Consider the following 56025-nt stretch of genomic DNA (forward strand, 5'->3'; position numbering starts at 1 on the left):
GCACCTCCTGGACGTCCGCGCGATCGAGGCGGAGCGCGGCCCGACCCTCGTCTTCGCGCACAACAGCCACCTCCAGCGCAACCCGAGCAGCATGAGCATGGCGGGAATGGACATCGGCTGGTCGTCCGCCGGAGCCATCGCGGGGTCGCTGCTGGACGGCCGGTACACCGTCATCATCGGCAGCATGGGACGCAGCGAAGCCCTCGGCCTGGGCGAACCCGACCCCGGCACCTACGAGGGCTTCCTGCAGCACCGCACCATGACGTGGAGCCTGACGAGCGCCGGCGCGATCCCTCCCGCGCGCACACGCACCGACATGACGCCGGGACGGCACTACGCCGCCCTCGACGGGCCGGGCGTCGCCGCCGCCGACGCGGTCCTGCACGTCGCCGCCGCCGGTGTGCAGGCCGCGGACGGTTGGTGAGCGGTTAGCGGGCGGTCAGCGCAGGACGTAGCGCAGGGGGTCGTCCGTGCCCTCGCGGCGGGCGACTCCTCGCGTCTCCAGGGTGCGGAGGTGGGCGGCGGCCTCGGCGGCGGCCATGCGGCGCGACTGCTGGGACATCTCGGCCCACGGGTGCCGCCAGCTGAGGCCCGCTGTCAGGTCCCACAGCGTGATGGGCGATGGGGACAGCAGGGCCGCCACCTCGGCGAGCCGCTCCTCGTGGTGCGCGATGATCTCGCGGGCGCGGCCGGAGAGGCCGTTGAAGCGGTACTGGTGGGCGGGGAGCACCTCGTCCACCCCCATGGCCGAGACCTTGTCGAGCGAGCCCAGGAAGTCGCTCAGCGGGTCCACGTCCGGGGTGTCGTACGGGTAGAGGCCGATGTGCGGGGTGATGCGCGGCAGGACGTGGTCGCCGGTGAAGATGCGGTCGCCGTCCTCGAGGTGGAGGCAGATGTGGCCGGGGGAGTGGCCCGGCGTCCAGATGGCGCGCAGCCGCCGCCCCGGGACGTCGGCCAGGTCGCCGTTCGCCAGCTCACGGTCGGGGATCGCCGGCGGCGACACCGAGGTCCGCCCGCTCGGGCCGGTCAGCTCGGACTCGGCGGCACCGGCGCGGCGCAGCGCGGTCAGCTCGAACTGGCGGCGGTCGCCCTGCCCGGCGGCGTGGAACATCCGGACGACGTCGGCGTCCGCGTGGTGCATCGCGATCCAGGCGCCGGACGTCTCGCGGACGCGCCCCGCGAGCCCCGAGTGGTCCGGGTGGAAGTGCGTGACGACCACGCCGTGGACGTCCGACATCTGGATCCCGAACGTGCCGAGGCCGTCGCGGAGGGCCGCCCAGGCGTCCTCGTGCTGCCAGCCCGCGTCGATCAGGACGGGCCCCTTCGGGCTTTCCACCGCGTACACGAGGGTGTACGCGAGCGGGTTGTCCGGGATGGGGACGGGAACGCTCCACAGCCCGCCGCCGAGGTCCTCAGGTTCCGGCTGCACCGAGACCGCCTTTCGCGCCTATATGAAACATGGGGTCGAGACATGGGTCCGCCCCGGCAACGGTAGCCGGGGCGGACGAGCGGCTCAGATCCGGTCGAGGATGGTGGCCGTGGACAGCGCGCCGCCCGCGCACATGGTGATGAGGGCGGTGCCGGCGTCGCGGCGCTCCAGCTCGTGGAGGGCGGTCGTGATGAGCCGCGCGCCGGTGGCGCCGACCGGGTGGCCGATGGCGATGGCGCCGCCGTTGACGTTGACCTTGTCCATGTCGGGCTTGTGGACCGACGCCCACGACAGCACGATCGACGCGAACGCCTCGTTGATCTCGGTGATGTCGATGTCGCCCATCGTCATCCCGGACCGCTGGAGCACGCGCTCGGTCGCCTGCACCGGGCCGTCCAGGTGGTAGTACGGCTCGCCGCCGACCAGCGCCTGCGTCCGGATCCGGGCGCGGGGGCGCAGCCCGAGCGCCTTCGCCTTCTCCTCCGACATCAGCAGCACGGCGGCGGCGCCGTCGGAGATCTGCGACGAGGTGCCCGCGGTGTGCAGCGCGTCCGGCATGACGGGCCGCAGCTTGGCGAGGCCGTCGGCGGTCGTCTCGCGCAGGCCCTGGTCGCGGGTGACCTCCCGGGTCTCCCCGGTCGGGTTGCCCTCGGCGTCCAGGACGGGCGCGGTGACGGGCGCGACCTCGCGGTCGAAGCGGCCGTCCGCCCACGCCTTGGCGGCGAGCTGCTGCGAGCGGGCGCCGAACGCGTCCAGGTCGGCGCGGGTGATGCCGCGCCGGGCGGCGATCCGCTCGGCCGCCTCGAACTGGTTCGGCATGTCGAGCGACCAGTCGTCCGGGCGGGGGTTCGCGGGCATCACGTTGGTGCCGAGCGGGGCGCGGCTCATCACCTCGACGCCGCAGCCGATCGCGACGTCCACCACGCCCGCCGCGATCTGCGACGCCGCGAGGTGGACGCCCTGCTGCGAGGAGCCGCACTGCGCGTCGATCGTGGTGACGCCGGTCTGCCACGGCAGCCCCGCGTACAGCCAGGAGTAGCGGCCGATGTGCCCGCCCTGCTCGCCGGCCTGCGTGACGCAGCCGGCGAAGACCTGCTCCACCTCGGCGGCGTCGATGCCGGACCGCTCGACCAGCGCGTTCAGCGCGTGCGCCAGGACGGCCATCGGCTTCAGGCCCGCGAGCCATCCGTTGCGCTTCCCGAGCGGCGTGCGCACCGCCTCGACGATCACCGGGGTACCCATGCGGTCTCCTTCTAGAATACGATTCAGCTTTGAATGTAACGTGTTCTAACTTTTCCCGGCCAGGGCGGGTCCCGGTGAGAGGGATCGGGGAGCGGGCGGTGGGGGCGATGGCGGCCCGCTGTCAGTAGCGGACGCGCAGTTCCTTGATGCCGTTCAGCCAGGCGGAACGGAGCCGCCGCGGCTCGCCGAGGCGCGTGATGCCCGGCATCTGGTCGGCGATCGCGTCGAACATCAGCCCGATCTCCAGGCGGGCGAGGTTCGCGCCGATGCAGTAGTGCGCGCCGGTCCCGCCGAAGCCGAGGTGCGGGTTGGGGGAGCGGGTGATGTCGAACGCCATCGGGTCGGTGAAGACGTCCTCGTCGAAGTTGGCGGAGCTGTAGTACATCGCCACGCGGTCGCCGGCCTTGATCTCCACGCCGCCCAGCTCGGTGTCGCGGACGGCCGTCCGCTGGAAGGCGGTGACGGGCGTCGACCACCGGACGACCTCGTCGGCCGCGGTCTCGGGGCGCTCGGCCTTGTAGAGCTCCCACTGGCCCGGATTCTCCATGAACGCGATCATCCCGTGCGTGATGGCGTTGCGGGTCGTCTCGTTGCCCGCGACCGCGAGCAGGATCATGAAGTAGCCGAACTCGTCGTCGGACAGGCCGTGCCCGTCCACGTCCGCCTGGACGAGCTTGGTCACGATGTCGTGGGCGGGGCAGCCGCGGCGCTGCTCGGCGAGCCCCATCGAGTAGCCGATGATCTCGGCGGCGGCGCAGGCCGGGTCGCCGTCGTACTCGGGGTCGTCGTAGCCGAGCATCTGGTTGGACCAGTCGAACAGCCGCCGCCGGTCCCGCTGCGGGACGCCCATCAGCTCGGCGATCGCCTGCAGCGGCAGCTCGGCCGCGATCTCGGTGACGAAGTCGCCCTCGCCGCCGCGCCGGCGCGCCTCGGTGACGATCCGCTCGGCGCGCTCGGCGAGCGCGTCGCGCAGGCCGTTGACGACCCGCGGGGTGAAGCCGCGCGACACGATCTTGCGCAGTTTGGCGTGCTGCGGCGGGTCCATGTGCAGCAGCAGGTTCTCCCGCTGGACGTCCAGTTCCTCCGCGCCGAACCGCTCGTTGAACCGGATCACCGCGCCGTTGGCGTTGGACGACCACTGCTCGTGGTCGCGGGAGATCTCCTTGATGTGCGCGTGCCTGCTGATCACCCAGAAGCCGTCGTCGGCGAAGCCGGTGGTGCCGCGGGGCTGCGCGTTCCACCAGGGCGCGCCGGTCCGGCGGAGCAGCGCGAACTCGGCGAGGGGGACGCGCTCGGCCATCAGGCCGGGGTCGGCGAAGTCGAATCCGGCGGGCACGGTGGCGGGGACGGTGGCGGGGACGGCGGCGGGGACGGCGGCGGTCTCCGAGACGGTGGCGGTCATGCGGCGGTTCCTCCCGATGGGACGGCGCTTGCGCCCACCGTAGAACCGGTTCCAGGGCCGGTTCAAGAGTAAATGAGACTCAAGTCTATTCTTCTGTCTCCATCAACTGTTTGATTGATGACCATGCAGTCATGATCGTCTCCAACTGGTCCGACGTGCGGCGCGCTCCCGCATGCCACGACCGTGGGCGTGCGGCAAGGGCGGCGTCCGGTGAGCTTCCTCACCGGATGTCGAGGTTTATGTAGAACGCGTTCTAGAAACGTGCCGGAGTGGACGCCGGGAGGGTCGCATAGCCTGGTCGTCCGACCTCCCCCGCGCCGGAGAACCCCATGGCCGCAGATTTCGACGAGCCCGTGTTCGACGAGGAATTCGTGCGGAGCGCCGCGTTCACCGAGCCGTCGGCACGCGAGCGCGCACGCCCCCCGAGCCGCCGGGAGCGGCGCCGCTACCGCCGCTCCGCGCGGCGGGCCGCCGGGGCCGGCCGCCTGCGCCGGCGCCGCCGCGGAGCCGAACCGAGCCACCGCCGATCGGTGCTCCAGCTCATCGGCGGCGTGCTCGTGCTGTTCGCCATCTCGTTCGCGCTGTGGTGGTGGAACTCCGCGCCCCGCGAACCGGAGCCGGTGCGCCCGGTCAGCCCGACGATCACGCACTCCCCGGAGCCCGCCCCGACCCCCAGGGCCCCCGCGACGACGGTGCCGCCGACGATGGAGATCCCCGAGGTCTAGCCGTCCCGCCGGGCGAGCCGCACCCGCAGCTCGGCGTACGCCGGGACGAGCACGCCGCGCGCCAGGCGGCGGCCCACCACCCGGTACGGCCCGCCGTCCGCCAGCAGCGTGTCCAGCATCCGCGCCGCCTGGGTGCGCGCGACGGCCGCGCCCAGGCACAGGTGGCGGCCCCCGCCGAACCACAGCTGCCGCGTCTCCGGGACGTACTCGCGGCGGATGTCGAACGGCCCCGCGCCGTTCGTCGCGCGGTACGTCAGCAGCAGGACCCGCTCGCCCGCGCGGAGCCGCCGCCCGCCGACGGAGGCGTCCCGCTGCACGTGCCGCCCGATCACCGGGGCCGGGGTCGCGACGCGCAGGCCCTCGCGGACCGCGTTGCCCAGCAGCGACGGGTCGTCCAGCAGCGCCCGCTGCTGCCCGGTGTCGTGCAGCAGCGCGACCGTGCGGGCGGTCCCGGACGCGCCCGTCTCGGTCCCGGCGATCACCAGCAGCGTCGCCAGGCCGCGGGCGAGCGGCAGGCCGAGGTCCAGCTCGCGGCAGCGGCCGAGGAGGGTGTGCGTCCCGGCCGTCCGGTAGGCGTCCGGGACGGCGGCGGTGATCTCGCCCGCGATGCCCCGGGCCCGCGCGAGGACCGCCGGGTCGAGCTCGGTGGACGCGGTGGTGCCGAGCGCCAGCCGGGCGAGCCGCTCCCCGGCCGCGAACAGCTCCCGGTAGCCGCCGTCGTCCCGCCGGGCGGGCAGCCCCAGCAGGTCGGCGACCATCCGCCCGCCGAGCACGCGCGCGGCGTCCGCGACGTCCACGGTGCCGCCCGCGGCGAGCCGGCGGGCGAGCACGGCGTGCGAGGGGCCCTGCGACCGCTCGACCAGCTCGCGCGCGGCGTCCTCGGTGAACAGGTCCCGGGCGCGGGTGCGGATCTCCGCGTGCCGCGCGCCGCCGAAGAACTGCGCCATCTCGTCGCCGAACAGCTGCGTCCACAGGTGCCCGACGCCGCCCTCGCCGTTCATGCCGAAGGCGGCGTGGTCGTTGAGGACCTGCCGGGCGAGCACCGGGTCCGTCACGACCCATCCGAGCCTGGGGACGCGCGCGATGGGACCGGTGTGGCGGGCCGCCTCGAGGAGCGCGAACAGGCCGGGATTGGCCGCCCACAGCAGCCGCGCCTCGTGCCGCGCCGCCGCGCGCACCCCGCGGGAGGTCTTCGTGCTGGTCATCCGGCGATTGTGCCGGGTTGGGAAACCGGCCGGTACGGAGGTACTACTCAATCCGGATAAGTGGCGGTACTCACGGCGAACCGGGTACAACGCCCGGCCGAGGTTCCGTAGGGTCTCCCTCACCGGAGGCGCCCGGGGTCGGCGAGGCTTGCCGCGACCGAGCACGAGGAACCGGGGGAACCCCAGCCCATGAGAGCCCGCATCACCGCCGTCGCGGCGCACCTGCCCGAGCGAACCGTCACCAGCGCCGAGGTCGAGGCCCGGGTGGCGGCCGAGAGCGCGGGGTACCGGCCGCACCCCACCATCGTCGAGCGGATGACCGGCATCCGCGCCCGGCACGTGATGGACGACGGCGAGCAGGCGTCCGACCTGGCCGTCGCCGCCGCCCGCCGCGCCCTCGCCGAGCGCGGCGCCGAACCCGCCGGCCTCGATCTGCTGATCTTCGGGTCGGCGTCGCAGGACCTCATCGAGCCCGCGACCGCGCACATCGTCGCCGCCAAGCTCGGCGCGACCTGCCCGGTGTTCGACGTGAAGAACGCCTGCAACAGCTTCCTCAACGGCCTGCAGATGGCGGACGCGCTGATCCGCACCGGGCAGCACGAGCGCGTGCTCGTGTGCACGGGGGAGAGCCCGTCCCGCGCGGTCCGCTGGAGCGTCCGCGACCGCGCCCAGTTCGTGGACGCGTTCGCCGGCTACACGCTGTCGGACGGCGGCGCCGCGATGCTCGTCGAGGCCGCCCCCGACGGCGGGATCTTCTACCGCGACTTCGCCGCCGTCTCCAGCGCCTGGCGGGTCGGGACGCTGCCCGCCGGCGGCTCGATGCACCCCCGCGACCCCGAGTTCACCTACTTCAGCGGCGACGGGCGCCGGCTGAAGGACGCGTTCCTCGCCGGCGGCCCGGAGATCTTCCTGACCGCGCTGGAGAAGACCGGGCTGACCTGGGACGACTTCGCGGTGGTCGCCGTCCACCAGGTGACGCTGCCCTACCTGGAGGTGCTGCGCTCGGTCCTCGGCGTCCCCGCGGACCGGCTCGTCGTCACGCTGCCCGAGCACGGCAACGTCGCGTCCGCGAGCCTGCCGCTGCAGATCGCCGCCGCCCGCGCCGAGGGGCGCTGCGGCCCCGGCGACCGCGTCGCGCTGGTCGGCCTCGCCGGCGGCATCAGCCTCGGCGTCATGTTCGCGGAGCTGTGACGATGAAACTCTGGGTCGTCATCCCCGCCTACGACGAGGAGCGGTCGATCGGCGCGACGCTGCGCCGCCTCGCCGCGCAGACCGACACCGGCTTCGCGCTGGTCGTCGTCGACAACGGCAGCACCGACGGGACGGCGCGGGTCGTCAAGGAGTTCGCCGCCGGGCACCCCGGCCTGGACGTCCGGATCGTGCACGAGCCCGAGAAGGGGACGGGCGCCGCCGCCGACACCGGCGTCCGGCACGCGATCGCCGCCGGCGCCACCCACATCGCCCGGACCGACGCCGACTGCCTCCCGGCCCGCGGGTGGGTCGCGGCGGTGAAGCGCGCGTTCGGCGATGGGCTGGAGATGGTGTCCGGGCCGCTGCTGCCCCGCACCGACGAGTTCCCGCTGAAGTTCTGGGAGCGGCGCCTGCTGCCCGCCGTCATCGACGCCGCCGCGCTGTTCGGCCGCTTCCGCCCCGGCAACCAGGACCCGCTCTACCTCGGGCCCTACGTCATGATGCCGGGCTGCAACCTCGCCATCACCGCGGACCTGTACGAGCGGTCCGGCGGCTTCCCCCGCACCCGCATCGAGGACGTCCACGAGGACCGCGCGCTCGTCAACCGCGTCCGCTACATCACCGCCGCCTACGGGCTGCGCAAGGACGTGACCGTGTACGGGTCGGTGCGCAGGCTGCGCGCGTTCGGCCTGGTCAGGACGCTCGGCTGGTACGCCGACCACCGCTACCGCCCGCCCGTCGTGGACATCCGGTGAGCGGCCCCGACTGGGAGCGGCGGCTGTACCTGGCCGCGCATCCGCTCGCGTACCCGCTGCTGCGCGGTGTCGCCCGGCGCGGCCCGGTCGTCCGCGTGCCCGGCGTCGGCGTGGTCGTGAACGACGCGGCGGCGGCGCGCGAGGTCCTCATGGACGGGGAGACCTTCCGCAAGGACGGCCCCGGCTCGCCGGGCGACCTGTGGACGCCGGTACTCGGCCCGTCCGTCCTGCTCAACATGGAGGGCGAGGCGCACCGGGCGCTCCGCCGCCGGCTCACCGAGCTGTTCGTCCCGTCCTACACCGAGGCGCTGTGCGGGCGGGTGCTGGACGCGCCGCTGGAGCGGCTCGCGGACCGGCTCCGGCGCGGCGCGACCGTCGACCTCGTGGACACCGCCCGCGTCCTGGCCGGCACGGTGATCGGCGAGGTCATCGGGCTGGAGGGCGGCGGCGAGGCCGCCTACCGCGACCTGTTCGAGCAGGGCGAGCGGATCGTGTCGATGGTGTCGCTGCGCACGCGCCGGCTGTCCCCGGCGCAGGTGCGCCGCGCCCGCGCCGTCCTCGACCCGCTCGGCGACATCGCGGCCAAGGCGTACGAGGCGGGGGACGAGTCGACGGTCATGGGGCGGATGCGGGCACTCGGCCTGTCCGCCGACGAGGCGCGCGGCGCGGCCGGCGCGTTCTTCCTGACCGGCACCGAGACCGTCGCGACGCTGCTGCCGCGCCTGATCGCCCTGCTCGCCGACCACGGGCAGCTCGGCCGCGTCGCCGCCGAGCCCGCGCTGCTGGACCGGGCCGTCGAGGAGGCCATGCGGGTGACGACGCCGACCCCGGTGATGCTGCGCAGCGTGCACCGCCCGGCGCGGGTCGGGGGCGTCGCGATCCGGCCCGGCGACCGGGTGCTGATCGCCACGCACAACTGCTGCCGCGCCCTCGGCCCGTTCGACCTCGACCGCCCGCACCCGCCCGAGCTGCGCCGCCTGTGGTTCGGCGCCGGGCCGCACTTCTGCCTCGGCTACCCCCTCGCGATGGCGCAGATCCGGCTGGTCACCCGGACGCTGCTGGCCGCCGCACCGCTGAAGATCACCCGCCGGGCGGCGGCGCGCGGCGTGCTGATCCCGACCTACCGGTACCTGGCCGTGCGAGCACAGGACGCTCGGGAGAGGGGCGCCGGGGAGAGGGGCGCTGGGGAGAGGGAGGCGGCGTGACGCTCGTCAGGCGGCTGCTCGACCAGGCCGCGCGCATCCCCGGCGAGGTCGCACTGGTCGCGGGGGACGGCACGGAGCTGACCTACGGCGAGCTTCGGCGGCAGGTGCTCGCCGTCCGGCACGGGCTGATCGAGGGCGGGCTCGCCGCGGGGGACGGGGTGCTGTTCTCCGTGCGTCCCTCACCGGAGTCGCTCGTCCTCGCGCTCGGCGTGGTCGCGGCCGGGGGAGTGGTCGTGTTCGCCGACCCCGGGGCCGGGCCCGAGATGTTCACCGCGCGGCTCCGGCTCGCGCGCCCGCGCTGGTCGGCGGCCGAGTCGGTGCTGTACGCGGGCAGCCGGCTGCGGGTCGTCCGGGCCTACGCGCGGCGGCGCGGGCTGCTGCTGCCGGACCTCGCCGGCCTGCGGGTCCCGGGCGAGGGCCCGATGCGGCACATCCACGTCGGCCGCCGCCTGCCGGGGGTACCGCGCGGCGCGGTGCCGTTCGCGCGGCTGGCCCGCGGGGACGCCCCCGAGCCCGGCCGCGACCCCGACCCGGACGCGCCCGCCGCCGTGATCTTCACCTCGGGCACGACCGCGCGGCCGCGCGCCGTGGTGCACACGCAGGCGTCGCTCGCCGCGGCGCTCGACCTGTTCCGGGCGCGGCTGCCGCTCGGCCCCGGCGACGTCGTGCACACCGACCAGCTCATGCTCGGCCTGCCGACGCTGATCGCGGGCGCCCGGTGGTCGATGCCGCCGCTGTTCTGTGCGCCCGCCGCCTTCGCCCGGCTGATGCGCGAGCGGGGCGCGACCCACACGTTCTGCGTCCCCGTCCATCTGGCCGAGGTCCTGGACGCGTGCGGGGAGCTGCCGCCGTCCGTCCGGTACGTGCTGCTCGGCGCGGCGCCCGCGCCCGCGCCGATCCTGCGGAGGGCGGTCGCGGCGGCGCCGAACGCCGAGGTGCTGTCCGTATACGCGATGACGGAGATCCTGCCGGTGGCGATCGCGTCCGCGGAGGAGAAGCTCGCGCACACGGGGCCGGGCTCGGGCGACCTCCTGGGCGCGCCACTGCCCGGTGTGGGCGCACGCCTGGCCGACGACGGCGAACTGCTCCTGTCGGGGCCCAACCTGTGCCGCGGTTACCTGGGCGATGACCCCGTCACCGAACTCCCGACCGGCGACCTGGCCCGCATCGACGATGGACGTCTCGTCCTCACGGGCCGCAAGAAGGACATGCTGATCCGAGGCAAGTTCAACCTCTATCCCGGCCTGTACGAACCATCGATCGCGGCCCTGCCCGACGTGGCCGAAGCCGCGATCGTGGGCGTCCCCGACCCGCGGACGGGGGACGAGGAGGTCGTGCTGGCCGTGGTGGGGCCGCCTCACCTGCCCGCCCGGCTCCAGCGCGAGCTTCCCGACGTCATCGACCATGACGCACTGCCGGACCGGATCGTCGTCCTGGACGACCTCCCGCGCTCCGGCCGCACCCGCAAGCTCGACCGCGACCGGCTCCGCGAACTGGTGGCGCGATGAGGCCGGTGGTGTGGTGAGGCCGGGTGGTGTGGTGAGGCCGGGTGGCATGAGGATCGCGGTGACCGGGGCCTCGGGTTTCGTGGGCGGTGCCGTGTGCCGGGCACTGGCGGCCCACGGCATCACGACGTACGCGTTCGGCCGCCGCCTGTCCGTGACCCCGGCCCACGTGGGCGGCGCGCCCTACCGTTCATGGGACCTGACCAAGGGCCCGCTCCAGGACGCCCCCCGTGTGGATGCCGTCGTCCATTGCGCGGGCAGCGTCACCGACTGGGGACCGGCGTCGACCCTCTTCGCAGCCAACCTCACCGGCACCCGCAACGCCCTGGCGACCTTCCCTGACGCGCGGTTCGTCCATGTGAGCACGGCGAGCGTCTACGACCCGTTCCGCCCGAGCGTCATGGCGCGCGAGGACGAGGCCCCGGTGCCGCGCTACATGAACGCCTACGGGGCGTCCAAGGCGGCGGCCGAGCGTCTGGCGCGGGACCACGGCGCGATCATCCTGCGCCCGCACGCGGTCTACGGCCCCGGCGACACCACGCTGCTGCCGCGCGTCCTGTCGGCGGTGCGCGGTCCCCTGCTGCCCGCCGTGGGCACCGGCCGCCAGCGCGTCAGCCTGACCTCGGTCGGCAACCTCGTCCAGGGCTGCCTGCTGGCCGCGACGGGCCCGGTGGCCTCCGGCGCCTTCAACATCGCCGACGCGGCGCCGGTCACGATCGACGGCGCGTTCCGCGAGATCCTCCGCGAGCGCGGTGTCAGGGCGCGGCCGGTCTACCTGCCCGCCGGTGCGGCCCGCCCGCTCGCCGCGCTCGCCGAGGGCGCCTTCCTGCTGGCCCGCCGCCCCGAGCCGCCGCGCATCACCCGTTACGCGATCAGCCACCTCGCGGTCGAGCGCACCCTCGACATCACCGCCGCCCGGCAGGTCCTCGGCTACGACCCGCACCCGACCTCCTTCGCCGGGGCCGCCGACTGGTGATCGTCAACCACTGGTTGACGCTCGGGGATCGTCAACCTATGGTTGACGCATGACCGAATCGCAGCAGCCCGAATCTCGGCAGCCCCAGCTCCACGTCCGGCTGGACGACCTGATCAACTCGATCAAGAAGGTCCACCCCGACGCGCTCGAACAGCTCTCCAGCGCGGTCCTCGCCGCCGAGCACCTCGGCGAGGTCGCCGACCACCTCATCGGCCACTTCGTCGACCAGGCCCGGCGCTCCGGCGCGTCCTGGACCGACATCGGCCGGAGCATGGGCGTCAGCAAGCAGGCCGCGCAGAAGCGCTTCGTGCCCAAGGGCGCGGACGACCTCGACCCGTCCCAGGCGTTCTCCCGCTACACCACCCGCGCCCGCAGCGTCGTCGTCGCGTCGCAGAACGAGGCCCGCGCCGCCGGCAGCCCGGAGATCACGACCACCCACCTCGTCCTCGGCCTGCTCTCCGAGCCCGAGGCGCTCGCGGCCAAGGCCATCACCGGGCAGGGCGTCCTGCTGGACACCGTCCGCCAGGCCGCCACCGCGGCGCTGCCGCCGGAGTCCGACGACCTCCCGGCCCTCATCCCGTTCGACCAGGGCGCCAAGAAGGCCCTCGAACTGACCTTCCGCGAGGCCCTGCGCCTCGGCCACAACTACATCGGCACCGAGCACATCCTGCTCGCGCTGCTGGAGTTCGAGAACGGCTCCGGCATCCTCTCCGACCTCGGCATCGACAAGGCGGCCGCCGAGGAGAGCATCGCCGAGGCGCTGAAGGCGTTCACCGGGCCGCAGGCTCAGTAGGCCTGCCGCAGGCTCAATGGGCCCGGCCGCGGGCGGCGCCGATGAGTTCTGGAGGGCGGGCTGGTCTGCATCGGCATGGAGAAGCTCATCACCGCCAACGGCGTCGACCTTTGCACCGAGACCTTCGGCGACCCCGGCGACATGCCGGTGCTGCTGATCGGGAACACGATGCTCACCTGGCCCGACGCCCTGTGCGAGCGGCTGGCGGCCCTGCGCCGCTTCGTCGTCCGCTACGACCTGCGCGACACCGGGCGGTCGGCCGCCGCCGACCCGGAGGCGCCCGCCTACACCCTCCGGGACCTGGTCGCGGACGCCGCGGGCCTGCTCGACGCGCTCGGCCTGGCGCGCGCGCACGTCGTCGGTGCCGGACCGGGAGGGTGGATCGCCCAGCTCCTCGCCCTCGACCACCCCGGCCGGGTCGCCACCCTCACCCTGATCGGCACCCGCCCCACGGCGCCCGGCCCCGCCGACCCCGACCTGCCCGAGCACGCTCCCGAGCTCATGGAGCACTTCATGAACCCGCCGCGCGTCGACTGGTCGGACCGGGCCTCCATCGTCGCGTTCCAGCTGGAGAACGCCCGGCACACGGGCGGCCGCGACTTCGACGAGGACGAGGCGCGCGAGAACATCGAGCGCGTCCACGACCGGACCCGGCCCGGGGACCCGGGCGGCGCGGCGCACCGCGCCGACCAGCTGGGCACCGTCTTCGCCGCGCTGGACTGCGGCGACCGGTGGCGCGAGCGCCTCCCGGAGATCACCGCGCCGACCCTGGTCGTCCACGGCGAGGACGACCCGTTCTTCCCGCTCGGCAACGGCGAGGCCCTCGCCGCCGAGATCCCGGGCGCGGAACTCCTCGTCCTGCCGCGTACGGGGACGGGCCTGCCCCGGCGCACCTGGGACGCCGTCGTCCCCGCGCTCGTCCGCCACACGAGCTGACCTGCCCCGCGCGCGGTGCAGATCGCGCGCGGGTCAGGTCAGGCGGAGGGCCAGGTCAGGCGGAGGGCCAGGAAGAAGTCGACCCGGTCCTCCAGCCGGGACAGGTCGCGGCCGGTCAGCTCCTCCACCCGCTGGATGCGGTACCGGACGGAGTTGACGTGCAGGTGGAGCTGCTCGGCGCAGCGCGTCCACGAGCCGGAGTGCCGCAGGAACGTCTCCAGCGTGCGGACGAGGTCGGCGCCGTGCGTCCGGTCGTAGTCGAGCAGCGGGTCCAGCAGGCGCACCGTGAACATGCGGCGGACGTCGTCCGGCACGCTGGCCAGCAGCAGGACGTGGGTGGCGAGCTCGTCGTGCCGGACGACGCGGGCCGGGCCGGGGCGGGCGGCGGCGAGGCGGCGGGCGTGCCGGGCCTCCTCGACGGCGCCGCGCAGGTCGGGGGCCGCCGCCACGCCGCTGACGCCGACCGCCAGCCCGCCCCCGGCCCGGCCGGGTGAGAGCAGGCCGGGCGACAGCAGGTCGAGCGCCGCCTGGAGTTCCGCGGCGACATCGCGCCCCTCGGCCGGGACGAGCCCGACCACCTCGTCCTCCAGTTCGTCCTCCAGCAGGGCCGCCATCCGGAACGGGAGGATCTCCGCGAGGACGGTCCGGACCTCGCCCGGCCGCAGGGCGCCCCCGCCGGAGGCCGCCACGGCGGTGTGCCGCGCGTCCGCGGGCAGGCCGAGCCGGGCGGCGTCCCCGGCGATCAGCAGGTCGGCGTCGACGGCGGCGGGCGCGTCGCGGCGGGCCCGCTCCAGCGCGACGATCGCGGCGAGCTCGCCGGTGAGGGCGCGCCGCTCGGCGGGCCAGTCGGCGAAGTCGCCGTCGAAGACGAGGAACCAGTCCGCGACGCGGGGCGTGCCGCCGCCCGCGACCGCGAACAGCGACGCGTCGAGCGCGGGCTCGTGGTGCGGCAGCCGGGGCGCGGTGAGGAAGGCGCGGGCGAGGGCCTCGGCGTCGGCCGGGGCGGAGCCCGCGACGACGCGCCCGGTCGGGGCCAGGACGTGGCAGTGCCCGACGAGGTCCAGGACGGCGCCGAGGCCGGTGCCCTCGACCAGGCGGCGGTGCCGGTCCAGCACGGCGGCGAGGTCGGCGGCGCGCGCGCTCGACAGGTGCCGGACGACCTCCTCGGTGACGGTCGCGAACGCCACGTCCTCCGGCACCTTGAACAGCGGCAGCCGGTGCCGGCGGCACGCGTCGACGAGGTCGTCCGGGATGGCGCCGAGGGTGAGGTCCCACGCGGCGAGGCCCGAGACGCCCGCCCCGGCGAGGGCCCGCACGAACGTCTCCGAGTCGGCGGGACCGGTCCGCCACACGAGCCCGGTCAGCACGAGCTCCCGGCCGCGCAGGTAGCGGCCGGGATCGAGCAGGTCGGTCGTGACCACCCAGCGGATCGTGCGGTCCAGCTCGTCCGCGCCGGTCACCACCTCCAGCCGCAGCTCCGGCATCGCGAGCAGGGAACGCAGTCTCATAGGGAACGCAGTCTCATAGGGAACGCAGCCTCATATGGAGGAACCTACAAAACGCCGCGCGCGGCCGGGAGCACAGTTCGGACGTCCTGTGCCTCGACCCGCCGGCGGGGGCGTGTGTGTACTGGCAGGCGTGGAGCTGAGCGAGGCGGATCTGGCGGCGTGCTGCGCGTCCCGCCGGTGGGTCGCGGCCGTCGGCGGGCACCGGGACCCGGCGGCGCTGCGCGCGGCGTCGCGGCGGGCGCTGGACGAGCTGGCCTGGGCCGACATCGAGGAGGCGCTCGCGGCGCACCCGCGCATCGGGGAGCGGGCGGGCGGCGGCGGGCGCGAGGCCGGCTGGTCGCGGGGCGAGCAGTCCGGGATGGACGGCGCGGCGGCCGAGCTGCGCGAGGCGCTCGCCGAGGGCAACCGCGCATACGAGGAGCGCTTCGGGCATGTGTTCCTGATCCGCGCGTCGGGAAGGTCGGCCCTGGAGATGCTCGCCGAACTGCGGGAGCGGCTGCGGAACGACCCCGAGACCGAGCGCGCGGTCGTCCGGAGGGAGCTGGCCGAGATCGTCGACCTGCGGCTGGCGAAGCTGGTGAAGGAGTCCCGATGAGCCTGTCGACGCACGTGCTGGACGCGGCGCGGGGAGCACCCGCGGCGGGCGTCGCCGTCCGCCTCGACCGGCGCGACGGGGACGGCTGGACCGTCCTGGCCGAGGCCCGCACCGACGGCGACGGCCGGATCCGGGAGTGGGACGCGGAGCCGGGACAGGGCGTGCACCGGCTCACGTTCGACACCGCCGGCCTGTCGGAGTTCTACCCCGAGGTCACCGTGGCGTTCACCGTCGACGACCCGGGACGGCACTACCACGTCCCGCTGCTGATCAGCCCGTTCGCGTACTCGACCTACCGGGGGAGCTAGATGGCCGTCGTCCTCGGACCCAACCGCTACGGGAAGGCGGAGACCCGCGTCGTCCGCGTGACCAGGGACGGCGGCACGCACCGCCTCAAGGACGTCAACGTCAGCGTCTCGCTCTCCGGCGCGATGGACGAGGTGCACCTGACCGGCGACAACGCGGCCGTGCTGCCGACCGACAGCCAGAAGAACACCGTGTTCGCGTTCGCCAAGCGGTACGGCATCGGCGCGATCGAGGAGTTCGGCCTGCTGCTCGCGCGGCACTTCACCGCGTCGCAGCCCGCGGTCGCGCACGCGCGAGTCGAGATTCACGAGTACGGCTGGCGCCGCATCTCGGGCGGGCACTCGTTCGTCCGGGACGGCGGCGAGGTCAGGACGGCACTGGTGCACCACGACGTCGGCGGCACCGGGACCGTCGTGTCCGGCCTCACCGACCTCGTCGTGCTGAACTCGACCGGCAGCGAGTTCCACGGGTTCGCGCGGGACGAGTACACGACCCTCGAACCGACCCGCGACCGCGTCCTCGCGACCGCCGTCACCGCCCGGTGGCGCCACCGCGGCACGGAGGCTGCCTGGGACGACTCGTACGCCGCCGCCCGCGATGCCTTGCTCAGCGCGTTCGCCGAGACGCACAGCCTGTCGCTCCAGCAGACCCTCTACCAGATGGGCCGCGCCGTCCTCGACGGCCAGGACGGCGTCTGCGAGGTCAGGCTGGCGCTGCCGAACAAGCACCACTTCCTGGTCGACCTGGAGCCGTTCGGCCTGGAGAACGACAACGAGGTCTACTTCGCGGCGGACCGCCCGTACGGGCTCATCGAGGGCGCGGTCCTCACCGACGACGCGCCGGACGCCCCGTCCGCCTGGAACTGAGGGACCCTGGAGACATGGACTTCCTGCGACCGCTGACCTGGGAGGACGCGCTGGCCGCCAAGGCGGCGCGGCCGGGCGCGCGGCCCGTGCAGGGCGGCACCGACGTGATGGTCGAGATCAACTTCGACCGGGACCGGCCGGAGGCGCTGCTCGACCTGACCCGGATCCGCGCCCTCACCGAATGGGACACGGCGGACGGGCGGCTGCGCGTCGGCGCCGGCGTCCCGTACGCGCGGCTGATCACCGAGCTGGGCGGGCGCCTGCCCGGCCTCGCGCAGGCGTCCCGGACGGTCGGGTCGCCGCAGATCCGCAACCGGGGCACCGCCGGCGGCAACCTCGGCGCCGCGTCGCCCGCCGGGGACGCCCATCCGCCGCTGCTCGCCGGGGACGCGGTGATCGAGGTCGAGTCGGCGGCGCGCGGCGTCCGGATGATCCCGGCCGGGAGCTTCTTCACCGGGGTGAAGCGCAACGCGCTGGAACCGGACGAGCTGATCCGCGCGTTCTGGGCGGCGCCCGCGTCCGGCCCGCAGTACTTCTCCAAGATCGGCACCCGGAACGCGATGGTGATCGCCGTGTGCTCGTTCGCGCTGGCCCTGCATCCCGGGGAGCGCCGCGTCGGCACCGGCCTCGGCTCCGCCGCGCCGACCCCGCGCCGCGCGCCCGAGGCCGAGGCGTTCATCTCCGGCGAGCTGGACTGGGACGGCCGCCGCCCGCTCCCGGAGCCGGCGGTGCGGCGGTTCGGCGACCTGGTGCGGGACGCGGCGTCCCCGATCGACGACGTCCGGGGGACGGGCGCCTACCGCGGGCACGCGCTGTCGGTGATGGCGCGCCGCACCCTGACCTGGGCCTGGGACGAGTACCGGGCGGGAGCGAACGGAAGGAGGGCGTCCTGATGCGCGTGAACCTCACCGTGAACGGGTCGGCGGAGGCCGTGGACGACGTGTGGGAGGGCGAGAGCCTCCTCTACATGCTGCGCGAGCGGATGGGCCTCCCCGGCTCCAAGAACGCCTGCGAGCAGGGCGAATGCGGCTCCTGCACCGTCTACCTGGACGGCGTGCCGGTGTGCGCGTGCCTGGTCGCGGCAGGGCAGGCGGAGGGACGCGCCGTCGTCACCGTCGAGGGCCTCGCCGAGGGGCCGCCCGGCGGCGAGCGGCTCGACCCCGTCCAGGAGGCGTTCGTGGAGGCGGGCGCCGTCCAGTGCGGCTTCTGCACGCCGGGGCTGATCGTCCAGTCGCACGACCTGCTCGCCCGGAACCCGGCGCCGAGCGACGCCGAGATCCGCGAGGCGCTCGCCGGGAACCTGTGCCGCTGCACCGGCTACGAGAAGATCCTGGACGCGGTGCGCCTCGCCGCGCGGCGAGGGGCCACCTCATGATCATCGAGAACGCGCACGTCGTCACCGTCTCCGGGGAGGAGTACCCGGACGGCCACATCGTCGTCGACGGCGACCGCATCACCGCCGTCGGCCCCGGCAGCGCCCCCGATGGGGCTCTCGGCGCCGAGCATGAGCGGATCGACGCCCGCGGCTGCCTCGCCACCCCCGGCCTGGTCAACACCCACCACCACCTCTACCAGTGGGCGAGCCAGGGCATGGTCACCGACGGCACGCTCTTCGAGTGGCTGACCACCCTCTACAAGCCCTGGTCGAAGATGGACGCCGAGGTCGCCGCGGGCGCGGCGACCGCCGGGCTGGCGTGGCTCGCCAAGTCGGGCTGCACCACCTCCACCGACCACCACTACCTGTTCCCCAAGGGGCGCGGCGACCTGTTCGCGGCGGAGATCGAGGCGGCGCGGGAGGTCGGCGTCCGGTTCCACCCGTGCCGCGGCTCCATGGACCGGGGCGCGTCGCAGGGCGGCCTGCCGCCGGACGAGGTCGTCGAGGACCTCGACACGGTCCTCGCCGCGACCGCGGACGCGATCGACCGGTACCACGACCCGTCGCCCGGCTCGATGCTGCGCGTCGCCGTCGCGCCCTGCTCGCCGTTCTCCGTCTCCCGCGACCTGCTGGTGGAGTCGGCGCGGCTGGCCCGCGACAAGGGCGTCCGGCTGCACACCCACCTCGCGGAGACCGTCGACGAGGAGGAGCACACCCGCGAGCAGTTCGGCATGACGCCCGCCGAGTACATGGACTCGATCGGCTGGCTCGGCCCCGACGTGTGGCTCGCGCACTGCGTCCACCTGCACGACACCGACGTCAAGCGGCTTGCCGAGACCGGCACCGGCACCGCGCACTGCCCCAGTTCGAACGCGCGGCTCGGCGCCGGGATCGCCCGCGTCGCGGACCTGCTGGCGGAGGGCGCGCCGGTAGGTCTCGGCGTCGACGGCTCGGCGTCGGCGGAGCTCGTCCCGCTCGCCGGCGAGGTGCGGCAGGCCCTGTACATGCAGCGCGCCCGCTACGGCCCGGCCGCGCTGACCGCCCGCCAGGCCCTGGAGATGGCGACCCTCGGCGGCGCCCGCTGCCTCGGCCGGGAGGACGAGATCGGCGCGCTCGAACCCGGCAGGCTCGCCGACATCGCGCTGTGGCGGATGGACGGCTTCCGGGCGGCGATCGACGACCCGGTCGTCGCGTTCGCGTTCGGCCCGGTCCCGCCGCTGCACCGCCTCATCGTCGGCGGCCGCACCGTCGTGGACGGCGACGCCCTCGTGACCGTCCCGCAGGACGAGGCGGCGCGGCGGGGCGCCGACGCCCACCGCCGCCTGATGCGACTCGCGGAGGAGGTGCTCTAGATGCGGTCACCGTCCGGCAAGGCGTTCCCGTCCGGCAAGGCGTCACCGTCCGGCAACGCGTCACCGTCCGGCAAGGCGTCACCGGTGAGGAGCCCCGGACACGTCGCCGCGCCCGGCATCGGCGGGGTCGGGGAGAGCCCGCTGCGGCCGGACGGGACGCTCAAGGCCACGGGCGAGTTCGCGTACGCGTCCGACCTGTGGATGGAGGGCATGCTGTGGGGCGCGACGCTCCGCAGCCCGCACCCGCGCGCGCTGATCCGGTCGATCGGCGTCGGCGCGGCGCTCGCGCTGCCCGGCGTCCGGGCCGTCCTCACCCACGCCGACGTGCCCGGCCGGAAGATGTTCGGCATCGACCACACCGAGGACCAGCCCGTCCTCGCGATCGACCAGGTCCGGCACCAGGGCGAGCCGGTCGCGCTCGTCGCCGCCGACCATCCGGAGACGGCGCGGCGCGCCCTGGAGCGGATCGCCGTCGAGTACGAGGTGCTGGAGCCGATCACCGACCCGCGCGCCGTGGTCGCCGACCCGGAGCGGCTGAAGGTCCAGGACCGCGGCGGCATCACCCGCCACCAGCCCGTCCGCGTCGGCGACGTGGACGCCGCGAAGGCCGCGGCCGACGTGGTCGTGTCGGGGGAGTACGAGGTCGGCATCCAGGACCAGGCGTTCCTCGGTCCGGAGTCGGGCCTGGCGATCCCGTCCGAGGACGGCGGCGTCGACCTGTACGTCTCCACCCAGTGGATCCACAACGACCTCAAGCAGATCGCGCCGTGCCTCGGGCTCGCCGAGGACCAGGTGCACATGACGCTCGCGGGCGTCGGCGGCGCGTTCGGCGGGCGCGAGGACCTGTCGATGCAGATCCACGCCGGGATGCTCGCCCTGCACACCGGCCGGCCGGTGAAGATGTCGTACGACCGGTACGAGTCGTTCTTCGGGCACGTCCACCGGCACCCCGCCCAGATGCGCTACGAGTACGGCGCCACCTCCGAGGGGAAGCTGCTCTACGCGGACGTCGAGATCATCCTGGACGGCGGCGCGTACACCTCGTCCACCATGAACGTCGTCGGGAACGCGGCGTCGCTCGGCGTCGGGCCGTACGAGATCCCCAACATCCGGATCGACGGGTACGGCGTCTACACCAACAACCCGCCGTGCGGGGCGATGCGCGGGTTCGGCGCCGTCCAGGCGTGCTTCGCCTACGAGTCGATGATGGACAAGCTGGGCGCGGCCTGCGGCCTCGGGCCGCTCGAGATCCGCCGCCGCAACGCGGCCGGTCAGGGGTCCAAGCTCGCGACCGGGCAGGTCATCGAGTCGCCCGCGCCGCTCGCCGAGATGCTGACCCGCCTGGAGGCGATGCCGCCGCCGCCCGCCGCCGACCGCTCCGACCTGCGCAACCTGCCGGGCGGAGTGGCGCAGACGACGCACGGCGAGGGCGTCGTGCGCGGCGTCGGCTACGGCGTCGGGATCAAGAACATCTGCTTCTCCGAGGGCTTCGACGACAAGTCCACGGCCCGCGTCCGGCTGGAGGTCATCGGCGGCGAGGCGACCGCGCTCGTCCACACGGCGGCGGCCGAGGTCGGGCAGGGGCTCGTCACCGTCCAGGCGCAGGTCGCGCGGACCGAGCTGGGCGTCCAGCGGGTCACCATCGCCCCGGCCGACAACGGGGTCGGCGACGCCGGCTCCTCCAGCGCGTCCCGCCAGTCGTACATGACGGGCGGCGCGGTGAAGGCGGCCTGCGAGGCGGTGCGGGCGCGGCTGCTCGCGCTCGCCGAGCGGCGGCTCGGCCGCACCGGCCTGAGCGTCGCCGGCGGGAAGATCGTCGAGGGGGCGGGCGGGGTGCTCTGCGCCATCGAGGACGTCCTCGGCTCCGACGCCATCGAGGAGATCCGCGAGTACCACCACCGGCCCACCGCCCGCATGGACCCCGTCACCGGGCAGGGCCGCAGCCACACCCAGCTCGCGCTGTGCGTGCACCGGGCCGTCGTCGACGTGGACGTGGAGCTCGGCCTGGTCAAGGTCGTCGAGCTGGCCGCCGTCCAGGACGTCGGTAAGATCATCAACCGGCTGTCGCTGGAGGGCCAGATCCACGGCGGCTCCGCGCAGGGACTCGGCCTCGCCGTGATGGAGGAGATCGTCGTGGCGGACGGGCTCGTCCGGAACCCCTCGTTCACCGACTACCTGATCCCCACCATCCTCGACATGCCGCCCATGCGGCTGGACATCCTGGAGTACCCCGACCCGGAGGCGCCGTACGGGCTGCGCGGCGCGGGCGAACCGCCGACGCTGTCGTCCACGCCCGCCATCGTCGCCGCGATCCGGGACGCGACGGGCCGCGACCTCACGCGCGTCCCCGTCCGGCCGGAGCACATCGTCCGTCCCGAGCAGAGCGCTCGGGCCGAGCAGACCGTCTGAGGAGCGCCATGACGCGACGGTTCGCCGTCAACTGCTCGATCCTGTTCACCGAGCACCCGCCGCTGGAGCGCCCGGCGGCGGCGCGCGCGGCGGGCTTCGGCGAGGTCGAGTTCTGGTGGCCGTGGAACGGCGAGCCCGAACCGTCCGCCGCCGACACCGACGCGTTCTGCCGGGCGATCGAGGACGCGGGTGTGCGGCTCATCGCGCTGAACCTCTACGCGGGCGACATGGCGGCGGGGGAGCGGGGCGTGCTGTCCGACCCGTCCCGCGTGGAGGAGTTCCGCCGGAGCCTCGACGCGCTGCTGCGGGTCGCCGAGCGCACGGGCGCCCGGTCGTTCAACGCGCTCTACGGGCAGCGCCTCGGCGGCGCGGACCCCGCCGAGCAGGACCGGGTCGCGACCGAGAACCTCGTCCACGCCGCCGGACGGGTCGGCGAGATCGGCGGGACGCTGCTCATCGAGCCGCTGGCGCGCGGCCTCAACGGCGCCTACCCGCTGGAGACGGCCGCCGACGCCGCAGGGGTGGTGGCCCGCGTCCGCGACGCGGGCGCGCCGAACGTCCGGATCCTGTACGACACCTTCCACCTGGCGACGAACGGCGACGACCTGGAGAAGGCCGCGCGGGCGCACGCCGCCGGCATCGGGCACGTCCAGATCGCGGACGCGCCCGGCCGGGGGCGCCCCGGCACCGGCCGGATCGACTTCGGCCGGGTCTTCGCCGTCCTCGACGACATCGGGTACGGCGGCCGGATCTCCCTCGAATACGTGCCGCGGGGGCCCTCGGCGGAGGAGTTCGCGTGGACGACCTCCTGATCAGGTCGCGCCGCGCCGTGCTGCCGGACGGCGAGCGCCCCGCCGCCGTCTCCGTCCGCGGCGGCCGGATCACCGCGGTCTCGCCCTACACGGCCGGCGTCCCCGCCGCCGCCTCGGTCGACCTCGGGGACGTGGCGCTGCTGCCGGGCCTGGTCGACACCCACGTCCACGTCAACGAACCGGGCCGCACCGAATGGGAGGGCTTCACCACCGCGACCCGGGCCGCCGCCGCGGGCGGCGTCACCACGCTCCTCGACATGCCGCTCAACGCGCTCCCGCCGACCGTCGACCCGGCCGCCCTCGCCGCCAAGCGCGCGGCCGCCGAGGGCGCCTGCGCCGTGGACGTCGGCTTCTGGGGCGGTGCCGTCCCCGGCAACCTGGCGTCGCTGCGCCCGCTGCACGACCTCGGCGTGTTCGGGTTCAAGTGCTTCACGTCCGACTCGGGCGTCCCGGAGTTCCCGCCGCTGTCCGGGACGGAGATGCGGGCCGCGTTCCGGGAGATCGCCGCGTTCGGCGGGCTGGTGATCGTGCACGCCGAGGACCCGGCGCGGCTCAGCCCCCCGCAAGGCGGCGGCTACGCCGAGTTCCTCGCCTCACGGCCGCCGTCGGCCGAACGGCTCGCCGTGGAGCGGGTCGTCCGGCTGGTGGAGGAGACCGGGGTGCGCGCCCACATCCTGCACCTGTCGGCCGCGGACTGCCTGGACGTCCTCGCCAAGGCACGGGCGGACGGCCTTCCCGTCACCGCCGAGACCTGCCCCCACTACCTGGCCCTCTCCGCCGAAGAGGCCGACGGGACCGCCTTCAAGTGCTGCCCGCCCATCCGCGACGCCGTTAACCGCGAACTGCTCTGGCAGGCCCTCGCGGACGGCGTCATCTCCTGCGTGGTCACCGACCACTCGCCCTGCACGCCCGAGCTGAAGCAGGGCGACTTCGTGACCGCCTGGGGCGGCATCTCGTCCCTCCAGCTTGGCCTGCCCGTCGTCTGGACGGCCGCCCGGGAACGAGGCCACGGCCTTCACTCGGTCGTGCGCTGGATGTCCGAGGCGCCCGCCGCGCTCGCCGCCGTCCCCGGCAAGGGCGGCATCGCCCCCGGCAACGACGCGGACCTGGTCGCCTTCGCCCCCGACGAGACGTTCACCGTCGACCCGGCGGCCCTCCACCACCGCCACCCCGTCACCCCCTACGCGGGCCGGACGCTCACCGGCGCCGTCCGGACCGCCTGGCTGCGCGGCGAGCCCACCGGCCGCGGGCGCCTGCTCCACCGGGAAGAGAGATGACCGACTTCACCGCGCTTCCCGACCTGGCCGTCCGCACGCTCGGCGGCTCCGTGGTCGCGGCGAGCGACGAGTCCTTCGCCGCCAAGGAGAACCTCGTCAACCCGTGGGCCCCGGCGTTCTCCCCGGAGACGTTCGGCCCGAAGGGGCAGCTCTACGACGGCTGGGAGACGGCCCGCCGCCGCTCCGGCGGCCACGACTGGGCGCTGGTCAGGCTCGGGCTGCCCGGCGTCGTCCGCGGCGTCGTGGTCGACACCGCCTGGTTCAAGGGCAACTACCCGCCCCGCGCGTCCGTGGAGGCGTGCGCCGTGGACGGCTACCCGGCGGACCTGTCCGGCGCGGACTGGGTGGAGATCGTCCCGGAGAGCCCCCTGGAGGGCGACACCGCGCACTCCTTCCCGGTGGACGCCGAGCGGCTGTTCACCCACGTCCGGCTGAACATGTTCCCGGACGGCGGCATCGCCCGGCTCCGCGTCCACGGCGAGGTCGTCCCCGACCCCCGCCTCCTCGCCGGGCTCACCGTCGACCTCGCCGCCCTGGAGAACGGCGCCCGCGTCACCGAGTGCTCGGACATGTTCTACTCCTCGCCCGACAACATGCTGTTCCCCGGCCTGGCCCGCAACCAGGCCGAGGGCTGGGAGACGGCCCGGCGCCGCGACGGCGGCCACGACTGGGCGGTGGTACGGCTCGCCGCGCCCGGCGTGATCCGGCTCGCCGAGATCGACACCGCGAACCTGAAGTTCAACGCCCCCGGCTCGGCCGCCCTGCACGGCCGCGACGCCGCCGGGGACTGGCACCCCGTCCTGCCCCGGACGGACCTGCTCCCCGACACCAGGCACCGCTTCCGCGTGACGTCGCCCGAGGTCACGCACGTCCGGCTCGACATCCACCCGGACGGCGGCATCGCGCGGCTGCGCCTCCTGGGCGACCTGACCGAGGCCGGCGCCCGCGCGGTCGAGGGCCGCTGGAACGCCCTGAAACATTAGGCAAACCATTGACGGCCGCCAGGTATCTGCCTAAATTCTGAGCACCCGTCGCCCCTGCACTCCCCTTCACTCCCGTTCGCGGCCAGATGTTCGACAAATTCCTGACGCCCGCTACGCCCACATCCATTTATTGAGCCCGGCCCAGGAGGAACCCCCATGAAACGACTCCAGGCAGGTGCGCTCGCCGCCGTCCTGGCGGCGCCCTTGGCCCTCACCCCGGCGGCCCAGGCGTCCGCCGCCCCCGCGCACTACACCGGGACGCTCCCCGACGGCGCCACCTGGATCGCCGACGTCCCGGCGCACTGGAACGGCACGCTCGTCCTGTTCAGCCACGGGTTCGGGCCCCTCACCCCGGCCGACCGCCCGAGCGAGGCCGCCGGGAAGGCCCTCCTCGACCGCGGCTACGCGCTCGCCGGCTCGTCCTACGACCCGAACGGCTCCCTGTGGGCCCTCGGCAGCGCCGTCCGCGACCAGATCGGCACCCGCGACGCGCTCGTGAAGCTCATCGGCCGCCCCCGCCGCACCCTCGCGCTCGGGCAGTCCATGGGCGGTCTCGTCAGCGCCGAGCTCGCGGAGACCCGCGCCGTGGACGGCGTCCTCACGGCCTGCGGCATCGTCGGCGGCGGCGTCGACCTGAACAACTACCAGCTCAACGCGGGCCACACCATCGCGACGCTCCTCGCGCCCTCCGAGGAGATCAAGCTGACCGGCTACACCTCGCCCGAGCAGGGCGTCGCCGCCGGGACCCAGCTCACCGCGGCCGTGACGGGCGCCCAGTCCACCCCGGCCGGCCGCGCCCGCATCGCCCTGGCCTCGGCCTTCCTCAACCAGTCGTCCTGGTTCGACGGCGACTCCCCGCCCGCCCGCCGCGACTACGCCGCGCAGGAACTCCAGCAGTACCGGTGGCTCTCCTCGGGCGTCCTGACCTTCATCTTCAGCGGCCGCTACTCGATCGACCAGGCCGCGGGCGGTGACAGCGCCTGGAACAAGGGCCTCGACTACGCCCGCCTCCTGCGCACGTCGGCGAACTTCCGCCAGGTCAAGCACCTCTACCGCGAGGCCGGCCTGAACCTGGGCGCCGACCTCGCCGCCCTGTCCGCGACCGCGGACAAGCGGGTCGAGCCCGCGCCCCTGGCCTGGCTGACCCGCACGTCCGAACCCACGGGCCGGCTGACCGTACCGAACCTGACCATCCACACCATCTCCGACCAGCTCGTGCCGGTCGAGCACCAGAGCGAGTACGCCCGAACCGTCCGCGCCGCGGGCCGCACCCCGCTCCTGCGCCAGGCGTACGTCAAGCGCACCGGCCACTGCAACTTCACCGCGTCCGAGTACGTGGCCTCGCTCCAGGCATTGGAGAAGCGCGTGGAGACCGGTCACTGGCCCGGCACGACCGCGAAGTCCCTGAACAAGGCCGCCGCGTCCCTCAGCCTGGATTCCGCGGCCTTCACCCCGTACCGCCCGGCCCCCCTCGTCGTCCAGCCCGCCCGCCCGCGCACTACCCGACGGTAACAGAGAGTGAGATCAATCACACAGCGAGTCATCCAATAGTGAAACTATCCAACGGTGATCGCAAAGTAACGTTCCGTGCATGGTCACCGCAGAACACGAGTCCCCCATAAAGATCATCCGGGACCATCCCGAGGTCATCGTCCAACTCCTGGAGGTCGCCTTCGACATCAAGGTGTCCGCGGACGCCACGATCAGGTCGGCGAGCGAGGCGTGCACCCAGCTCGCCCCGACCGCCTACACCGCCGACAACGTCGTGGAGATCTACGAAGGCGCCTCCACCGAACCGACGCTCAGCGTCGTCGCCGAGACCCAGCGGGGAGTGGACGCCAGGAAGCACCGCAGCTGGCCGCTCTACGTCGCCGAGCAGTTCGCCAAGACCCTGCGTCCGTGCTACCTGGTCGTCATCTCGCCCAGGCGGTCGGTGGCCGACTGGGCGCGGCAGCCGATCAAGCTCGGCCATCCGGGGTTCGACCTCACGCCCCTGGTGGTGGGTCCGGGCACCGGCCCGCTCATCACGAGCACGCACCAGGCCGCGCGGATGCCGGAGATGACCGTCCTCAGCGCCCTGGCCAACGTAACGCCCCACACCAGGGAGTTCAAGGAGATCACCCATGCCGCCCTGGCCACCATCGACAACCAAAATGAGAAGAGCGGCGAGCTATACACTGACATGGTGATGGCCGTGCTCTCGAACGCCGCCAAGCAGATCCTGGAGGAGTACGTGACCACCGGTACCGCGGACTACAAGTTCAAGAGCGAGCCCTTCCTCCGCCACCGCGCCGAAGGCAGGGCCGAAGGCAAGGCCGAGGGCAGGGCCGAGGGTGAGGCCGAAGCGCTTCTGGTGATCCTCGAAAATCGTGGTGTGGGTGTGTCCGGCGCCGCGCGGGAGCGGATTCTGGCCTGCCGCGACGAGTCGGTGCTGCGGGAGTGGCTGCGTCGTGCGCTCACCGCGACGTCGGTCGACGAGCTGTTCCGCTGACGGCCGCTCAACGCGAGGGAGAGCGGAACGTGTCGGAGGGATACGTGGCCACCGGTACCGAGGAATACAGGTTCAGGAGCGAGCCCTTCCTCCGCCACCGGGCTGAAGGCAGGGCTGAGGCCTGGGCTAAGGCCTATGCCGAGGGCAGGATCGAAGGCATGGCCGAGGCGCTTCTGCTGGTGCTCGAAGGTCGCGGTGTGAGGGTGTCTGATGCCGCGCGGGAGCGGATTCTGGCGTGCCGCGACGAGTCGGTGCTGCGGGAATGGTTGCTGCGGGTCGGCATCGTGGCATCGGCCGACGAGTTGTTCGGCTGACTGTCCGCTCCGCGCTTGAGGAGCTGAACCGGCGTCCCCGGGGGTGGGGACGCCGGCGGGGGGCGTCAGTGGGTCTCGGTGGGGTCTTCTTCCAGGAGGTCGTCGAACTCGCCGTCCTTGACGCCGGCGATGAAGGCGTCCCACTCGGCCTCGGTGAAGTAGAGGATCGGGCCCTCGGCGTTCTTGGCGTCGCGCATCACGACGGCCCTCTCACCGAAGTCCTTGTGCTGGACGGGGACGTCCTTGCCATCGATGAACTCGATGATGACCCCGTCGCTGAGGATCGGTTCCTGCTCGGTCACTGGCACACCTTCTTCGTCCTGGCTCCTGTCGGGTTCAAGGCTAGTGCGGAAGGGGCCCGCGCCACACGGTAACCGTGCGGACGCTCAGGGGTCGATGAGGAGGCGGGCGGCGGTGATCTCCAGCCGGGACTGGATCTCCTCGGCGGTGGCGTTGCCGCGCAGCATCTCGATCATCTCCATCGTCCAGATGCCGGACAGCGCGCGGGCGGCGAGCCGGCGCGGGTCGTCGGCGGGGATGTCCTCCGGGGGGCCGGACGCGGCGCGCAGCAGCAGCCCGCTCATCCGCTCGCCGAAGTCGGTCTTGACGTCGGACAGCAGCAGCGAGCGGATCAGCGCCTCGGCCAGCTCCGGCTCGCGCATGAGGCCGCGGGTGGCGCGCATCAGCACCTCGACCGCGCGCTCCGGCGCGGTGCCGCCGCGGGGCGGGCGGCGCTCGATGCTGCCCTCGAGGAGGTCGAGCTCCTCGCTGACGACGGCGACGACCAGGTCCATCTTGGACGGGAAGTAGCGGTACAGCGTGCCGAGCGCCACCCCGGCCCGCTCGGAGACGGTGCGCATCTGCATCGCCTCGATCCCGCCGCGCGACGCGAGCGCCGCGGCGGCCTGCACGATACGCTTGCGCCGCTGGTGCTGGCTGCGGGAGCGCACGCCCTGCCCCGCCGGCTGACCGTCCCCGGTCACTGTCGGCTCTGCGGTCACAGTCGCCTTCCCTTCTGTGCGGGCTCGGCCGCCCGACGTGTCCCCCCGAGTCTACCGCTCTTGTGAGAACGTGTTATCTGCCGCCGCGACCGCGGGTGCGGTCGCGGTCTTTCCGTATCACTCGTTTCCGCGTATTGGGCAGGCCAACCGGCGCCGACGCGGGAATGTTCCGACCTCTGGACAGAGACTAGAATCTGTTCTACTTTTTCGCCGTGGGCTGGTCCGGGAGGTGGGCGTGGAGAGCGTCGCGGCGCTGCTGGGGGCTCGGGCGGACGACGATCGCCCCGGGCTGCGCTCCGCCGATGACGGACGGGCCTGGACATGGCGGGAGGCCGTCGCCGAGTGCGCGGTCCGCGCCGCCTGGATGGCGGGCCGCGCGGGCGCGGAGCGCCCGGTCCACGTGGGCGTGCTGCTCGACAACGTGCCCGAGATGGTGTTCCTGCTCGGCGGGGCCGCGCTCTCGGGCGCGGTGGTGGTGGCGCTGAACCCCACTCGCGGCGCCGCGGAGCTGACCGGCGACGCCGAGCGCGCCGACTGCGACCTCGTCGTCGCGCAGGACCGGTACGCGGAGAAGGCCGCCGCGCTGGGGATCCCGGTGCTGGACGCCGGCGCCCTGGAGGCCGAGCTCGCTCCCTTCGCGGGGGCGCCGCTCCCGGACGCCTCCGCGATCGGGCCGGGCACGCTGCTCATGCTGATCTTCACGTCGGGGACGTCCGGCCGGCCGCGCGCCGTGCGGATCACCCACCGCAAGATGGTCGTGCCGGGGGAGATGCTCGCCGAGCGCATGCTGGACCCGGAGTCGGTCGTCTACTGCCCGATGCCGCTGTTCCACTCGGGCGCGATCATGGCGGCGTACGCGCCGGCGCTCGCGGCCGGTGCCGAGCTGGTGCTGCGCGCCCGGTTCTCGGCGTCCGGCGTCCTGCCCGACGTGCGCGCGCACGGCTGCACCTATCTGCACTACGTCGGCAAGGCGCTGTCGTACGTGCTGGCCACGCCGCCCGGCGAGGACGACGCGGCCAACCCGCTGCGGTTCGCGTTCGGCAACGAGGCGGCGCCGCTGGAGCAGAAGGCGTTCGCGGAGCGGTTCGGCTGCTTCGTCGTCGACGGCTACGGCTCGACCGAGACCGCGATCTCGCTGTCGCCCGACCCGTTCGGCCCCCCGGGCGCGCTCGGGAGGCTCCCCGAGGACGTCGCCGTCCTCGACCCGGCGACCGGCGAGCCGTGCCCGCCCGCCGTGTTCGACGCCGCCGGACGCGTCGTCAACGGCGGCGAGGCCATCGGCGAGCTGGTCAAGACCGGTGACATGGGCCTGTTCGACGGCTACTACAAGGAGGACGCGCCCGACCGGATCCGCGATGGCAGGTTCTGGAGCGGCGACCTCGCCTACGCCGATGCGGACGGCTACGTGTACTTCGCGGGGCGCAGTGCCGACCGGCTCCGGGTGGACGGTGAGAACTTCGGCGCCGTCCAGGTCGAGCGCGTCCTGGCGGAGCTGCCGGGCGTCCGGCAGCTCGCCGTGTACGGGGTGCCGGACGCGGCGTCCGGCGACCAGGTGATGCTGGCCCTCGCCGCCGACGGCTTCGACCCCGAGGCGTTCGCCGCGTACCTGCGCGGCCGCGCCGACCTGGGCCCGAAGTGGGTCCCCCGGTACGTGCGGGTGGCGCGGGAGCTGCCCGCGACCGCCTCCAACAAGATCCTCAAGCGCCGGCTGGCCGTGGACGGCTGGCGCACCGACGACCCGGTGTGGTGGCGGCCCGGCCGCGACCTCGCCTACCGGCCGATGACCGCGCGGGACGCGGACGATCTGCGGGCCGAGTTCGCGCGGCGCGGCCGGCTGCACCTCCTGGAAGGGAGCGGATGAGTGGACTTCAACCTCGACGAGACCCAGCAAGAGATCAAGGGGCTCGCCGCCGAGGTGCTCGGGCGCGAGTGCGCGCGCGAGCGGCTGGAGGAGTTCGAGAAGAGCGGCGCCCCCTTCGACGAGGCGGCGTGGAAGGCGCTCGCGCAGGCGGGGCTGCTCGGGATCGTGCTCCCCGAGGACGCGGGCGGCGCCGGTCTCGGCCCGGTCGAGCTGGCGGTGGTCCTGCGGGAGGTCGGCCTGCGCGCCGCGCCCGTCCCGGTGTACGCCTCGCTGGCGCTGGCGGCCCTGCCGATCGCGCGGCACGGGACGGCCGAGCAGCGCGCGCTGCTGGCCCCGCTGACCGAGGGAGCGATGGTCCTGACCGGGGCGTTCCGCGAGGTCGGCACCGCCGGGGAGGTCGCGGCGACGGCCCGCGAGGACGGCGGCGGGTACGTCCTCGACGGCGTGAAGACGTTCGTCCCGTACGCGCGGGAGGCGGCGCGGATCCTCGTGCCCGCCCGCGTCGAGGGCGCGGGCATCGGGGTGTTCCTCGTCGAGCCCGCCGCGGTGGCGCTGACCGAGCAGCCGTCGGCGACGAGCGAGCCGCTGTACCGGGTGGTGCTGGACGGCGCGAGGGCCGGCGCGGGCGACCTGCTCGGCGGGACGGCCGACGGCGCCGCCTGGGACACCCTCCGCCGCTGCGCCCTGGCCGGCGCGGTCGCCGTCTCGTCCGGCGTCATCGACGGCGCGCTGGAGCTGACCAAGGAGTACACGAGGACGCGCGAGCAGTTCGACCGAGCGCTCGCGCAGTTCCAGGCCGTCACGATGCAGATCAGCGACGTCTACATCGCCAAGCGGGCGCTGGACGTGGCGGTCTGGGCGGGCGTGTGGCGGCTGGCCGAGGGCGCCGCCGACGCCGAGGAGCTGCTGGAGATCGCCGCGTACAACGCGGGCGACCCCGTCATCAGGGCGCTCTACACCTGCCAGCACCTGCACGGCGGCATCGGCCTGGACATCACCTACCCGCTGCACCGCTACTTCGCCTGGGGCAAGCACTGCGCGCACCTGCTCGGCGGCGCGGACGACCGGCTCGACGCGCTCGGCGCTCTGATCGCTCAGGAGGCCTGAATGTTCATCGACCTGACCGACGAGCAGAAGAAGCTCCGCGCCGAGCTGCGCGAGTACTTCGAGAACTGCCTGACCGCGGAGCAGCGCGCCGCGATCGCGGCGGACCCGTTCGGCGAGGCGTACATGGAGCACTGCCGGCGGCTCGGCCGCGACGGCATGCTCGGCGTCGCGCTGCCGAAGGAGTACGGCGGCCGCGGCTACGGGCCCGTCGAGCAGACGATCTTCGCGAACGAGATCGCCCGCGCCGAGGTCACCTACCCGCTGATCACGCTGAACTCGGTGGCGCCGACGATCCTGCAGTACGGGTCGGACGCGCACAAGGAGTTCTTCATCCCGCGCATCCTCGCGGGGGAGTGCCACTTCGCGATCGGGTACAGCGAGCCCGGCGCCGGCACCGACCTCGCGGCCCTGCGCACCACGGCGGTGCGGGACGGCGACCACTACGTGGTGAACGGGCAGAAGATCTTCACGTCGGGCGCGCACCACGCCGACTACGTGTGGCTCGCGGCCCGCACCGACCCGTCCGCGAAGAAGCACAAGGGCATCTCGATGTTCATCGTGGACTGCGAGGACCCGGGGTTCTCCTGGACACCGATCATTACGATGGACGGCGCGCACCACACCAACTCGACGTACTTCCAGGACATCCGCGTCCCGGCGGACATGCTGATCGGCGAGGAGAACAAGGGCTGGGACCTCATCGTCAACCAGCTCAACCACGAGCGGGTCACGCTCGGTCCCGCCGGCAACATCGGGCACACCTACCTGCGCTTCGAGCGCTGGGCCCGCGCCACCGCCGGGCGGGACGGCCGCCCGCTCATCGAGGAGCCGTCCGTCCGCCGCGCGCTCGCCCAGGTGTACGCCTACTTGCGCGTCAACGAGATCCTGAACTGGCAGGTCGCCGCGAACCAGGACCTCGGCTGGCTCGGCGCCGCCGACGCCTCCGCCACGAAGATCTACTCCTCGGAGCGGATGCAGGACGTCGGCCGGATCGTCGGCGACGTCCTCGCCCGGCACGGCGACCCCGGCGATCCGGAGACGGCGGCCTTCATGGCGGCAGTCGACCGGCTCGCCAAGGGCGCGCTCGTGCTGACCTTCGGCGGCGGCGTCAACGAGATCCAGCGGGAGCTGATCGCGATGATCGGCCTCGGGCTGCCCCGCGCACCGCGCTGACCCCGCCGCGCCGACCCCGCCGGGCGGGAGTCAGTCCGGCATGGGGTGAGCGGGCTTGGGTTCGGCGCCGTGCGCGAACCCGGACGACTCGGCGGCGCTGCGCTGCGGCCCCGGCTGGGACTCCAGCCGGGGCAGGGCGCGGCGCAGGTCGTCCAGGAACAGGTCGGCGAGGTCGTGCCCGAGCCCGTTGCGCACCACCACCCGCAGGACGTCGAGGTCGGTGCGGTTCGCCGGGAAGGTGTAGGCGGGCACGAGCCAGCCGAACTCGCGCAGCGCGGCCGACACGTCGAACACCGTGAAGGCGCCGGCGTCCTCGCGGACCCGGAACGCGAACACCGGGATGTCGCCGCCGTCGGTGAGCGCCTCGAACGGCCCGAGCCGGTCGATCTCGGCCGCCAGCCGCGTCGCGACGTCCCGGCACGTCTGCTGGACGCGCCGGTACCCCTCGATGCCGAGCCGCAGGAAGTTGTAGTACTGGGCGACGACCTGCGCGCCGGGGCGGGAGAAGTTCAGCGCGAACGTCGGCATGTCGCCGCCGAGGTAGTTGACGTGGAAGACCAGATCGTCCGGGAGCGCGCTCTCGTCCCGCCACAGCGCCCAGCCGACGCCCGGCATGACCAGGCCGTACTTGTGGCCCGAGGTGTTGATGGACGCGACGCGCGGCAGCCGGAAGTCCCATTCCAGGCCCGCGTCGAGGAACGGCGCCACCATCGCGCCGGACGCGCCGTCCACATGGACCGGGACGTCCAGGCCGGTGCGCCGCTCCAGGTCGTCGAGCGCGGCGGCGATCTCGGCGACGGGCTCGTAGCTGCCGTCGAAGGTGGAGCCGAGGACGGCCACGACGCCGATGGTGTTCTCGTCGCACAGCTCCACCGCCTCGGCCGCGCCGAGGTGGAAGCGGTCGCCCTCCATCGGCACGTACCGGGGCTCGACCTCGAAGTAGTTCGCGAACTTCTCCCAGCAGATCTGCACGTTGACGCCCATGACGAGGTTCGGCCGGTCGGCGGGCAGCCCGGCGGCGCGCCGCCGCTCCCGCCAGCGGCGCTTGAGCGCGAGCCCGCCGAGCATCGCCGCCTCGCTGGACCCGGTGGTCGAGCAGCCCACCGCGCGGCGCGGGTCGGGGGCGTGCCACAGCCGGGCGAGCATGTGCACGCAGCGCATCTCCAGCTCGGCGGTGCGCGGGTACTCGTCCTTGTCGATCATGTTCTTCTCGGCGCACTCGGCCATCAGCCGCCGCGCCTCCGGCTCCGCCCAGGTCGACACGAACGTCGCGAGGTTCAGCCGCGCGTTGCCGTCCAGCATCAGCTCGTCGTGGACGATCTGGTACGCGGTGCCGGGGTCGAGCTCGCCGGCGGGCAGCGCGTACCGGGGGATCGTCAGCGGCTCCCGGCTGAAGACGGGGTTGACCCGCAGGTCGCGGTCGCCGCTCGCGGAGGTGTGGGGATGCTTCCGGGCCATGTCGCCGTCCTTCCGCGCGCACGGGGGCACGGCGTCCCCCGACTGCCGCATGCGGTACCCGCGGCGGCCCGTCCCACACCGGGCCCGGCGGTGCGCGGGCGACCAGCCCGGGCTACCAGCCCGGGCTATCCGGCCGGGTGCACCGGTTCGTTGAGGCCGTTCTCCAGGATGGCGAACGCCTGGTCGACCGCCTCCGACAGCGAGGCGAACGTGCCGCCCATCTGGCGGGCGGCGTCGGCGGCGGCCTGGAACGCGCTGTGCGTCGCGGCGGCGATGACGTGCGGGCGCAGGTCGGCGGCGGGATCGAGGCCCATCCGCCGCGCGACGATCTCGGTGATCAGCGCCTGCTTGCGCTGCGCGTGCTCCAGGCTGCCCGCCAGCAGCGCGGGGCTGTCGCCGACCATCGTCAGCATGCACTCGAAGCGGTCGGGGTCGAAGCCGAGCTCGCCGGCCTCGCAGGCGCGGGCGATCTCCACCACGGTGCGGCGCAGCGCCGTCATGATCGGCTCGTCGGCGGGACGGGCGGCCAGCGCGGCCGTGACGGCCTGGACCTGCTCCTCCTGGAACGTGAGCGCCACGTCCTCCTTCGAGGCGAAGTAGCGGAAGAACGTGCGGGCGGAGACGTCCACGGCGTCGGCGATCTCCTCGACGGTGGTGGCGTCGAACCCCTTCTCGGCGAAGAGGGTGAACGCGGCGTCGATGAGCGCCTCGCGGGTGCGCTGCTTCTTGCGTTCGCGCCTGCCCGGGGGCTGGGATCCGGGACCGGGGGCGCCGGTCTCGGGGGCGGTCGCGGTCATGGGCGAAGTGTAACGAGCGAGGGCGCCCGCGCCAACCGTCAGCCGGAGAAAGTTGTCTCAACGTGACTCATGTCGCAAACCGACGATCGGCAGTTGACGACAAGTGTCATCTCATGACACTTTGAGGGCCTGCCAAGCCGGAGGTCGACTATGACTCATTCGCAGAGCGCCGGAACACTCGAACCCGGCGCCGCCCACGTCCCGCCGCGCGACCAGCCGCGCGGCCGCCCCGCGAGAGCGGGGCACGGGCATCCCTGGCTCACGCTCGTCGCCGTCGCGCTGGGCGTGATGATGGTCGGGCTGGACGCGACCGTCGTGTCCATCGCCAACCCCGCGATCGCCGCGGACCTCGGTGCCAGCCTGTCCGGATTGCAGTGGGTGACGAACGCCTACCTGCTGGCCCTCGCCGTCACCCTGATCCCGGCCGGGAAGATCGCCGACCGGTTCGGGCGCAAGCGGACGTTCCTGGCCGGGGTGGTCGGGTTCGCGGTGTCCTCGGTGCTGATCGGGGTGTCCGGCGGGCTCGGCATGGTGATCTTCTGGCGCGTCGTGCAGGGCTTCGCCGGCGCGCTGCTGCAGCCCGCGAGCCTCGCGCTGCTGCGCAACACCTTCCCCGCCGAGCGGCTCAACACCGCGATCGGCATCTGGGGCTCCACGGTCGGCATCTCCATCGCGGGCGGCCCGATCGTCGCCGGGCTGCTGGTCGAGAACGTCAGCTGGGAGTCGGTGTTCTTCCTGAACGCCCCGCTCGGGCTGGTCGCGCTGCTCGTCGGCCTGTGGGTGATCCGCGAGTCCCGGGACGAGGACGCCGCCGGCTCGTTCGACCTGCCCGGCGTCGCGCTGCTCACCGGCGCGCTGTTCGCGCTGGTGTGGGGCCTCATCAAGGCCGGCGAAGACGGCTTCGGGGAGGCCGTCCCGCTGGTCTCGTTCGCCGCGTCGGCCGTGCTGTTCGCCGCGTTCGTCTGGAACGAACTGCGGGTGGAGCGGCCGCTGCTGCCGCTCGGGCTGTTCCGCTCGGTGTCGCTGTCGGCGGCGACCGGGCTCATCGTCCTCGGCTTCTTCGCGATGTTCGGGACGATCTTCTTCATCACCCTCTACCTGCAGCAGGTGCACGGGATGAGCCCCGTGGACGCCGGCGTCCGGATGCTGCCGATGACCGCCGTGTTCATCGTCGCCTCGCCGGTGGCGGGCGCGCTGACCAGCCGGTTCGGGCCGCGGCTGCCGCTCGTCCTCGGGATGGCGTTCACCGCCGCCGCGATGTTCGGGCTATCGCGGGTCGGGGTGGACGCCCCGTACGTCCAGCTCTGGCCCTGGTTCATCCTGGTCGGGCTGGCGTTCGGGATGGTCATCGTCGCCGGAACCGAGGCCATCGTCGGCAACGCCCCCGCCCACCTCGCTGGCGTCGCGGGCGGGCTCCAGCAGACCGCCTCGCAGGTCGGCGGCGTCCTCGGCACGTCGGTGCTGGGCGTGCTGCTGTCCACGAAGGTCGGCGACGTGCTGTTCGGGCGGCTCACCGACGCCGGCGTCCCCGCGCCGGCCGCGCACCGGCTCGAAGGGGCCGGCGGGCTCGTGTCGCAGGGCGTGGCGCCCGTCCCGCCGGGCACGCCGGAGGGCACCGCGGACGCCATCACCACGGGGAGCCACCTGGCGTTCATGGACGGCTTCCAGACCTCGCTGAGCGTCGCCGCCGCGGTCGCGCTCGCCGCCGCCCTCGCCGCGCTGCTGGTGCGGCGCGGCAGCACCGCCGTCGACGGTGCCGTGGCGGTCTGAGGACGGGCCGGGGGGACCGGGTTAGGCTGCCGGTGTGATGGGCGCGTTCGCGCGGCGGTACGCGATGCCGCTGACGTTCCTCGGGCTGTTCGCGGCGGTGTGGACGGTGCAGGCCCTCGTCCTGCCGCCGCACGCCCGGCACACGATGATCGCCTGGGCCAGCACGAACCTCGCCAACCTCGCGGTGAACCCGGTCGGGACGATGATCGCGTCGGCGTTCGTCGCCGAGGGGGCGCAGGGCGTGCTGATGGTCGCGGCCGCGATCGGGCTGTTCCCCCTCACCCGGCGGTTCGGGAACCTGCGGGCCGTGGTGCTCGTCGCCGCCTCGCACGTCCTCGGCACGCTGGTCAGCCAGGGCATCGCGCTGGTGCGGCTGGAGGCGGGCCTGCTGTCGGAGTCCATCCGCACGATCCCCGACGTGGGCCCGTCCTACGTGCTGTGCGCGGCGCTCGTCGCGGCGTTCCTGTACGGGCGCGGGCGGGCGCGGAGGCTGCTGGCGTTCGCCGGCTGGGCCGCGCTCACGCCCGCGCTGCTGGACGGCCTGCTCGGGCTGGAGGTCGCGGCCGTCGGGCACGTGGTCGCGATGCTGGCGGGGGCGCTGATCGGCTGGCTGCTCCTGCTGCCGGAACGCCGCCGGGCCGTGATGCCCGCGCCGGGGGACCCGGTGCGGCGGGCGGGCCCGACGGCCGGCGCCTGACCGCCGCCGCCTGCCTGACTGCTACCGCCTGCCTGACTGCTACCGCCTGCCCGCGCGCCGTCAGTCCTGCCCGGGGTCCGGAGCGGGGTTCGCGGTCGGGCTCGGGGCCGGCGTCCCGGAGTCGTCCGGCGGCGTCGACGGGGTGTCCGTGGGCGGCGTGGAGCCGTCGTCCGGCGGGGTGGTCGGATCGGACGGCGTGGTCGGCGGCGTCGCCGGGGGAGTGGTGGCCGGCGGCGTCGACGGCGGCGTGGTCGGCGGCTCGGGCCGCGACGGCGTGTCCGTCACCGGCTTCTCCTCCGGGGCGGGTTTCCCGGCCGGGGTCGTCGGCGCCGGTGCCGGACCGCCCGGCGTGCCCGGAGCGGCGCCCGCCTGCCGGGGCGGGCCGTCGTAGGCGCTGGTGACCGGGTTGCCGGACGCGGTCGGCGAGCCGCCCTTCGCCCGCTCCGAACCGGTGAGGCCGGGCAGCGGCTGCTGCGGGACGCCGCTCGTCCGCGCGGACGCGGGGTTCGTCTGCCCGTTGGTCGCCGTCGGGACGAGGGAGGCGGCTCCGTTTCCGCCCTTGGCCGCGGGCCAGGAGACCAGCAGGCCGACGACCGCGGCGGCCGACGCGGCGACCCCGGCCGCGGCGCCGAGGCCCTTGGAGACGCCGCCGGAGAGGCCGCGCTTCGGGCGCTCCTTGCGGCGCTCCGGGCCGATCACGACCAGGGGGCTCGGCGCGGCGACGGTCGGCAGCGGCCGGGCGGCCTCCTCCTCGCAGGCCGAGAGCACCCGGTCGCGCAGCCAGCCGGGCGCCGTCGCGGGGGCGCGGCGGGCGAGCAGCTGCGGCAGCCGGCCCTTCTCGAACGCGGTGATGAGGTCGAGCCGCGGCTCGGTGGTGCCGCGCATGAGGATGTCGAGGACGGTCCGCTCCAGCCGGGTGCGCGCGGCACCGAGCAGCTGCGCGACGGTGTCGGGTGCGATGCCGAGGACGCGCGCGATGTCGTGGGTCTCCAGCCACTCGCCCGCCCACAGCAGCAGGACCTCGCGGTGGTCGGGGCGGAGCCCGGCGGCGGCGCGCAGCAGCGGGTCGGGGTCGGCGAACAGCATCCCGCCCCGGCCGGCGAGCTCGCCGGTGAAGGCGCCGCGGTCGGCGCAGGCCGTCCGGGAGAGGGAGTACAGCCACAGCACCCGGTCGCCGCGCGGCGGCTGGTGCACCGCGGCGCTGAACGTGTCGCCGACGGCCGCCGCCGCGAGCTGGTCGCCCACGAGCGACCAGCAGTACGCGTACAGGCGGTCGGCGTGTGCGTCGTAGAGCGAGCCCAGGTCCCCGCGCATGTGCCCTCCCGTTCCCGTCCGGCTGGTCCAGTGGACCGACAAAAAGTGCATATACCGCAGATCACCGGGACTCTAGCGCCTCCCGTCCACCGCTGAGAAGTCCGCGGCCCGGCGGTGCGCCGACGTGCACCGAAGGTAGCCGGTGCGGCTGCGGACGGTGATGTCCGCGGAGATTTATGGAAGTTCCTGCACATCGGCGGATATCTGATGCGGTTCACCAGGGAAGGACTCGAACCCGTTGTCGATGAACGTGAGGAGGCAGCGGTGACCCGTTTGACGGTAGACGGCGTCTACCAGCACATTCGCGGTGTCTGCTTCAAGACAGGGCCGCCCGGGACGGTGGGCGCGGAGACGGAGTGGTTCGTCGTCGACACCGCCGACACCGGCGCGCACGTGCCCGCCGAGCGGGTCCGCGCGCTCGTCGCGGACGGCGGCCCGCCGGCCGCCGGCAGCAAGATCACCTACGAGCCGGGCGGGCAGCTCGAACTGAGCTCCGCCCCCTTCCGCGGCCTCGGCCCGCTGCACACCGCGCTCGGCCGCGACATCGCGCAGGTCCGCGACGCGCTCGCCGCGGGCGGGCTGGCGCTCGCCGGGCACGGCGTCGACCCCGTCCGGCGGGCCCGGTTCCAGGCCGACCACCCCCGCTACGCGTGCATGCGCGACTACTTCCGCGCGAGCGGCTTCCAGGCCGCCGGCCTCGCGATGATGTGCTCCACGGCGTCCGTCCAGGTGAACCTCGACATCGGCGCCGACGACGCGGACGCCGCCCGCCGGTGGCGGCTCGCGCACGCCCTCGGGCCGGTGCTCGTCGCCGCGTTCGCCAACTCGCCGCTGCGGGACGGCCGCCGCACCGGGCTGCGCTCGTCCCGGCAGGGCATCTGGACCGAGCTCGACCCCTGCCGCACCCTGCCCGTGCTGCGGGACGGGGCGGACGGCGACCCCGCCGAGGCGTGGACGCGGTACGCCCTCGACGCCCGGGTGATGCTCGTCCACACGGCCGAGGGGAAGTGGGTCTCCGACCCCGGCATGTCGTTCCGGGAATGGCTCGGCAAGGGCGAGCCGCGCGAGGACGACCTGGCCTACCACCTGTCCACCCTGTTCCCGCCGGTCCGGCCGCGCGGCTGGCTGGAGCTGCGCATGATCGACGCCCCGCCCGGCCGCTACTGGCCCGTCCCGGTCGCCGTCGCGACCGCGCTTCTGGACGATCCGGCCGCGGCCCTGGCCGCCGAGGCGGCGACCGAGCCCGTCGCGGGCCGGTGGGCGGCGGCGGCCCGGTGCGGCCTGTCGGACGCGCCGCTCGCCGCCGCCGCGCGGTCCTGCTTCGCGGCGGCGCTCGACGCGCTGCCCCGGCTCGGCGCCGCCGGGCTCGTCCCGCTGGTCGAGGAGTACGCGCGGCGGTACGTCGAGCGCGGCCGCACGCCCGCCGACGACGCCCCGTCCCCGTCCTCGATCCCGTCCGGGCTCCGCTCCCGGCCGCGGTCACCGATTCCGTCCGAGCTCCCGTCCGAGCTTCCGTCTGAGGAGGACCCCACATGGCCCCGTTGAGCTCCCCGGGCCCGCTCGACACCCGCGACGACGCGGCGCTGAAGGAACTGATCGCCGGTGAGCTGGGCGCAGTGCGCGACCGCAGCTTCGGCCTCACCACCGACGTCCTCGCCGAGGACGACCTCACGGCGCAGGTGTCGCCGCTGATGTCGCCGCTGGTGTGGGACCTCGCCCACGTCGGCAACTACGAGGAACTGTGGCTGCTGCGCGCGGCGGCGGGCCAGGAGGCGATGCGGCCGGAGATCGACGACCTCTACGACGCGTTCGAGCATCCCCGCAGCGAACGGCCGACACTGCCGCTCCTGCGGCCGGACGAGGCGCGCGCCTACATCGGCACGGTCCGTTCCAAGGTCCTCGACTCGCTCTCGTCCGTACGGTTCGACACGGCGAATCCGCTGACGTCGGGCGGCTTCGTGTACGGGATGGTGGTGCAGCACGAGCACATGCACGACGAGACCATGCTCGCCACCCATCAATTGAGAAAGGGCGCCCCCGCGCTGCTCGACCCCTTGGCCGAGCCGCTGCGGAAGCCCGCCGAGGGCATCAGCGCGGACGAGGTGCTCATTGAGGCGGGCCCGTTCCAGATGGGCACCTCGGAAGAGCCATGGGCGTACGACAACGAACGTCCCGTGCACATCGTCGACCTCCCCGCGTACTTCATCGATGTGGAGCCGGTGACCAACGCGGCCTACCTCGCCTTCATGGAGGCGGGCGGGTACGACGACCCGCGCTGGTGGGACCCCGCCGGATGGGAGTGGCGCAACCGCAGCGGCAAACGCGCCCCCGCCTTCTGGACGCGGGAAGGGGGCCAGTGGGTCCGGCGCCGGTTCGGACGGACGGAACCCGTCCCGCCCGCCGAACCCGTCCAGCACGTGTGCTGGTACGAGGCCGACGCCTACGCGCGGTGGGCCGGCAAGCGGCTCCCGACCGAGGCCGAGTGGGAGAAGGCCGCCCGCTGGGACCCCGCCGAGCAGCGCTCCAGGCGCTACCCCTGGGGCGACGTGTACGAGGAGGGCCGCGCCAACCTCGGGCAGCGCGCGCTGCGTCCGTCCGAGACCGGCACGTACGCGTCGGGTGCGTCGGCCTACGGGGTCAGGCGCCTCCTGGGGGACGTGTGGGAGTGGACGTCGTCCGACTTCCACGGCTATCCCGGCTTCCGCTCGTTCCCCTACAAGGAGTACTCGGAAGTCTTCTTCGGCCCCGACTACAAGGTGCTGAGGGGCGGCTCCTGGGCGACGCACCCGCTCGCCATACGCGGCTCGTTCCGCAACTGGGACTACCCCATCCGCAGGCAGATCTTCTCCGGGTTCCGCTGCGCCCGCACTCCGGGGGAGGACGGCTGAATGTGCCGCCATCTCGGCTACCTGGGGCCTGAGCAGACCCTGCACTCGCTCGTCTACGGCGGCGAGTACTCGCTGGAGACCCAGGCGTACGCACCGCGCATGACGCAGGGGAACCTGCTGAACGCCGACGGGTTCGGCGTCGGCTGGTACCAGGACGGTGCGGCCGTCCGGTTCCGCCGGGCCCAGCCGCTCTGGACCGACCAGTCGTTCCGGGAGGTCGCCGGTGCCGTCCGGGCGTCCTGCGCGGTCGCGGCGATCCGGTCGGCGACCGTCGGGTTCCCCGTGGACGAGTCGTGCGCCCAGCCGTTCCGCGCCGGGAAGTGGCTGTTCAGCCACAACGGCAAGATCGAGGGCTACGGCGGTGTCGAGGCCAAGCTCCGCGAACTGGCCGGGGACCTCGCCGAAGTCCCGGACGCGCGCGCGCCGCTCGACTCCGCGCCGCTGTTCGCGCTCACCGTCCGGCAATGGCGGGACGGCGCGCCGCTCGGCGACGGCCTCGCCGCCGCGGTCGCGGCCGTCACCGCGCTCGCGCCCGGCCGCTACAACCTGCTCGCCTCCGACGGGGCGTCCCTCGCCGCGACGACGTGGGGCGACTCGCTGTTCGTCCGGGAGGACGCGGACGCGGTCCGCATCGCGTCCGAGCCGCTCGACGACGACCCCGCCTGGCGGCCCGTCCCGGACCGCTCCCTCGTCACCGCCGCGCCGGGCGCCGGCGTGCGGATCCGACCACTGTGACTCCGAGCCCGCGAAGGAGAACCACCCTGTGAACGACCGCATGGACCGGTTCCTGACCGCTGACGACCTCGCCAAGACGCTCCGCCGGGACGTCCGGGAGGGCCTGACCGCGACGCCCAAGACCCTGCCGCCCAAATGGTTCTACGACGAGCGCGGCAGCGCGCTCTTCGAGGAGATCACCAAGCTGGAGGAGTACTACCCGACCCGGCGCGAGCGGGAGATCCTCACCGCGCGGGCACCCGAGATCGCCGTCGCCACCGGCGCCCGGACGCTCGTGGAGCTCGGCGCCGGGTCGGGGGAGAAGACCCGGCTGCTCCTGGACGCCCTCTCCGGCACGCTGCGCTCCTACGTGCCGGTGGACGTCAGCGGCGACTTCCTGGAGGAGGCCGCCGCCGGGATCGCCGCCGACCACCCGGGACTCGACGTTAGGGCCGTCGTCGCCGACTACGAGCAGCACCTGCCGCTGCTGCCCGGCGGCGAGCGGCGGCTCGTCGCCTTCCTCGGCGGGACGATCGGCAACATGCCGCCCGCCGAGCGGATCGGGTTCCTCGGCGGCGTCCGCGCCACCCTGGGCGACGGCGACTTCCTGCTGCTCGGCGCCGACCTCGTCAAGGACCCCGGGCGGCTCGTCCGCGCCTACGACGACGCGGCCGGGGTCACCGCGGAGTTCAACCGCAACGTCCTGTACGTCATCGACCGGGAGCTGGAGGCCGACTTCGACCCGGAGGCGTTCGAGCACGTCGCCGTCTGGAACGAGGCGGAGGAGTGGATCGAGATGCGGCTGCGGTCCGTCCGGGACCAGCGCGTCCGCGTCGGCGGCCTCGACCTGGAGGTCGCGTTCGCGGCGGGGGAGGAGATGCGCACCGAGATCTCCGCCAAGTTCCGGCGCGAGCGCCTCGAGGCCGAGCTGGGCGCGGCCGGGATGGCCGTCGCCGCGTTCTGGACCGACCCCGAGGGCGACTTCTCCCTCACCCTCGCCCGCCCCGCCTGAGGCCCGGCGCCTCCGCCCGGGGCTCGGCGCTTGCGGGCCGGCGGGCTCAGCGCTTGCGCGCCGGGTGGGCGAGGCCCAGCCGGTCGAGGTCCGCGACCAGGCGGGTCGCCACGTAGCGGTGGCCCGTCTGGTTCGGGTGGGTGCGGTCCCGCTTGATGTACCGGGGCGCGTTGCCCTGCCCGGTCACCCAGTCACCGGTGATCCACTTCTCGCCGATCGGGTCGATGAACGGGACGCCGAGCTGCCGGGCGAGGTTCCGCAGCGCGTCCCGGACGGCGAGCGCCCCCGGCGTCGGCGCGCCCGTCCCCCACAGCGGGCCCACCAGCACCACGCGGGTGCCGGGCCAGCGCTGCCGGGCCCGCTGGAGCAGCACGTGCGCCGCCGCGGCGACCTTCGGCGCCGGGAGCCGCCAGTCGTTGTGGCCGCCGGACACGATCAGCAGGTCGGGGGCGGGGCGCCAGCCGAGCTGGCTCTCGTACAGGCCGAGGAACGCCTGCGTCCCGCGCCCCTTCGCGAGGAACCCGGTGCCGGCGCGCCCGCCGATGACGACCTGCCAGCCGAGCAGCCGCGCCGCGGCCGCCGCGTACGTCGTCTCCGGCTCCACCCCGCGGTCGCCCACCGTGTAGCTGTCGCCGAGGAACATCACCACCGGCGGGCTCTTCCGGGAGCCGCCGTCCTCGGCCGGGGCCTTCCGCGGGCCGTCGGCGGCGGCCGGTTCGTGGACCGAGCCCGTGAGGACGGAGCAGCCGGTGACCGGCAGGGCCGCCACCAGGCTCAGGCACAGCATCAACGTCGCCGCGCCGCGTCGGGCGCGGCGATATGTCATGGAAGACCACCCAAGAGTTCCAGGGGATGCATGCGGCATCTTACTGATCCGCCGCCCCCGCCGGGGGCGTGTCGCGGCGCATCGGCTCCGCTGGGTGCGGTGATCGTGGCTGACAGTTCCCGGAGTGCTGACGTACCCGATGTGCGCGTGGCTGGAGCCCCTGCGGCGCTCGGCGGAAACGTCTAGTTTTGTCGGCCATGTAGTTTTGTCGGCCATGGTGGACGGGGCTGTCCTGGCCGCGACGGCGCTGAGCCTCCTGGCCGTGCCCCGGTGGACGCGGTGCCGCGCGCGCGGCGGGAACCGGCGGGTCCGGCGAGGAAGTGAGCGGCGGGCGCGCCGGCTGGTGCGTCCGGAGACGCTCCTGGGCCTGGTGGTCGCTCTCGTCTACCTGAACCAGGTGCTCTTCACCGTGTACGTGCTGCGCGTCCACGGCGGGGACGCGTCGTTCATCGCGCGCTACCTGCCGGAGGGCTGGTTCGCGCTGGCGGACGGTTCGGCGATGCGCGCCTTGGCCGAGCACTTCCCGGCGCCCGGACTGCTGGCACCGTCAGTGCTGCGGGTGCAGGCGTTCCTTGAGCTCCCGCTCGTACTGCTCGCCTACGCCACGGTGCTGAGGTGGCTGGACCACGGTTGGTACCGGCGCCTGACCGGCTCATGGTCGGTGTGGGCGGCGTCCGTCTCCTACACGTTCGTCTTCTGCGTGGTCGAGTGGGACCTGCACAACCCCTACACGGTGGACGACATCGCGATCCGCGTGTGCTCCGCCGTGGCGACCCCGTTGCTGCTCTTGTGGCTGGCAGACCATGAAGACGACGCTCCAGAGCATTCGTCGTCTTCTGAGCAATCGTCACGTGCAGAGCAACCGTCGTTCGCGCAGATGCTCCTCTTCGCCGTCTCCGTGTGGGCTCTGGGGCATCTCGTGCTGACCGTGTACGACACCGCCCTCCTCTACAACCTGGGCCACTTGGGCGGGCGCCTGCCGGGCGCGGTCATCGCCGTGTGCGCTCTCGTCGCCGCGCGCCTGGCATCGTCCAGGGTGCGCGGCGGTGAGCCCGGTGTCGCGCTGGCGTCCGTGACCAGTGGTCTGAAGTGGGCGCTGGTCCTCTTCTTCGTCCCGGCCCTGGCCGTCCGCTACGGCGTGAACTTCGGGACACCACTGGTCGCGGTGGCGGCGGCCCTGGCCATCTGCCTGGCCGCCGCCCTGCGCGTCCGGCGGGAGACCCTGTCGGGCGTCGGCGCGGGGCGCGTCGCCCTCTGGGCAGGGCAGGTGGCCACCGCGCTCCTCGCTGCTGCCGCCGCCGGGTTCGCGGCGCTCCGGCTCGTGACCGACACCTACTACGAGGCGGGCCTCCTCCGGGCGGCAGGCATCGCCTTCGCCGTGGCCGTCGCCGTGTGCGCCGCGACCGACCGGTGGCTCACCCGCCGCTCGGAAACCGCCGCTGTCCCGTGACCCTGGTGTGACATCTCCGCTGGGGCGGGCGCTGAACGAGATGTGAGCGTCCGGTCGATGTGAGCGGGCTTCGGCCGGACGCCTTCCTCCGGCGGGCCCGCGTTCCCCCGGTCGGGCTCGCCGGAGGCTCCACCCTGGAACGGTCCCGTCAGGCGGGCGGGGCCGCGTCGCCGTCCTGCGGCCGCAGTTCGTCGGTGTAGCTGACCGGCAGCCGCCGCATCACCCCCGACTCGTCGACGGAGTACTGGCCGAGCCGCTGGAGCGGCGGCGAGTAGGCGTGGATGGAGACGCTGGCCTCCTCCACGCCGGTGAGCCGGTGGATGTGGTCGGGGCCGAAGGCGAACGACTCGCCCTCCCGGACCACCGTCCGCAGCGGCTCGCCGCCCATGCGCGGATTGTTCTCCTCGATGGCCCCGGCGACGACGCGGACGGCGCCCGACGACACGTCGTGGTCGTGCCATCCCGTGTCGTTCTCGGGCGTCCAGCACAGCAGCCAGACGTCCACGTGCTCGTCCCGGTGGAGGGACGCGTAGTGGCGCCGCCCCTCCGGGAACTCGACGTGGGGGCGCCACAGGTCCGGGCGCTCGGCCAGGCCGTCGACCAGCTCCCGCAGCTCGCGCTTGTCGAGGGGACGGCCGGGCAGGTTCTCCAGGCCGGTGGCGCGGGTCAGGACCTCCGAGGACACGGGTGCTCTCCTTTCGGACATGACACAGCCGGACATGACACAGCCGGACATGGCGCAGGGGATGCGGTGAGAAGTCGCTGGACAGCGCTACTGAACCGCATCAGTTAACCGGTTCAGTGAACCGCTTCAGCGCGCGTCCCGTCAAGGTCGTGCTCCTTGTCCTGTCGGTGGCGGCCTCTAGGGTTGGAGGGATGTCGGAGAAGCGCAAGCGCGCGACCATCCGGGAAGTGGCGCAGGCGACCGGTTTGTCGCCTGCGGCGGTGTCGTACGCGCTGCGCGGCATCCAGACCTCGGAGGAGACGCAGGAGCGGGTCCGCGCCGCGGCGGACGAGCTCGGCTACGAGGCCCATCCGATCGCCCGCGCCCTGGCCAGCGGCCGCACCGGCCAGGTCGGGCTGCTGTGCGGCTCCCTGGAGGACTACTGGCAGCAGTCCCTCGCGGTCGGCATCGGCCGGGCGCTGCTCGCCCGCGACCGCTACGCCCTCATCGTGGACGCGGGCGGCGACCCCGAGCGGGAGCTGGCCCTCGCCCGCCGGCTGCGCGACCAGCGGGTGGACGGGCTGATCGTCCAGCCGCTCGACCCGGCCGCCGCGCTGTGGGCGGAGCTGGCCGGCACCGTCCCGGTCGTGTCGATCGGCGACGCGCTGCACGGCGGCAGGGCGCAGGGCGAGGTCGTGTTCGACAACCGGCGCGGCGTCACGCTGGCGCTGGAGCACCTGCGCGACCTCGGGCACGAGCGCCTCACCGTGTTCACCCCGACCCGCGCGAGCACCCCCGACCGCCCCGCCGACGTGCACGTCAACGCCGAGGCCGAGCGGCTCGGCCTGCACGTGGACGTCGTGGTCGTGCCGCAGTCGCTGGCCGCGGCCACCGAGGTCGCGACGCGGGTGCTCGGCGGGCCCGGCCGGCCGTCCGCGGTGTTCTGCTTCGCCGACTCGATCGCCTACGGCGTGTACGCCGCGACCCGCGAGCTCGGCCTCGCCGTCCCCGGCGACGTGGCGGTCTGCGGGTACGACAACCATCCGATGTCGGCGCTGCTCACCCCGCCGCTCACCACCGTCGACTGGGACATCGACGGCATCGTCCACTCCGCCGTCCGGCTCGTCGTGGACGTCATCGACGGCAAGCCGCGCAAGCGCCGCGTGGTGCGCGAGCCGTCGCTGCGCGTCCGCGCCTCGACCGGCGGCCGGGCGCGGTAGGGCCGGTCAGGGATGCAGCCGGGCGAGCCGGGGCAGCAGGTCCGCCGCCGCCGCGATGTCGGCGTCGAGCGGCCGGTCCTCCACCCGCGGGTCGAGGACGGCGGCGGCCAGGTCGGTCGCCGCCCGCAGCGGCCCGCCGGAGGGCGCCCGCCCCTGCATCCGCAGCGCCCGCGCGGCGGCGACCAGCTCGCAGCCGAGCCCGAGCCGGTAGGCGGCGACGGCGTCGGTCGTCGCCCGCGCCGACTGGGTCGAGAAGCCCGCGTGCTCCTCCACGCCGCGCGACAGCACCGCGCTGCCGAGCGCCGCCGGGGTGGCCAGGCGCCGCACGTCGGCGAGGCACGAGTGCGCCACGTACTCCAGGATCATGATCCCGGACGACGCCTCCGTGGCGCCCTGGAACGGGTAGAGGCCGGTGAACGACGGCTCGGCGAGCGTCCCGAGGCGGGCCGCGGCGAGCGCCATCGTCTGGAACAGCGCGGCGCGCGCCGAGTCCAGCGCGAGCCCCACGTAGGCGGTGTGGAAGTTGCCGTTGTGCCAGACCCGCCGCCCGGCGACGTCGACCAGCGGGTTCTCGGCGGCGGCGTTGATCTCCCGGGTGACGACCTCCTCGGCGTACCGCGCCGCCTCCAGTGCCGGCCCGTGCACCTGCGGGAACGCCCGGTACCCGTACGGGTCCTGGATGCGCACCGGCGCGGGCCGGTCGAAGGCGAGCAGCGCCCGCATCGCCGCCGCGGCCTCCCGCTGGCCGGGGTGCGGGCACGCGTCCTGCACCGCCTCGGCGTACGGCTCCTCCGAGCCCCGCACGGCGAAGTGCGACAGCGCCGCGACGACCGTGGAGGCCCGCAGCAGCTCGCGCAGGTCGGCGACCGCGAGCGCCGCCTCGCCGAGCGTCGCGGCGTTGGAGCTGATGAACGCGAGCGCGTCGGCGGAGCCGAGCCGGTAGCCGGGCCCGCGCGGCGCCGCCCCGTCGGGGTCGTCGGCCGCGTCCGGGCCGGCCAGCCACGGCCGCTCGCCGAGCAGGCACAGCGCGGTCGACGCCAGCGCCGTCAGGTCGCCGGTGCCGATCGCCCCGTACACCGGCACCGGAGGAAGGAGGCCCAGATTGAGGACGTCCGCGAGAGCGCCCAGCACGCCCGGTTCCACCCCCGACCCGCCCGCCGCGATCTGGTTCAGCCGGACCGTGAGCATCGCCCGGACGATCTCCGGGGCGACCAGCGGCCCGGCCCCGGCGGCGTGGCTGCGCAGCAGGCGCAGGCCGTGCGCGTCGGAGTCCTCCCACTCCACGTCCACCGCGCGGTTCGCGCCGACGCCGGTCGTCCGCCCGTACACCGGCCGCGTCGCGGCGGCCTCGCGGGCGGCCAGCCACGCGGCGCGGGCCCGCTCGACCCCGTCCGGGCCCATGACGATCGTCACATCCCCGCGGGCCGCCGCGACCACCTGGCCGCACGTGAGCGCGGTCCCGTCGATAACGATTCGGCTGTTCTCCACGCGGCTACGCTACTTTCCCCCGTTTACCGGTAGTTATGCTCGACAACCGACGTTCCGGACAAGCTGGGACACCGAGGTGACCGTACCCATTGGTTACGGTTGGCGGGTAGGCCGAAATCGACCGTCGGCGTCGCGGGCGCCCAACGAGGACGTGAATCGTTGATCACCTTTGAGGGCGTCACCAAGCGCTACCCGGGCGGCACCGTCGCCCTGGACGACGTCAGCCTCGAATGCCCGACCGGGCGCATCACCGTGTTCGTCGGCACGTCCGGCGGCGGCAAGACCACCGCGCTGCGGACCATCAACCGGATGGTCGACCCCACCTCCGGCCGGGTCCTCATCGACGGGCAGGACGTCCGCGAGCGCAAGCCGGCCGAGCTGCGGCGCGGCATCGGCTACGTCATCCAGCACGCCGGGCTGTTCCCGCACCGCACCATCGTCGACAACATCGCCACCGTCCCCTACCTGGTCGGCTGGAACAAGAAGAAGGCGCGCGCGCGGGCGCTGGAGCTGATGGAGCGGGTCGGGCTCGACCCGGCGATGGGCAAGCGGTACCCGTTCCAGCTCTCCGGCGGGCAGCAGCAGCGCGTCGGCGTCGCGCGGGCGCTCGCCGCCGACCCGCCGATCATGCTGATGGACGAGCCCTTCAGCGCCGTCGACCCCGTGGTCCGCGGCGAGTTGCAGGACGAGTTCCTCCGCCTGCAGGACGAGCTGCACAAGACGATCGTGTTCGTCACCCACGACATCGACGAGGCCATCAAGCTCGGCGACCGCATCGCCGTGTTCGAGACCGGCGGCAGGCTCGTCCAGTTCGACAGCCCCGAGGACCTCCTCGCCCGGCCTGCGAACGACTTCGTCGCCGGGTTCATCGGGCGCGACCGCGGCATCCGGCGGCTGTCGTTCGTCCCGGCCGCCTCCGTCCCGCTGAACGAGCGCGGCGTCCTGCCCGCCGGCACCCCGGTGGCCGAGGCCCCGTCCGAGGGGTGGGTCCTGGTCGTGGACGGCGACCGGCGCCCGCTCGGCTGGGCCGCGGCGGGCGACCTGCCGTCCGGCGGCGTGCTCGGCGACGCGCGGCTCGCGCCGGTCGGGCACACCTTCGACGCCGGGGCCGACTCCGTCCGGGCCGCGCTGGACGCCGCGATCCTGTCGCCGTCCGGCCGCGCCGTGGCCGTCGACGCCGGCGGGCGGCTCGCGGGCGTCGCCGACCAGCAGGACCTGACCGCCGCCATCACCCGCTCCGCCGCCGGCACCGAGCCCGCCGCCGCGGGGTCCGCGGCCGACACCGAGCCCGCCGCCGACGCGGAGCCCGCAGCGGACGCCGAGCCCGCCACGGACGCCGAGCCCGGCGCGCCGACCCTCTCCAAGGAGGGCGGCTGATGGACATCGACTGGGGCTGGATCGGCGAGCACACCGACTCGCTGGGCGAGCACGCCCTCCTGCACCTGCGGCTCGCGCTGCTGCCGGTGCTGTTCGGGCTGCTCATCTCGCTGCCGCTCGGCGTGCTGTGCCGCCGCTGGGGCTGGCTGTACCCGCCCGCGCTGACGCTCTCGAACGTGCTGTACGCGATCCCGTCGCTGGCGCTGTTCATGCTGTTCATCGACTACACCGGGCTGAACCCGGCCACGGTGATGATCCCGCTGACCCTCTACAGCCTGTCGGTGCTCGTCCCGAACGTCGTGGACGGCCTGGCGTCGGTGTCCGACCCCGTCCGGCAGGCCGCCACCGCGATGGGCTTCGGGCCGCTGCGCCGGCTGCTCCAGGTCGAGCTGCCGATCGCGGTCCCGATCGTCATCGCCGGGACGCGGGTCGCCGCGGTCTCCTCCATCAGCCTCGTCGCGGTCGGCCAGCTGATCGGGCAGGGCGGGCTCGGCGAGGACATCATCCGCGGCTACCAGCTCCAGTTCCAGACGCAGATCATCGCGGCGACCGTCCTGATCGTCCTGCTGGCCCTGGTCACGGACGCGATCCTGGTCACCGTCCAGCGGCTGCTGACGCCCTGGGCGCGGGCAGCTCGGGGGGCATCGTGAACGACGTGTGGCACCAGATCGACCTGTTCTGGACGTGGCTGACCGCCTCGTCCCAGTGGCACGGCGCCGACGGCATCCCGCACCGGCTGCTCCAGCACCTCTACTACAGCGGCGTGTCGCTGGCCGCCGCCGCGGTGATCGGGCTGGCGCTCGGCCTGCTCATCGGGCACACCGGCCGCGGCGGCTTCCTCGCCATCACGCTCGCCAACTTCGCCCGCGCGATCCCCACCTTCGGGCTCATCCTGTTCATCGTCGTGATCGAGTACAGCATCACGCCGGTGCTGGTCGCGCTGGTGGCGCTGGCCGTCCCCCCGATCCTGGTGAACACCTTCGAGGGCATCCGCGGCGTCGACGCCGACGCCAAGGACGCCGCGCGCGGCATGGGCATGACCGGCTGGGGCGTGCTCTGGCACGCGGAGCTGCCGATGGCGCTGCCGCTGATCCTGCTCGGCCTGCGCACGTCGGCGATCCAGGTCGTCGCCACCGCGACCATCGCGGCCTACCCCGGCTTCGGCGGCCTCGGCCGCTACATCATCGACGGGCTGGCCCGCAACGACTACCAGCTCGTGATCGGGGGGACCGTGCTGGTCGTCCTGCTCGCCCTGATCGTCCAGTTCGTCTTCGCGGCACTGCGCCGCGTCGTGATCTCGCCGGGACTGCTCGGCTCCGCCCGTTCCTCCTGACCGACCGAAGGACAAGGACCATGAAGAAACTCATCCGCGGCGCGGCGATCGGCCTCGCGGCCGCCCTGACGCTGTCGGCCTGCGGCGGCGGGGACTCGTCCGGCGACGATGAGAACCCGCTCGCCGGCGGCGGCGGCAACGGCACGATCACCGTCGGCGGCGCCAACTTCCCCGAGAGCAACCTGCTCGGCGAGATCTACGCGCAGGCGCTGGAGGGCAAGGGCCTGAAGGTGACCCGCAAGTTCAACATCGGCGCCCGCGAGATCTACTACGACCAGGTCGTCAAGGGCGGCATCAGCGTGATGCCGGAGTACAACGGCGCCCTGCTCACCACCTCGGTGGACAAGAGCAGCACCGCCGCGACGACCGAGGAGATCAACGCCGCGCTCAAGGCGAAGCTGCCGCCGTCGGTGGAGATCCTCGACTCGGCCCAGGCCGAGGACAAGGACTCCGTCACCGTCAACCCGCAGACGGCCGCGAAGTACAGCCTGAAGTCCATCGCCGACCTCAAGCCGGTCGCCAAGGACCTCGTCATCGCCGGTCCGTCGGAGTTCAAGACCCGCCAGCAGGGCCTCGTCGGCCTGCAGAAGGTCTACGGCCTGGAGTTCAAGAAGTTCCAGCCGTTCGACGCGGGCGCCCAGGCCACCCTGGTTAAGCTGCTCACCGAGAACAAGATCCAGGCCGCCGACCTGTTCACCACCGACCCGACCATCCAGCAGAACAAGCTGGTCGTCCTGGAGGACCCGGAGAACGTCTTCAGCGCCCAGAACGTCACGCCGCTGATCAACAAGGAGGCGGTGAACGACCAGGCGAAGGCGGCGCTCAACGCCGTGTCCGCCAAGCTCACCACCCAGGACCTCCTGGACATGATGAAGCGCATCGCCATCGACAAGGACGACCAGGAGAAGGTCGCCGAGGAGTGGCTGAAGAAGTCCGGCCTGGCCTGACGCCCACTACCGCAGGGGCTCGTCGCGCGCCGCGCGGCGGGCCCCCTTGCGTTCTGGACGGCGGGCCCGTCACGGTCACCGTGGGGGCATGGGGACGGTCCGGTAGGGCTCGATCCAGTCGCCTTCGCGGAGGTCGGGGAAGTCGACGGCGACCCGCATCTTGGAGTTGGGCCCGGGGCGCAGTGACCGCTCCAGCAGGCCCTGCGCGACCACGCTGCGGATGCTCGCTCCGTCGGCGATGACGGTCCTGCCGCGCAGGACGCGGGCGCGGTGCCCCGCCGCGAGCCCTTCGGCCGGATTCGCCGACTGCACGTACTCCCTGATCGGCAGGACCACGGCGCGGGTCACGGAACCGGTGGCCTCGATGCCGGTGACGCTGAGCGTGGACGTCCGCTCCTCCGTCGTCTCCGGGGCGGGCACGGCGTAGGCGACGACGGTGTCTCCGTCGCACAGGTCAGGGTGCCCGAGGTAGAGCGTCCCCGGCCCGCCCGCCGCCAGCTCGTCCAGCGGCCGGCCTGCGTCATCGGTCACGAGCAGCAGCCGCAGCGCGTCGGCGAGGGGGCGGCCCCGGCGGACGACCCGCACCCGGTCGCCCGCCCGCAGACGGCCCTCGACGGCCTCGGCCACCGCGCCGGGCCCCGCCAGCGGATCATCGGCCGTCCCGCGCACGGTGGCGCGTCCGAGGGGGACTTCCCGCTCGCCGGGCACGGCCCAGCAGGCGGCCGCCGGTTCGGCGCGGGTGTAGAACTCGAACTGGTCGTCCGCGCGGACCCCGCCGTGCCCGGCCGCCACCGCGACCCGCCGGAACTGGCCGATCGCGGCCCGCGCCTCCAGCCGCGTCCCGATGACCTTCTCCCTGATCAGCGCCCCCGCGCGGAGGTCCTCGGCGATCAGGGCCCCGCCCCGGAACAGCCGCGCCCGGACGCCCCGCGGAAGCTCGCCGCCCTGCCCCCGGCCCTGGGGCAGCTCGCCGAATCCCGGCGTCTCCCGGAAGCTCGACACCCTCATCCAGCAATGACGTCGCTCGCCCAGCCAGGCCGAGTCCTCACCCATGAGGTGTCCCCAATCGTCCCGGTACCTCCGGAGATGCGGCAGCCTACCGCCGGTGCGGGCGGGGGGGTCAGCGCGCGCGGGGGCGTCAACCGACCTTCAGGTGGGCGATCACGGGGTCGTGGTCGGAGGGGTAGGTGTCGCCGTCGCGGTAGGGGTCAATCTCCGTCCAGACCGTGCGGACGCCGCCGCGCGCCAGGATCCAGTCGATGCGCCGGCCGTCCCGCTCCGGCGGGAGCCAGTGGTTCTCGGTGCGGTACTGCGGGCCGTGCCGGTCGGCGGTCGTCCACGTGTCCCGGAAGGCGTCGGCGCCGGTGAGGATCGAGTACGCCTCCGACGCGCCGGCGGCGGCGTTGAAGTCGCCGGTGAGCACCACGGGCACGCCCGCCTCGAACGCGCGGACCCGGTCGAGGATCAGCCGGGCGCTCTTCACCCGCGAGTCCGCCGACATGTTGTCCAGGTGCGTGTTGGCCTGGTACAGCACCGTTCCGGTGCGGCGGTCGCGGAGCTTGGCCCAGGTCACCATCCGGACGTAGCCGTTGCCCCAGGTGGCCGAGCCGATGACGGACGGGGTGTCGGACAGCCAGAAGTGGTCGAAGTCGAGCACCTCGAACCGGTCCCTGCGGTAGAAGACGGCCAGGAACTGGTCGCGGGTGCCGCCCTGGCTGCCGAGCCCGACCCAGCCGTAGTCCTTCAGCACCCGCGTCAGATCCCGCACCTGGTACCAGCGGGCCTCCTGGACGCCGAGCAGGTCGGGCCGGTGGCGGCGCAGGAGGTGCCGGACGAGCGGCAGGCGGGTCTTCCAGTCCCGCGGCGGCGGGTCGTTCACGCCGCGCAGGTTGTAGGTCATCACGCGGACCGTGCCGTCGCCGTCCGCCCTCGGCGCGCCCAGCACGAAACCGGTGACGAGCACCGCCGCCGCGGCGGCGACCAGTGGCCAGAACCAGCGCCGGCGTCGGACGCGTCCGAGCATCGTTCCCCTCCCGCCGCTTCGAGGATAGATCCTGTGCGGGCGGGCGCCCGGGGGCCGCGGTCCGCTGCGGATTTCCGCAGGGTGCGGGGTGCGGTGATGCGGCGCGATCGGGTGGCTCACCGCATGGGACCGCGAGCGGCCCCGCCCTAGCGTCGTCCGCGTGAAGATCAAGAAACCGGTGACGGTGCGGGTGGCGCGGTGGAGTGCGCGGCGGCCCTGGACGGCGATCGGCCTGTGGACCCTGTTCGTCGTGCTGTGCCTGGCGCTCGGCGGCGCCGCCGGCACCGACAAGATCAGCGACGCGGGGTCCGGGGTCGGGGAGTCGGGGCGGGCCGGGCGCATCGCCGCGTCCGGGCACTTCCCCGAGAAGCCCGAGGAGAGCGTCCTCATCACGCGGACCGACGGCGGGCGGCTGGACGCGCGGACGGCCAAAACCGCCGCGGCGGACGTCGTCCGCCGCATGAGAACCCTCCCCGAGGTCGAGTCGGTCGGACGGCCCGCCCGCTCGCCCGACGGCACGGCCGTGCTGGTGCCGGTCACCATGACGGGCGACACCGAGACCGCCGACCGCCGCGTGGACCCGCTGCTCGCGCAGAGCGCGGAGGTGCAGCGGGCCCACCCCGGCCTGCGCGTGGAGCAGGCCGGGACGGGCTCGACGGCCAAGGGCCTCGGCGAGACGCTCGGCGAGGACTTCCAGCGGGCCGAGTTCATCAGCCTGCCGCTCACCCTGCTGATCATGCTGGTGGTGTTCGGCGCCGTCATCGCCGCGGGCGTGCCCGTGGTGCTGGCGCTGTCCTCGGTCGCCGCCGCGATGGGGCTGTCCGCGCTGGTCTCGCACCTGCTGCCCGCGACGAGCGCGATCGGCAACGTGATCCTGCTGATGGGGATGGCGGTCGGCGTCGACTACTCGCTGTTCTACCTCAAGCGCGAGCGGGAGGAGCGGCGCCGGGGCAGGCCGGACGCGATCGAGGTGGCGGCGGAGACGTCCGGGCACACGGTCGTCGTGTCCGGCATGACGGTGATCGTGGCGATGGCCGGGCTCTACCTGGCCGGGGAGGCGACGTTCTCTTCCCTCGCCACCGGCTCGATCATCGTGGTCGCGGCCGCCGTCCTCGCGTCCCTCACCGTGCTGCCCGCGCTGCTGGCGAAGCTCGGGCGCTGGACGGACCGCCCGAGGATCCCCGTCCTGTGGCGCCTCACCCTCCGCCGCGGGGAGTCGCGGCTGTGGCCCGTGCTGCTGCGTCCCGCGCTCG

General features: G+C 73.9%; 53 protein-coding genes (2 of these 53 running past the window's edge). 38 read left to right on the forward strand and 15 right to left on the reverse strand.

The features are described 5' to 3' along the window. Positions 1-424, forward strand: partial view of an erythromycin esterase family protein gene (locus tag CHF16_RS22775; RefSeq protein ID WP_089328136.1) — the 3' end only. 737 nt of this gene lie to the left of the window's left edge; only the last 424 of its 1161 coding nucleotides appear in the window; its start codon lies off the left edge, out of view; the stop codon is at positions 422-424. A 15-nt stretch (positions 425-439) separates the two neighbouring features. Here CHF16_RS22775 and CHF16_RS22780 read toward each other — a convergent pair whose 3' ends face one another. The 3 genes from CHF16_RS22780 to CHF16_RS22790 all read right to left on the reverse strand — a co-directional run bounded on the left by CHF16_RS22780 (position 440) and on the right by CHF16_RS22790 (position 4073). Then, positions 440-1429: an MBL fold metallo-hydrolase gene (locus CHF16_RS22780; RefSeq protein ID WP_089328137.1), complete on the reverse strand. Its 990-nt coding sequence runs from the start codon at positions 1427-1429 to the stop codon at positions 440-442. An 84-nt stretch (positions 1430-1513) separates the two neighbouring features. After that, complete coding sequence (locus CHF16_RS22785) at positions 1514-2671, reverse strand: steroid 3-ketoacyl-CoA thiolase (RefSeq protein ID WP_089328138.1); 1158 nt, start codon at positions 2669-2671, stop codon at positions 1514-1516. 121 nt (positions 2672-2792) lie between these two features. Next, entirely contained in the window at positions 2793-4073 is a 1281-nt protein-coding gene (locus CHF16_RS22790; RefSeq protein ID WP_089328139.1) for a cytochrome P450, read from the reverse strand. 329 nt (positions 4074-4402) lie between these two features. Between CHF16_RS22790 and CHF16_RS22795 the strand changes: the two genes are divergently transcribed. Next, positions 4403-4798: an SCO2583/SCO2584 N-terminal domain-containing protein gene (locus tag CHF16_RS22795; RefSeq protein ID WP_089328140.1), complete on the forward strand. Its 396-nt coding sequence runs from the start codon at positions 4403-4405 to the stop codon at positions 4796-4798. Here CHF16_RS22795 and CHF16_RS22800 read toward each other — a convergent pair. After that, on the reverse strand, positions 4795-6003 hold the full coding sequence (locus CHF16_RS22800) for a cytochrome P450 (RefSeq protein ID WP_245869043.1): 1209 nt from the start codon (positions 6001-6003) through the stop codon (positions 4795-4797). The genes CHF16_RS22795 and CHF16_RS22800 overlap by 4 nt on opposite strands. 189 nt (positions 6004-6192) lie before the next feature. Here CHF16_RS22800 and CHF16_RS22805 point away from each other — a divergent pair, with 189 nt between their 5' ends. From CHF16_RS22805 to CHF16_RS22835, 7 genes are all read left to right on the forward strand, one after another. After that, positions 6193-7194 carry a 3-oxoacyl-ACP synthase III family protein gene (locus tag CHF16_RS22805; protein ID WP_089328141.1) on the forward strand — a complete coding sequence of 334 codons (1002 nt, stop codon included), beginning with the start codon at positions 6193-6195 and terminating at the stop codon, positions 7192-7194. Positions 7195-7196: 2 nt separating this feature from the next. Next, positions 7197-7949, forward strand: coding sequence for a glycosyltransferase family 2 protein (locus CHF16_RS22810; RefSeq protein ID WP_089328142.1), 753 nt, complete (start codon positions 7197-7199; stop codon positions 7947-7949). Then, the gene (locus tag CHF16_RS22815; RefSeq protein WP_089328143.1) at positions 7946-9154 is read left to right on the forward strand and encodes a cytochrome P450; all 1209 of its coding nucleotides are present in this window, start codon (positions 7946-7948) and stop codon (positions 9152-9154) included. The genes CHF16_RS22810 and CHF16_RS22815 overlap by 4 nt, the downstream gene beginning before the upstream one ends. Beyond that, the gene (locus tag CHF16_RS22820) at positions 9151-10662 is read left to right on the forward strand and encodes a class I adenylate-forming enzyme family protein (protein ID WP_089328144.1); all 1512 of its coding nucleotides are present in this window, start codon (positions 9151-9153) and stop codon (positions 10660-10662) included. Before CHF16_RS22815 ends, CHF16_RS22820 begins: the two co-directional genes overlap by 4 nt. A 46-nt stretch (positions 10663-10708) precedes the next feature. Beyond that, entirely contained in the window at positions 10709-11635 is a 927-nt protein-coding gene (locus CHF16_RS22825; RefSeq protein WP_089328145.1) for an NAD-dependent epimerase/dehydratase family protein, read from the forward strand. A gap of 49 nt (positions 11636-11684) precedes the next feature. Further along, a complete protein-coding gene (locus CHF16_RS22830; protein ID WP_089328146.1) occupies positions 11685-12428 on the forward strand; it encodes a Clp protease N-terminal domain-containing protein in 744 nt (247 codons plus the stop codon). A 75-nt stretch (positions 12429-12503) separates the two neighbouring features. Then, positions 12504-13364, forward strand: coding sequence for an alpha/beta fold hydrolase (locus CHF16_RS22835; RefSeq protein WP_089328147.1), 861 nt, complete (start codon positions 12504-12506; stop codon positions 13362-13364). 38 nt (positions 13365-13402) lie between these two features. On the opposite strand, the gene CHF16_RS22840 is transcribed toward CHF16_RS22835, so the two are convergent. Continuing rightward, a complete protein-coding gene (locus CHF16_RS22840; RefSeq protein ID WP_089328148.1) occupies positions 13403-14872 on the reverse strand; it encodes a PucR family transcriptional regulator in 1470 nt (489 codons plus the stop codon). 130 nt (positions 14873-15002) lie between these two features. On the opposite strand from CHF16_RS22840, the gene uraD reads away from it, so the two are divergent. From uraD to CHF16_RS22905, 13 genes are all read left to right on the forward strand, one after another. Next, on the forward strand, positions 15003-15467 hold the full coding sequence (gene uraD, locus CHF16_RS22845) for a 2-oxo-4-hydroxy-4-carboxy-5-ureidoimidazoline decarboxylase (protein ID WP_245869046.1): 465 nt from the start codon (positions 15003-15005) through the stop codon (positions 15465-15467). Continuing rightward, complete coding sequence (uraH, locus tag CHF16_RS22850) at positions 15464-15775, forward strand: hydroxyisourate hydrolase (protein WP_089328150.1); 312 nt, start codon at positions 15464-15466, stop codon at positions 15773-15775. Before uraD ends, uraH begins: the two co-directional genes overlap by 4 nt. Next, on the forward strand, positions 15776-16639 hold the full coding sequence (gene pucL / locus CHF16_RS22855) for a factor-independent urate hydroxylase (protein ID WP_089328151.1): 864 nt from the start codon (positions 15776-15778) through the stop codon (positions 16637-16639). Between the two features lie 14 nt (positions 16640-16653). Then, positions 16654-17532, forward strand: a complete 879-nt coding sequence (locus tag CHF16_RS22860; RefSeq protein ID WP_089328152.1) for an FAD binding domain-containing protein — start codon at positions 16654-16656, stop codon at positions 17530-17532. Then, positions 17532-18014, forward strand: coding sequence for a (2Fe-2S)-binding protein (locus CHF16_RS22865; RefSeq protein WP_089328153.1), 483 nt, complete (start codon positions 17532-17534; stop codon positions 18012-18014). The genes CHF16_RS22860 and CHF16_RS22865 overlap by 1 nt, the downstream gene beginning before the upstream one ends. After that, positions 18011-19366, forward strand: coding sequence for an 8-oxoguanine deaminase (locus CHF16_RS22870; RefSeq protein ID WP_179271654.1), 1356 nt, complete (start codon positions 18011-18013; stop codon positions 19364-19366). The genes CHF16_RS22865 and CHF16_RS22870 overlap by 4 nt, the downstream gene beginning before the upstream one ends. Then, on the forward strand, positions 19367-21775 hold the full coding sequence (gene pucD / locus CHF16_RS22875; protein ID WP_179271655.1) for a xanthine dehydrogenase subunit D: 2409 nt from the start codon (positions 19367-19369) through the stop codon (positions 21773-21775). A gap of 8 nt (positions 21776-21783) precedes the next feature. Then, on the forward strand, positions 21784-22587 hold the full coding sequence (locus tag CHF16_RS22880; protein WP_089328154.1) for a hydroxypyruvate isomerase family protein: 804 nt from the start codon (positions 21784-21786) through the stop codon (positions 22585-22587). Then, positions 22572-23864, forward strand: a complete 1293-nt coding sequence (allB, locus tag CHF16_RS22885; protein ID WP_089328155.1) for an allantoinase AllB — start codon at positions 22572-22574, stop codon at positions 23862-23864. The genes CHF16_RS22880 and allB overlap by 16 nt, the downstream gene beginning before the upstream one ends. After that, positions 23861-24847, forward strand: coding sequence for an allantoicase (alc, locus tag CHF16_RS22890; RefSeq protein WP_089328156.1), 987 nt, complete (start codon positions 23861-23863; stop codon positions 24845-24847). Before allB ends, alc begins: the two co-directional genes overlap by 4 nt. A 156-nt stretch (positions 24848-25003) precedes the next feature. Continuing rightward, positions 25004-26359, forward strand: a complete 1356-nt coding sequence (locus CHF16_RS22895; RefSeq protein ID WP_089328157.1) for an alpha/beta hydrolase — start codon at positions 25004-25006, stop codon at positions 26357-26359. 79 nt (positions 26360-26438) lie between these two features. Continuing rightward, positions 26439-27338: a hypothetical protein gene (locus CHF16_RS22900; protein ID WP_089328158.1), complete on the forward strand. Its 900-nt coding sequence runs from the start codon at positions 26439-26441 to the stop codon at positions 27336-27338. A 44-nt stretch (positions 27339-27382) separates the two neighbouring features. After that, the gene (locus tag CHF16_RS22905) at positions 27383-27652 is read left to right on the forward strand and encodes a hypothetical protein (protein WP_089328209.1); all 270 of its coding nucleotides are present in this window, start codon (positions 27383-27385) and stop codon (positions 27650-27652) included. A 65-nt stretch (positions 27653-27717) separates the two neighbouring features. On the opposite strand, the gene CHF16_RS40420 is transcribed toward CHF16_RS22905, so the two are convergent. Both CHF16_RS40420 and CHF16_RS22915 read right to left on the reverse strand, forming a co-directional pair. Beyond that, positions 27718-27954: a DUF397 domain-containing protein gene (locus CHF16_RS40420; RefSeq protein WP_179271656.1), complete on the reverse strand. Its 237-nt coding sequence runs from the start codon at positions 27952-27954 to the stop codon at positions 27718-27720. A gap of 84 nt (positions 27955-28038) precedes the next feature. Next, complete coding sequence (locus CHF16_RS22915) at positions 28039-28653, reverse strand: TetR family transcriptional regulator (RefSeq protein ID WP_089328159.1); 615 nt, start codon at positions 28651-28653, stop codon at positions 28039-28041. Between the two features lie 235 nt (positions 28654-28888). On the opposite strand from CHF16_RS22915, the gene CHF16_RS22920 reads away from it, so the two are divergent. The 3 genes from CHF16_RS22920 to CHF16_RS22930 are packed head-to-tail and all read left to right on the forward strand — an operon-like array spanning position 28889 to position 32794. Continuing rightward, the gene (locus CHF16_RS22920; RefSeq protein ID WP_245869049.1) at positions 28889-30514 is read left to right on the forward strand and encodes an AMP-binding protein; all 1626 of its coding nucleotides are present in this window, start codon (positions 28889-28891) and stop codon (positions 30512-30514) included. Further along, positions 30515-31621, forward strand: a complete 1107-nt coding sequence (locus CHF16_RS22925) for an acyl-CoA dehydrogenase family protein (RefSeq protein WP_089328161.1) — start codon at positions 30515-30517, stop codon at positions 31619-31621. Continuing rightward, a complete protein-coding gene (locus tag CHF16_RS22930) occupies positions 31622-32794 on the forward strand; it encodes an acyl-CoA dehydrogenase family protein (protein ID WP_089328162.1) in 1173 nt (390 codons plus the stop codon). Positions 32795-32824: 30 nt separating this feature from the next. On the opposite strand, the gene gad is transcribed toward CHF16_RS22930, so the two are convergent. Then, on the reverse strand, positions 32825-34252 hold the full coding sequence (gene gad, locus CHF16_RS22935) for a glutamate decarboxylase (protein ID WP_089328211.1): 1428 nt from the start codon (positions 34250-34252) through the stop codon (positions 32825-32827). Between the two features lie 125 nt (positions 34253-34377). Beyond that, a complete protein-coding gene (locus CHF16_RS22940; RefSeq protein WP_089328163.1) occupies positions 34378-35049 on the reverse strand; it encodes a TetR family transcriptional regulator in 672 nt (223 codons plus the stop codon). A gap of 150 nt (positions 35050-35199) precedes the next feature. Here CHF16_RS22940 and CHF16_RS22945 point away from each other — a divergent pair, with 150 nt between their 5' ends. Continuing rightward, the gene (locus tag CHF16_RS22945) at positions 35200-36819 is read left to right on the forward strand and encodes an MFS transporter (RefSeq protein WP_143228094.1); all 1620 of its coding nucleotides are present in this window, start codon (positions 35200-35202) and stop codon (positions 36817-36819) included. Between the two features lie 37 nt (positions 36820-36856). Further along, a complete protein-coding gene (locus CHF16_RS22950; RefSeq protein WP_089328164.1) occupies positions 36857-37516 on the forward strand; it encodes a rhomboid-like protein in 660 nt (219 codons plus the stop codon). Positions 37517-37576: 60 nt separating this feature from the next. Here CHF16_RS22950 and CHF16_RS22955 read toward each other — a convergent pair whose 3' ends face one another. Then, positions 37577-38830 (reverse strand): RNA polymerase sigma factor, encoded by a 1254-nt coding sequence (locus CHF16_RS22955; protein WP_089328165.1) that lies wholly within the window; start codon positions 38828-38830, stop codon positions 37577-37579. Between the two features lie 264 nt (positions 38831-39094). Here CHF16_RS22955 and egtA point away from each other — a divergent pair, with 264 nt between their 5' ends. The 4 genes from egtA to egtD are packed head-to-tail and all read left to right on the forward strand — an operon-like array spanning position 39095 to position 43444. Further along, positions 39095-40375: an ergothioneine biosynthesis glutamate--cysteine ligase EgtA gene (gene egtA / locus CHF16_RS22960; protein WP_089328166.1), complete on the forward strand. Its 1281-nt coding sequence runs from the start codon at positions 39095-39097 to the stop codon at positions 40373-40375. After that, positions 40363-41718 carry an ergothioneine biosynthesis protein EgtB gene (gene egtB, locus CHF16_RS22965; RefSeq protein WP_089328167.1) on the forward strand — a complete coding sequence of 452 codons (1356 nt, stop codon included), beginning with the start codon at positions 40363-40365 and terminating at the stop codon, positions 41716-41718. Before egtA ends, egtB begins: the two co-directional genes overlap by 13 nt. Next, complete coding sequence (egtC, locus tag CHF16_RS22970; RefSeq protein ID WP_089328168.1) at positions 41719-42453, forward strand: ergothioneine biosynthesis protein EgtC; 735 nt, start codon at positions 41719-41721, stop codon at positions 42451-42453. Positions 42454-42493: 40 nt separating this feature from the next. Further along, positions 42494-43444 (forward strand): L-histidine N(alpha)-methyltransferase, encoded by a 951-nt coding sequence (egtD, locus tag CHF16_RS22975; RefSeq protein WP_089328212.1) that lies wholly within the window; start codon positions 42494-42496, stop codon positions 43442-43444. Positions 43445-43490: 46 nt separating this feature from the next. Here the strand turns inward: egtD and CHF16_RS22980 are convergent, their stop codons facing one another. Then, positions 43491-44270 carry an SGNH/GDSL hydrolase family protein gene (locus tag CHF16_RS22980; protein WP_245869052.1) on the reverse strand — a complete coding sequence of 260 codons (780 nt, stop codon included), beginning with the start codon at positions 44268-44270 and terminating at the stop codon, positions 43491-43493. Between the two features lie 214 nt (positions 44271-44484). On the opposite strand from CHF16_RS22980, the gene CHF16_RS22985 reads away from it, so the two are divergent. Continuing rightward, a complete protein-coding gene (locus tag CHF16_RS22985) occupies positions 44485-45720 on the forward strand; it encodes a hypothetical protein (protein ID WP_143228096.1) in 1236 nt (411 codons plus the stop codon). Positions 45721-45868: 148 nt separating this feature from the next. On the opposite strand, the gene CHF16_RS22990 is transcribed toward CHF16_RS22985, so the two are convergent. Continuing rightward, on the reverse strand, positions 45869-46405 hold the full coding sequence (locus CHF16_RS22990) for a cysteine dioxygenase (protein WP_245869054.1): 537 nt from the start codon (positions 46403-46405) through the stop codon (positions 45869-45871). Between the two features lie 191 nt (positions 46406-46596). Between CHF16_RS22990 and CHF16_RS22995 the strand changes: the two genes are divergently transcribed. After that, entirely contained in the window at positions 46597-47604 is a 1008-nt protein-coding gene (locus CHF16_RS22995) for a LacI family DNA-binding transcriptional regulator (RefSeq protein WP_089328172.1), read from the forward strand. A 6-nt stretch (positions 47605-47610) separates the two neighbouring features. Here the strand turns inward: CHF16_RS22995 and CHF16_RS23000 are convergent, their stop codons facing one another. Further along, complete coding sequence (locus tag CHF16_RS23000; RefSeq protein WP_089328173.1) at positions 47611-49092, reverse strand: aromatic amino acid ammonia-lyase; 1482 nt, start codon at positions 49090-49092, stop codon at positions 47611-47613. A gap of 159 nt (positions 49093-49251) precedes the next feature. On the opposite strand from CHF16_RS23000, the gene CHF16_RS23005 reads away from it, so the two are divergent. From CHF16_RS23005 to CHF16_RS23020, 4 genes are read left to right on the forward strand one after another with little or no spacing between them, the layout of a single operon-like run. After that, complete coding sequence (locus CHF16_RS23005) at positions 49252-50469, forward strand: ABC transporter ATP-binding protein (RefSeq protein WP_089328174.1); 1218 nt, start codon at positions 49252-49254, stop codon at positions 50467-50469. Further along, on the forward strand, positions 50469-51119 hold the full coding sequence (locus tag CHF16_RS23010; protein WP_089328175.1) for an ABC transporter permease: 651 nt from the start codon (positions 50469-50471) through the stop codon (positions 51117-51119). Before CHF16_RS23005 ends, CHF16_RS23010 begins: the two co-directional genes overlap by 1 nt. Then, positions 51116-51802, forward strand: a complete 687-nt coding sequence (locus tag CHF16_RS23015; protein ID WP_089328176.1) for an ABC transporter permease — start codon at positions 51116-51118, stop codon at positions 51800-51802. Before CHF16_RS23010 ends, CHF16_RS23015 begins: the two co-directional genes overlap by 4 nt. 20 nt (positions 51803-51822) lie before the next feature. Beyond that, complete coding sequence (locus tag CHF16_RS23020; RefSeq protein ID WP_089328177.1) at positions 51823-52749, forward strand: ABC transporter substrate-binding protein; 927 nt, start codon at positions 51823-51825, stop codon at positions 52747-52749. A gap of 75 nt (positions 52750-52824) precedes the next feature. On the opposite strand, the gene CHF16_RS23025 is transcribed toward CHF16_RS23020, so the two are convergent. Both CHF16_RS23025 and CHF16_RS23030 read right to left on the reverse strand, forming a co-directional pair. After that, positions 52825-53802, reverse strand: coding sequence for a hypothetical protein (locus tag CHF16_RS23025; protein WP_143228097.1), 978 nt, complete (start codon positions 53800-53802; stop codon positions 52825-52827). 85 nt (positions 53803-53887) lie between these two features. Next, positions 53888-54772 (reverse strand): endonuclease/exonuclease/phosphatase family protein, encoded by an 885-nt coding sequence (locus CHF16_RS23030; protein ID WP_089328179.1) that lies wholly within the window; start codon positions 54770-54772, stop codon positions 53888-53890. A gap of 160 nt (positions 54773-54932) precedes the next feature. Here CHF16_RS23030 and CHF16_RS23035 point away from each other — a divergent pair, with 160 nt between their 5' ends. Beyond that, positions 54933-56025, forward strand: partial view of an MMPL family transporter gene (locus CHF16_RS23035; RefSeq protein WP_245869058.1) — the 5' portion only. 1109 nt of this gene lie beyond the right edge of the window; 1093 of the gene's 2202 nt are visible here — the first part of the coding sequence; its start codon is at positions 54933-54935; the stop codon falls past the right edge of the window.

The organism is Actinomadura meyerae (assembly GCF_900188445.1).
Lineage (GTDB): Bacteria > Actinomycetota > Actinomycetes > Streptosporangiales > Streptosporangiaceae > Spirillospora > Spirillospora meyerae.

Excerpts from the sequence above, each read along its gene's own strand:
- CHF16_RS22785 (WP_089328138.1), bottom strand. The coding sequence starts at position 2,671 with ATGGGTACCCCGGTGATCGTCGAGGCGGTGCGCACGCCGCTCGGGAAG.
- CHF16_RS22790 (WP_089328139.1), bottom strand. The coding sequence starts at position 4,073 with ATGACCGCCACCGTCTCGGAGACCGCCGCCGTCCCCGCCGCCGTCCCC.
- CHF16_RS22795 (WP_089328140.1), top strand. The coding sequence starts at position 4,403 with ATGGCCGCAGATTTCGACGAGCCCGTGTTCGACGAGGAATTCGTGCGG.
- CHF16_RS22800 (WP_245869043.1), bottom strand. The coding sequence starts at position 6,003 with ATGACCAGCACGAAGACCTCCCGCGGGGTGCGCGCGGCGGCGCGGCAC.
- CHF16_RS22805 (WP_089328141.1), top strand. The coding sequence starts at position 6,193 with ATGAGAGCCCGCATCACCGCCGTCGCGGCGCACCTGCCCGAGCGAACC.
- CHF16_RS22810 (WP_089328142.1), top strand. The coding sequence starts at position 7,197 with ATGAAACTCTGGGTCGTCATCCCCGCCTACGACGAGGAGCGGTCGATC.
- CHF16_RS22825 (WP_089328145.1), top strand. The coding sequence starts at position 10,709 with ATGAGGATCGCGGTGACCGGGGCCTCGGGTTTCGTGGGCGGTGCCGTG.
- CHF16_RS22830 (WP_089328146.1), top strand. The coding sequence starts at position 11,685 with ATGACCGAATCGCAGCAGCCCGAATCTCGGCAGCCCCAGCTCCACGTC.
- CHF16_RS22835 (WP_089328147.1), top strand. The coding sequence starts at position 12,504 with ATGGAGAAGCTCATCACCGCCAACGGCGTCGACCTTTGCACCGAGACC.
- CHF16_RS22840 (WP_089328148.1), bottom strand. The coding sequence starts at position 14,872 with ATGAGACTGCGTTCCCTGCTCGCGATGCCGGAGCTGCGGCTGGAGGTG.
- uraH (WP_089328150.1), top strand. The coding sequence starts at position 15,464 with ATGAGCCTGTCGACGCACGTGCTGGACGCGGCGCGGGGAGCACCCGCG.
- pucL (WP_089328151.1), top strand. The coding sequence starts at position 15,776 with ATGGCCGTCGTCCTCGGACCCAACCGCTACGGGAAGGCGGAGACCCGC.
- CHF16_RS22860 (WP_089328152.1), top strand. The coding sequence starts at position 16,654 with ATGGACTTCCTGCGACCGCTGACCTGGGAGGACGCGCTGGCCGCCAAG.
- CHF16_RS22865 (WP_089328153.1), top strand. The coding sequence starts at position 17,532 with ATGCGCGTGAACCTCACCGTGAACGGGTCGGCGGAGGCCGTGGACGAC.
- CHF16_RS22870 (WP_179271654.1), top strand. The coding sequence starts at position 18,011 with ATGATCATCGAGAACGCGCACGTCGTCACCGTCTCCGGGGAGGAGTAC.
- pucD (WP_179271655.1), top strand. The coding sequence starts at position 19,367 with ATGCGGTCACCGTCCGGCAAGGCGTTCCCGTCCGGCAAGGCGTCACCG.
- CHF16_RS22880 (WP_089328154.1), top strand. The coding sequence starts at position 21,784 with ATGACGCGACGGTTCGCCGTCAACTGCTCGATCCTGTTCACCGAGCAC.
- alc (WP_089328156.1), top strand. The coding sequence starts at position 23,861 with ATGACCGACTTCACCGCGCTTCCCGACCTGGCCGTCCGCACGCTCGGC.
- CHF16_RS22895 (WP_089328157.1), top strand. The coding sequence starts at position 25,004 with ATGAAACGACTCCAGGCAGGTGCGCTCGCCGCCGTCCTGGCGGCGCCC.
- CHF16_RS22900 (WP_089328158.1), top strand. The coding sequence starts at position 26,439 with ATGGTCACCGCAGAACACGAGTCCCCCATAAAGATCATCCGGGACCAT.
- CHF16_RS22930 (WP_089328162.1), top strand. The coding sequence starts at position 31,622 with ATGTTCATCGACCTGACCGACGAGCAGAAGAAGCTCCGCGCCGAGCTG.
- gad (WP_089328211.1), bottom strand. The coding sequence starts at position 34,252 with ATGGCCCGGAAGCATCCCCACACCTCCGCGAGCGGCGACCGCGACCTG.
- CHF16_RS22940 (WP_089328163.1), bottom strand. The coding sequence starts at position 35,049 with ATGACCGCGACCGCCCCCGAGACCGGCGCCCCCGGTCCCGGATCCCAG.
- CHF16_RS22945 (WP_143228094.1), top strand. The coding sequence starts at position 35,200 with ATGACTCATTCGCAGAGCGCCGGAACACTCGAACCCGGCGCCGCCCAC.
- CHF16_RS22950 (WP_089328164.1), top strand. The coding sequence starts at position 36,857 with ATGGGCGCGTTCGCGCGGCGGTACGCGATGCCGCTGACGTTCCTCGGG.
- CHF16_RS22955 (WP_089328165.1), bottom strand. The coding sequence starts at position 38,830 with ATGCGCGGGGACCTGGGCTCGCTCTACGACGCACACGCCGACCGCCTG.
- egtB (WP_089328167.1), top strand. The coding sequence starts at position 40,363 with ATGGCCCCGTTGAGCTCCCCGGGCCCGCTCGACACCCGCGACGACGCG.
- egtC (WP_089328168.1), top strand. The coding sequence starts at position 41,719 with ATGTGCCGCCATCTCGGCTACCTGGGGCCTGAGCAGACCCTGCACTCG.
- egtD (WP_089328212.1), top strand. The coding sequence starts at position 42,494 with ATGGACCGGTTCCTGACCGCTGACGACCTCGCCAAGACGCTCCGCCGG.
- CHF16_RS22980 (WP_245869052.1), bottom strand. The coding sequence starts at position 44,270 with ATGACATATCGCCGCGCCCGACGCGGCGCGGCGACGTTGATGCTGTGC.
- CHF16_RS22985 (WP_143228096.1), top strand. The coding sequence starts at position 44,485 with ATGGTGGACGGGGCTGTCCTGGCCGCGACGGCGCTGAGCCTCCTGGCC.
- CHF16_RS22995 (WP_089328172.1), top strand. The coding sequence starts at position 46,597 with ATGTCGGAGAAGCGCAAGCGCGCGACCATCCGGGAAGTGGCGCAGGCG.
- CHF16_RS23010 (WP_089328175.1), top strand. The coding sequence starts at position 50,469 with ATGGACATCGACTGGGGCTGGATCGGCGAGCACACCGACTCGCTGGGC.
- CHF16_RS23020 (WP_089328177.1), top strand. The coding sequence starts at position 51,823 with ATGAAGAAACTCATCCGCGGCGCGGCGATCGGCCTCGCGGCCGCCCTG.
- CHF16_RS23025 (WP_143228097.1), bottom strand. The coding sequence starts at position 53,802 with ATGGGTGAGGACTCGGCCTGGCTGGGCGAGCGACGTCATTGCTGGATG.
- CHF16_RS23030 (WP_089328179.1), bottom strand. The coding sequence starts at position 54,772 with ATGCTCGGACGCGTCCGACGCCGGCGCTGGTTCTGGCCACTGGTCGCC.